At 35.0% G+C, this 45,114-nt stretch carries 39 protein-coding genes, 1 pseudogene and 1 riboswitch; of the genes and pseudogenes, 18 read left to right on the top strand and 22 right to left on the bottom strand.

The annotated features are described in order from the left end of the window. Positions 1 to 187 (top strand): annotated as a pseudogene (locus tag BOQ62_RS22345) (IS4/IS5 family transposase); the annotation flags it as partial. A gap of 56 nt (positions 188 to 243) precedes the next feature. Here the strand turns inward: BOQ62_RS22345 and BOQ62_RS03795 are convergent. Next, a complete protein-coding gene (locus tag BOQ62_RS03795; RefSeq protein WP_129037257.1) occupies positions 244 to 1,314 on the bottom strand; it encodes a T9SS type A sorting domain-containing protein in 1,071 nt (356 codons plus the stop codon). Between the two features lie 97 nt (positions 1,315 to 1,411). Continuing rightward, a riboswitch (cobalamin riboswitch) is annotated at positions 1,412 to 1,605 on the bottom strand. A 233-nt stretch (positions 1,606 to 1,838) separates the two neighbouring features. Between BOQ62_RS03795 and BOQ62_RS03790 the strand changes: the two genes are divergently transcribed. The 4 genes from BOQ62_RS03790 to BOQ62_RS03775 all read left to right on the top strand — a co-directional run bounded on the left by BOQ62_RS03790 (position 1,839) and on the right by BOQ62_RS03775 (position 7,143). Further along, entirely contained in the window at positions 1,839 to 3,107 is a 1,269-nt protein-coding gene (locus BOQ62_RS03790) for an esterase-like activity of phytase family protein (protein WP_129037255.1), read from the top strand. 353 nt (positions 3,108 to 3,460) lie between these two features. After that, on the top strand, positions 3,461 to 4,747 hold the full coding sequence (locus BOQ62_RS03785; protein ID WP_129037253.1) for a phage integrase SAM-like domain-containing protein: 1,287 nt from the start codon (positions 3,461 to 3,463) through the stop codon (positions 4,745 to 4,747). 26 nt (positions 4,748 to 4,773) lie between these two features. Beyond that, positions 4,774 to 5,556 carry a helix-turn-helix domain-containing protein gene (locus BOQ62_RS03780; protein ID WP_129037251.1) on the top strand — a complete coding sequence of 261 codons (783 nt, stop codon included), beginning with the start codon at positions 4,774 to 4,776 and terminating at the stop codon, positions 5,554 to 5,556. A 171-nt stretch (positions 5,557 to 5,727) separates the two neighbouring features. Then, entirely contained in the window at positions 5,728 to 7,143 is a 1,416-nt protein-coding gene (locus BOQ62_RS03775; protein ID WP_129037249.1) for a hypothetical protein, read from the top strand. A 38-nt stretch (positions 7,144 to 7,181) separates the two neighbouring features. Here the strand turns inward: BOQ62_RS03775 and BOQ62_RS03770 are convergent, their stop codons facing one another. The 11 genes from BOQ62_RS03770 to BOQ62_RS03730 form a co-directional block, all read right to left on the bottom strand. Further along, entirely contained in the window at positions 7,182 to 7,451 is a 270-nt protein-coding gene (locus tag BOQ62_RS03770) for a hypothetical protein (protein WP_129037247.1), read from the bottom strand. Positions 7,452 to 7,455: 4 nt separating this feature from the next. Next, positions 7,456 to 9,411, bottom strand: a complete 1,956-nt coding sequence (locus BOQ62_RS03765) for an ADP-ribosyltransferase (RefSeq protein WP_129037245.1) — start codon at positions 9,409 to 9,411, stop codon at positions 7,456 to 7,458. Between the two features lie 2 nt (positions 9,412 to 9,413). Further along, positions 9,414 to 9,695 carry a hypothetical protein gene (locus BOQ62_RS03760; RefSeq protein ID WP_129037243.1) on the bottom strand — a complete coding sequence of 94 codons (282 nt, stop codon included), beginning with the start codon at positions 9,693 to 9,695 and terminating at the stop codon, positions 9,414 to 9,416. Between the two features lie 279 nt (positions 9,696 to 9,974). Then, positions 9,975 to 10,271, bottom strand: coding sequence for a hypothetical protein (locus BOQ62_RS03755; RefSeq protein WP_129037241.1), 297 nt, complete (start codon positions 10,269 to 10,271; stop codon positions 9,975 to 9,977). A 27-nt stretch (positions 10,272 to 10,298) separates the two neighbouring features. Continuing rightward, positions 10,299 to 10,829: a hypothetical protein gene (locus BOQ62_RS03750; RefSeq protein WP_129037239.1), complete on the bottom strand. Its 531-nt coding sequence runs from the start codon at positions 10,827 to 10,829 to the stop codon at positions 10,299 to 10,301. 1 nt (position 10,830) lies between these two features. Then, on the bottom strand, positions 10,831 to 11,226 hold the full coding sequence (locus tag BOQ62_RS03745; RefSeq protein WP_129037237.1) for a hypothetical protein: 396 nt from the start codon (positions 11,224 to 11,226) through the stop codon (positions 10,831 to 10,833). Positions 11,227 to 11,468: 242 nt separating this feature from the next. After that, positions 11,469 to 12,602, bottom strand: coding sequence for an HNH endonuclease family protein (locus tag BOQ62_RS03740; RefSeq protein ID WP_228413647.1), 1,134 nt, complete (start codon positions 12,600 to 12,602; stop codon positions 11,469 to 11,471). A gap of 22 nt (positions 12,603 to 12,624) precedes the next feature. Beyond that, complete coding sequence (locus tag BOQ62_RS23815; RefSeq protein WP_262708298.1) at positions 12,625 to 12,924, bottom strand: hypothetical protein; 300 nt, start codon at positions 12,922 to 12,924, stop codon at positions 12,625 to 12,627. Positions 12,925 to 12,965: 41 nt separating this feature from the next. After that, positions 12,966 to 13,151, bottom strand: coding sequence for a DUF262 domain-containing protein (locus tag BOQ62_RS23810; RefSeq protein WP_262708296.1), 186 nt, complete (start codon positions 13,149 to 13,151; stop codon positions 12,966 to 12,968). A gap of 164 nt (positions 13,152 to 13,315) precedes the next feature. Continuing rightward, positions 13,316 to 14,674: a restriction endonuclease subunit S gene (locus BOQ62_RS03735; RefSeq protein WP_129037235.1), complete on the bottom strand. Its 1,359-nt coding sequence runs from the start codon at positions 14,672 to 14,674 to the stop codon at positions 13,316 to 13,318. A gap of 2 nt (positions 14,675 to 14,676) precedes the next feature. Then, positions 14,677 to 16,887 (bottom strand): class I SAM-dependent DNA methyltransferase, encoded by a 2,211-nt coding sequence (locus tag BOQ62_RS03730; RefSeq protein ID WP_129037233.1) that lies wholly within the window; start codon positions 16,885 to 16,887, stop codon positions 14,677 to 14,679. Positions 16,888 to 17,294: 407 nt separating this feature from the next. On the opposite strand from BOQ62_RS03730, the gene BOQ62_RS03725 reads away from it, so the two are divergent. Then, positions 17,295 to 17,837, top strand: coding sequence for an antirestriction protein ArdA (locus BOQ62_RS03725; RefSeq protein WP_129037231.1), 543 nt, complete (start codon positions 17,295 to 17,297; stop codon positions 17,835 to 17,837). A gap of 59 nt (positions 17,838 to 17,896) precedes the next feature. Then, positions 17,897 to 18,484: a recombinase family protein gene (locus tag BOQ62_RS03720; RefSeq protein WP_129037229.1), complete on the top strand. Its 588-nt coding sequence runs from the start codon at positions 17,897 to 17,899 to the stop codon at positions 18,482 to 18,484. Positions 18,485 to 18,928: 444 nt separating this feature from the next. On the opposite strand, the gene tpiA is transcribed toward BOQ62_RS03720, so the two are convergent. From tpiA to BOQ62_RS03700, 4 genes are all read right to left on the bottom strand, one after another. After that, positions 18,929 to 19,690: a triose-phosphate isomerase gene (gene tpiA / locus BOQ62_RS03715; protein ID WP_129037227.1), complete on the bottom strand. Its 762-nt coding sequence runs from the start codon at positions 19,688 to 19,690 to the stop codon at positions 18,929 to 18,931. 37 nt (positions 19,691 to 19,727) lie between these two features. Next, complete coding sequence (locus tag BOQ62_RS03710; RefSeq protein WP_034692300.1) at positions 19,728 to 20,075, bottom strand: TerB family tellurite resistance protein; 348 nt, start codon at positions 20,073 to 20,075, stop codon at positions 19,728 to 19,730. A 150-nt stretch (positions 20,076 to 20,225) separates the two neighbouring features. Further along, positions 20,226 to 21,335 carry a BT_3928 family protein gene (locus BOQ62_RS03705; RefSeq protein ID WP_129037225.1) on the bottom strand — a complete coding sequence of 370 codons (1,110 nt, stop codon included), beginning with the start codon at positions 21,333 to 21,335 and terminating at the stop codon, positions 20,226 to 20,228. Position 21,336: 1 nt separating this feature from the next. Further along, entirely contained in the window at positions 21,337 to 21,903 is a 567-nt protein-coding gene (locus BOQ62_RS03700; protein ID WP_129037223.1) for a DUF1599 domain-containing protein, read from the bottom strand. Between the two features lie 435 nt (positions 21,904 to 22,338). Here BOQ62_RS03700 and folP point away from each other — a divergent pair, with 435 nt between their 5' ends. The 7 genes from folP (at position 22,339) to ilvA (ending at position 30,613) form a co-directional block, all read left to right on the top strand. Beyond that, entirely contained in the window at positions 22,339 to 23,133 is a 795-nt protein-coding gene (gene folP / locus BOQ62_RS03695; protein WP_410494176.1) for a dihydropteroate synthase, read from the top strand. Between the two features lie 345 nt (positions 23,134 to 23,478). After that, positions 23,479 to 24,351, top strand: coding sequence for a branched-chain-amino-acid transaminase (ilvE, locus tag BOQ62_RS03690; RefSeq protein WP_129037219.1), 873 nt, complete (start codon positions 23,479 to 23,481; stop codon positions 24,349 to 24,351). A 180-nt stretch (positions 24,352 to 24,531) separates the two neighbouring features. Then, positions 24,532 to 26,214: a dihydroxy-acid dehydratase gene (ilvD, locus tag BOQ62_RS03685; protein WP_129037217.1), complete on the top strand. Its 1,683-nt coding sequence runs from the start codon at positions 24,532 to 24,534 to the stop codon at positions 26,212 to 26,214. A gap of 6 nt (positions 26,215 to 26,220) precedes the next feature. Next, entirely contained in the window at positions 26,221 to 27,945 is a 1,725-nt protein-coding gene (gene ilvB / locus BOQ62_RS03680; protein WP_129037214.1) for a biosynthetic-type acetolactate synthase large subunit, read from the top strand. Positions 27,946 to 27,956: 11 nt separating this feature from the next. Next, complete coding sequence (locus BOQ62_RS03675) at positions 27,957 to 28,238, top strand: hypothetical protein (RefSeq protein ID WP_129037212.1); 282 nt, start codon at positions 27,957 to 27,959, stop codon at positions 28,236 to 28,238. Positions 28,239 to 28,290: 52 nt separating this feature from the next. Next, positions 28,291 to 29,337 carry a ketol-acid reductoisomerase gene (ilvC, locus tag BOQ62_RS03670; RefSeq protein ID WP_129037210.1) on the top strand — a complete coding sequence of 349 codons (1,047 nt, stop codon included), beginning with the start codon at positions 28,291 to 28,293 and terminating at the stop codon, positions 29,335 to 29,337. A gap of 13 nt (positions 29,338 to 29,350) precedes the next feature. Beyond that, the gene (ilvA, locus tag BOQ62_RS03665) at positions 29,351 to 30,613 is read left to right on the top strand and encodes a threonine ammonia-lyase (protein WP_129037208.1); all 1,263 of its coding nucleotides are present in this window, start codon (positions 29,351 to 29,353) and stop codon (positions 30,611 to 30,613) included. Between the two features lie 528 nt (positions 30,614 to 31,141). Here the strand turns inward: ilvA and BOQ62_RS03660 are convergent. The 6 genes from BOQ62_RS03660 to alaS all read right to left on the bottom strand — a co-directional run bounded on the left by BOQ62_RS03660 (position 31,142) and on the right by alaS (position 42,137). Next, on the bottom strand, positions 31,142 to 32,611 hold the full coding sequence (locus BOQ62_RS03660) for a M20/M25/M40 family metallo-hydrolase (RefSeq protein WP_129037206.1): 1,470 nt from the start codon (positions 32,609 to 32,611) through the stop codon (positions 31,142 to 31,144). An 8-nt stretch (positions 32,612 to 32,619) separates the two neighbouring features. Next, positions 32,620 to 32,856, bottom strand: a complete 237-nt coding sequence (locus BOQ62_RS03655) for a hypothetical protein (RefSeq protein ID WP_034697514.1) — start codon at positions 32,854 to 32,856, stop codon at positions 32,620 to 32,622. A gap of 75 nt (positions 32,857 to 32,931) precedes the next feature. After that, the gene (locus BOQ62_RS03650) at positions 32,932 to 35,331 is read right to left on the bottom strand and encodes a hypothetical protein (protein ID WP_129037204.1); all 2,400 of its coding nucleotides are present in this window, start codon (positions 35,329 to 35,331) and stop codon (positions 32,932 to 32,934) included. Positions 35,332 to 35,561: 230 nt separating this feature from the next. Then, positions 35,562 to 36,371: a cytochrome-c peroxidase gene (locus tag BOQ62_RS22915; protein WP_262708297.1), complete on the bottom strand. Its 810-nt coding sequence runs from the start codon at positions 36,369 to 36,371 to the stop codon at positions 35,562 to 35,564. Positions 36,372 to 37,440: 1,069 nt separating this feature from the next. Further along, on the bottom strand, positions 37,441 to 38,919 hold the full coding sequence (locus BOQ62_RS03640; RefSeq protein WP_129037202.1) for an alkaline phosphatase PhoX: 1,479 nt from the start codon (positions 38,917 to 38,919) through the stop codon (positions 37,441 to 37,443). Between the two features lie 614 nt (positions 38,920 to 39,533). Further along, on the bottom strand, positions 39,534 to 42,137 hold the full coding sequence (gene alaS, locus BOQ62_RS03635) for an alanine--tRNA ligase (RefSeq protein WP_129037200.1): 2,604 nt from the start codon (positions 42,135 to 42,137) through the stop codon (positions 39,534 to 39,536). A gap of 269 nt (positions 42,138 to 42,406) precedes the next feature. Here alaS and BOQ62_RS03630 point away from each other — a divergent pair, with 269 nt between their 5' ends. From BOQ62_RS03630 to msrB, 4 genes are all read left to right on the top strand, one after another. Continuing rightward, a complete protein-coding gene (locus BOQ62_RS03630) occupies positions 42,407 to 42,961 on the top strand; it encodes a sigma-70 family RNA polymerase sigma factor (protein WP_129037198.1) in 555 nt (184 codons plus the stop codon). Positions 42,962 to 42,966: 5 nt separating this feature from the next. Continuing rightward, the gene (locus BOQ62_RS03625; protein ID WP_129037196.1) at positions 42,967 to 43,236 is read left to right on the top strand and encodes a hypothetical protein; all 270 of its coding nucleotides are present in this window, start codon (positions 42,967 to 42,969) and stop codon (positions 43,234 to 43,236) included. Between the two features lie 79 nt (positions 43,237 to 43,315). After that, positions 43,316 to 43,762, top strand: coding sequence for a DUF417 family protein (locus tag BOQ62_RS03620; RefSeq protein ID WP_129037194.1), 447 nt, complete (start codon positions 43,316 to 43,318; stop codon positions 43,760 to 43,762). A gap of 17 nt (positions 43,763 to 43,779) precedes the next feature. Further along, a complete protein-coding gene (gene msrB, locus BOQ62_RS03615) occupies positions 43,780 to 44,877 on the top strand; it encodes a peptide-methionine (R)-S-oxide reductase MsrB (RefSeq protein WP_129037192.1) in 1,098 nt (365 codons plus the stop codon). Positions 44,878 to 45,114: the final 237 nt, after the last annotated feature.

Genomic DNA, 45,114 nt, shown 5'->3' with positions numbered 1-45,114 from the left:
AAACGGAATTGAAGTAATGCTCTACATGACAATGATTGCTTCTATGCTGCTCTTGATTTACAAAAAAGTAAACAATTTAGGATATAAAACAGCTAAAAGGCGCATCGCTATGGAACTTCGGGATATGATTACCGCAATTTTAATAATATTTGCGGGGGGTGATCCTGCAAAAGTCTTCAAAACTTAAAACATAAAAAATGGTCGGAAATTTCTTCCGACCATGACTACCTTAAGGCGCTTTCTCTATTTTTTAACAATCTTATGTATCGTAGAACTTGCAGATGTTTTAATCTCAACAAAATAAGCTCCGGGATGTAATGTCTGAACATTAATCTTTAATTCCTCAGAGGTTATCACTTTCTGTCCTGTTACAGAATAGATGTTCACTTCTTTCAGTTTCTCAGCCGTTTCAATTTGAATAAAATCACTTGCCGGATTAGGATAAATACTGAATTTTTTCTTTGTCACAGAAGAAATTCCTAAAGTCAACTGTGCTTCTGTTGGAGTAAATGGCCTTCTTTGTCCGAAACTTAATCCAAACCAATCATTGTTATTGAGCTGTACTTGAGATAAGTTGGCTTTTGTTTGCCAGCTTGATAAATCTTTTCCTTTATATAACTTCCAGCTGTCTGATCCGGAAGTATTTCCAGCAAAGGAGTTCAATGATAGAGTAGTAATCTGGTTGTTTGCTGATGTAAAATTAAAATACGAAATCTGAGATTGAATCAGTTGTAAAGCCTGTTCAGCAGTTATACTTCCGTTATATTTAATTCCAAAAACAAAAGAATTGGCATTTCCATTAACGTTGTCTGTGCCGAAATCAACAACTAAAAGACTTTTATTAGTTCCTGTTCCCACCCAGTTCGTAACCTGAGACGGAGTAAACCATGCAGAACTGTAGGCTGGAACGGGAGGAGAGGGAGGAATATCGTAATGATCAAGGCCATATGTAACCCCATACCATTTTCCGTCCACTAAAGGAGTATAATCTACACCATTGTTCCATGTCATGTTTGATGAACTGGATCCAGACCATGTTATCCAGCTGTCATCAGTAGTGGATGTGTGATGATTATAATTCAGAATAGAAAGATATCCTGTAGGAATGTCAACCTGCATGTTGGATTCTGCTGCCACAATTGCATTGATAAGATCTTCCATCAACAGGCCATCGCCGTCAAAGCGGTATCCCCATGCATACGAATTGGGAGTACTGTTGTCATTAAAATCAGCAATGAAATATGCTTTTTTTGAGCCGGTTCCTACCCAAAATTTAATGTCGTTTTCTGTGAATTGGGCCGACAATACCTGCATGCAAAGCAGTAAGAAAAAAGATAGATTTTCCTCATGATATAATTAATTTAAAGTTTTATTCCCGAAACTTATTTTCAGAGTAGAAACATGTCTTTCTCTGAATCAGGTATTTTAAGGCAGGTCTCCTGGCTCACATCTTACAGTTTCCTTCCCGGATTTTAAGATCCAGTGGTAATTTTATACCGTAAGTTTAAACAGTTTACAGTTGCGGGTACAGCTCAAGATTTGATTATTATTCTCACTTGATTCCCTATTAATGAACATTGTTCAGCCTTAAAACGCTGCAAATATATCATATAAATTGTTGAATCCGTTTTGTGAATTATCTTTTTTCAGTTCTTCTTAAAAATTTGATTTTCATATTATTTAATGATTGGATTGGAATATTGAAAATTTGTTTTTAAAGATTGTTTTTTGCTGTGTATGCTTAAACTATTCGTGGATTATAATGTTAAAATACAATTATCATTATATTCAAGATCAGTTTACAATCAATTGATACTTTCGCAGCCATAAAATAGCATATGAAAAAATTACTATGGTCTGTTGGAGTACTGGCAGTATTAGCTTCATGTAAAAGTGATGATGATACAAAAGGAATAAATCAGGATATCAATTATTATAAACTCCCTCAGGAATTTCCGTTTACAAAATTAGCTACAATAAGCGGAGTGGATGTTATCAACGGAGGTTTTGGATCCGGAGCTGCTGCTCATCCTACAAGAAAAGGTGAATTCTATGTCATTACAGATAGAGGCCCTAATACCGACTTCCAGAATGGGAAAAAGTTTCTTGCTCCTAACTTTACTCCAACCATTATGCATTTTAAAATCAATGCTGACGGGAATGTAGAGGTAATTAAATATATCAAACTTAAAAATCCATCCGGACAGCCTATTACAGGACTGCCAAACCCTATCGGAATGGGAAGTACCGGAGAAGTTGCTTATGATGCTTCCGGAAATGTTTTGGGGACGGATAATTATGGTCTAGACAGCGAAAGTATTGTTGCTGCTACTGACGGTACATTCTGGGTTTCTGATGAGTATGGTCCGCACATCGTACATTACAGTGCAGATGGAGTAGAAATGGAGAGAATAAGCCCGATTGGTGTAAATACAGGACCAAGAAAACTGCCTGCTGTTTTGGCTAAAAGAAGAGCCAACAGAGGAATGGAAGGACTTTGCATTACTCCTGACGGAAGAACACTGGTAGGGACAATCCAGTCGATGATGCTTGTTCCCAGCAAAGCCTTGGCTACGAATACCACTTTAACGAGAATCGTGACATTTGATATTAGCACAGGGCAGACCAAACAGTTTTTGTACAAACAGGATGGGGGAGCCTCTGACTCAGTTTGTGATATTACGGCTATCAGCAACAATGAATTCCTTGTAATTGAAAGAGATGGAAATTTCGGATCTCAGGGAGGAATCAAAAAGGTATACAGAATCAATTTGAGCAATGCAACGGACGTAAATGGAACCGATATTAATGCGGTGGACGGAATGAAAATTAACGGAAAAGCTTTAGAACAATGCTCTTGGGATGAAATTACCAATGCAGGAATAAAATCTGTTACCAAAACATTAGCCGTAGACCTGGTTGCAAAAATAGGCTATGAGCATGATAAATTTGAGGGAATTGTGTATTTAGGAAATAATAAACTGGCTGTTTTCAATGATGATGACTTTGGAGTAGTGGATGATGGAAACGGAAATCCAAAAGCTAAAATTTTACCTAAAACGGGTAAAGTAGACAAAGGAACAATGTATATAGTCGATATTCAATAATTAGACTTTTTGAGCGAAAAAGCGGCGGAATCGAAGAGACTGATGCGCTTGAAATCAAATGAAAACCCTTGAAACGAGTTTCGTGTAATGACGGATCTTTTCAGGGGTTTTCTGTTTTGTTATATTTCGTATTTACGGCTCAAAATTTCAAATTTTCTCATTGAATTTCTTAAATGTTGGAAAAATGTTGGAACAAATCCAACGTTGAAATTTTGAATTTGCTCGTATATTATGAAAATAAATTTATTTAACCAAATTTTAACACGTGACAATTTGTCCGATTGTGAAAATTTTCGTATCTTTGCACTCCTTAAAAACAGAAGTTACAACAACTTTTTAAAATCAAACAATTTATGTTAAAAACAAAATTTTTTGTCAGACAAACGTCTGGCGAGGTAACGCCTATTTATGTGCGTGTAAGTAATGGTCGAGCGTTCGACTTAAAAGTAGCAACTAAAGAAACCTGTATTACTTCCCATTGGGACAGTGATAATGGAATGATGAAAGAGAGATTTTTCGTTGAGCAAAAAGGTAAATTAGTAGAGAAAAGAGATGGAGCTACAAGGACTTTATTTCTTGAAAGTAGAGAAGTCAATGCAAGGCTTCAAGATTTGAGTAAAAGGATTGAGAAAGCCTTTAAAGAAGCCGATAGAGTAAAATTTAATACAGAATGGTTAAAAAATGTAATCAATCCGCCTGTTGTAGAGGAAAATACAGTTCCAGATGATTTTGTGTCATTCTGTCCTGTATTTATTGAACAAAAGAAGCATGAAATCTCCAAAGGTTACATTATTAAAGTAAACTGTCTAAAAAGGATTATCGAGGAGTTTTTAAAACATAGTAAAAAGAAGACTTTGAAATTCGGTGAGATTAATTTGAAATTCAAGGTGGATTTTGAAAAGTATTGCTATGAAGTGATGGGGTATTCAGTAAATTATACTTCTACGAATCTTAGGTTACTACGAATTATTGCATATCAAGCGGAAAGAAGCGGAATTAAGCTACATTCTCAAATTAAATTAGTTAAGTCAAAAGAAGAGAAAACAGTCTTTCAAATTTTAACTCCAGCGGAGCTAACGAGTATTGAGAATCACAATTTTGAAGAAACGGAATTAGACAACATCCGTGATTGGTTACTAATTTCTGTTTACAGCGGTCAAAGAATTTCTGATTTTATGAGATTTAATGCCGAAATGTTAACTAAAGAGAAGTTAGAAAACGAGAAAGAAAGCTACTTTTTGAACTTTATTCAAGATAAAACAGGTCATGTACTACATTTGCCTGTTCATCCAAAGATTTTGGAAATACTTAATAAACGAGATTTTCAATTTCCTCCAAAATATGATGAAGATAAGTACAATCTATTAGTGAAAACAGTTTGTAAAGACGCGGGAATTACCGAAGTGTGTTACGGTGGGATTCAAAAAGAGAAAAGGAAGGTTTTTGGAAACTATCCGAAACACGAACTTGTTACCAGTCATATCGGAAGAAGAAGTTTTGCAAGTAATAACTACGGCAAGATTCCCACCCCTTTATTAATGGTAGCGACTGCACACAAATCGGAGGGAATGTTCTTGAGATATATTGGAAAAGTAGACCAACAACAATCTCACGCCCTTGCAAGTTATTTTAACAATTAATAATATGAAAAAATTAATAATACAGTATGAATAATTTATTAGAAAACACGCTTTTAAAGCACGATTTATTTTCAATTGATAAGTTTGTGTGTGGGTACGGAAATCTTGGATTTTTGCACGCTGAAATGAGCTTACAAATGACATTTTTTGACTGTAACGAAGAAACAGAAACTTCAGAGCAAGAGTATGACATGAACAACCACTTTCATGTGTATTTTATCAATTATGATAAGGTGCTTCCAATTTTTGACTTCGGAATGTTCTACAATGCAACAGTATCGATATTTTCGGAATTATCACACGGTTTCAGAAAAGAACTTAGAAATCACTTACTAACTATTAACGACTTAACAACAAAAAGACAAACTGCCTATGAAATAAAACTACATTTTATTAGTATTGGTGAAATTTTATCTTCACTTGAAAACCTTAACCCAATCCAACAAGAGGTGATTGATTACTTCCTAGCTCAATACAAACAAGAAATTGAGCATTTGGATAAATTATGCATACAGTATTCTGAGCCGTTTTCAGGCGATTCTACCGTGTCAAATGATGAAATACTACAATCTGTTATCGAAAGGATTGTAGACGAGAGAAGGGCTGATTTGACGGCTAAAATAGACTCTTTGGAAAAAAGATTGTTACCTAAACTTTTATCAATCAAAGAAGCTTCTGAATTCTTAGGGGTGGGTGAAACTACTTTTTGGAGAATGAGAAAAGCAGGGTTGATTCCAGAGTATATGCTTGGAGCGCAAGTATATTTTAAACCCAATGAGATTGTAGACCGTCTCGTACGAACGAATTAACCTATCTCTAAAGTAGGATTTTCTTTCCTACTGACCTACACACCTAAAAATTTTATTGAACGATTTCAAGCATTAGCAAGAGCTTATGTTAGCTACTGCTTTTGCTTGAAGTCTATTTATAACCTATCCTTATTTCTACTAAAGATTTGAGGGTTAACATTATATGATTAAATGAAACAAACAGTAAATAAAAATGAATTAATGGTTTTACTACCATTATCCCTTGATTATTCCCGAATTGAAAGAGAGGGAAACGAAAGAATTAAAGACTTCGATATGAACTGCATTAAGTTTATTGTCGGGCGTATGATTTATAGTTCGGTTGTGTTTGTAAAAACCACAGAAACAGAAAAATATAATCATCATAGCTTAATTAGCAGCAAAACTTGGGTTAAGCATATCGGGAAAAACTATTTAGATTACGTTCAACTTTTAATTGACTTGAAATACATTAATCGAAAATCTTATCTCGTTGGAGAAAACAGTTTTGGGTATGGTTTTTTAAAGCCTTACCGTTTTTCAAGAGTGTTTGCGGAAGTGATTCAAATTAAAGGTGCTGATGATTTGAAGTCTACCACCACAAAAACAAGCTACGTGAAAAAATATGAAAAGCCTTTAATTGATTATTTCGACTACACAAGGTTTTCAGTAGATACGAACTTAGCTGAAAATGATGTTTTTGAAGCCTATTTTATGGAAGGTAAATTTCCAATCAAGATTTCTCATGGTGAGCCAGAAAAAGAAGGGTTAGCAACCTATACCTATTATCTTATGGCAATGAAAAACATGGTGAAATTTATGAATGGGATTTACAGTTTTTCAAGAGGTAGCGGAAAAGTTGGAAAAGAATATAGAACAGTGGGGAGATTTTATAATCCGTTTGCAAGATTGAATAAAGAAATCAGGAAATTAATGTTTTATGACAATAAAAAAATTCACGAAATTGATTTGAAGAATAGTATTCCATATTTCTTATCTAACTATTTATCTAGTGTTAGATATAGAGTTAGTAAGAAGCGAATAGATAGAATAAAAGATAGTTTCCATATATATATGAATTCTAAATCTCTTAAAACCCTTATGGATACTGAGGTTACGGACTTCAAAAATTTATGTGTCTCTGGCGGAGTGTATGATGTTTTCATTGACAGGCTTATGGAAATCTACGGTGAAGAATGGGAGCGAACCTATAAAAGATTGTTTTTAGTGGATTATAACAACTGTTATGAGAAAAACAGAGAACTAACAAAGAAACTACTATTGGCTATGTTCTTTGCGAAAAACTCGCAATATGAGAAGGTTCAACAAGTTTTTGCCGAACGTTACCCTGTGATTTATGATTTTCTAAAAACTAAAAAGAAACAAGGCTATAAAAATATCAGCAAATTACTTTTTGAAATGGAGGGATTTATGATTATAGATGTGTTGGCAAAAGAGTTGACGAAAGATTACAGGCGTGAAATTCCCGTTTTTCCAATACATGACAGTATAGCGACTACAAGCGACCATGTAGAAGCTGTAAAGAACCGATTTAATGAGGTTTTTTATCAAAAGTATGGCAATGTGCCAACTTTGTCTATAACATAAAAAACAGGCTTAAAATTAGCCTGTTTTTTAACATGATACTATATTAAAGGCTTTCCTTCTGCCTTTAATTTTAATTTTTTCATATATTCATCATATTCTTTTTTCTCTTGTGGAGACATTAATTCATATTTTAATTTCTCTATTTCCTTCACTAAAAAATAATACCTGTCAAAATCGTTTTTATTTGCAGTTTCAAATTTTTTGATTTCATCTTCTGTTTGAAATCCTTTATCAAATAGTTTATTTTTTAAAACTTGAATTTCTTTCTTATAAGATTCAAAAATTTCTTTTCTGTTTGAATTTTCCATATACTTATTTTTCTATTAATTTAATTATTTTAATGTATTTTCCTTCAATAATTGGATGTTTATCCATATAAACACTTTCAACTTTAAATGTTGTTTCCGATTTAAACAACACTTCACATTCGGCAGGTAGAAATGAAGCGTCTTCTATCAATTTTCCATTTTTTCCAACAATTTTGAAAATTACATTATGGCTATTATTACTTGCTAACCAACCATGTAATACATCTTCAGAATACGTGGTGGATAAAAATCCTTTCTCTACAAAATCTTGTCCGACAACAAAAAGCTTTTGGATTTCTTCTTCAGTGAACTTTGCAGTTCTTTGTAACAATCCTTTATTATATATGGATGGAGGTAGTTTTTCTAATGCAGCATCCAAAAGCATTTTCATAGCTCCAATTTCTTCAGTAATATTTTCAGACCTTAAAGCCTTGTTTAGCATTGTATAGAGATTAGAAGTATAATATTTTATCATTGCTTCTAATTCTATTTCCATCCATTCTTCAAAGACTCTGTTCTTTTTTACTAATTCTAAACATTTTTGATAACTTATATGCTCTGAAATTATTCTTAGGTAATCCCGAAGCCCTTCAAAAATTTCGTCATAAGGCTTATTCCCTTCTCCAAATATAGCATCAATTTTCTTTTTAATCCATTCACCAATTTTTCCACTTTTTATGGCTTCCAACATTTCTAAAAATTCCTTTTCCAACCATTTGTAAAGGTCTTGTAATGAGTTGGCAATTTTTCTACCTAAATTTTGAGAAAATTGTATTCCTTTTGAGCCTAATTGTTCTGCTTTAGCAGTTATTCTTCCGATTTTTGCAGAAGCTTGTGCAACTAAAGAACTACCGCCTGTAAAATACGCAATTATTGCATCTAAAATTAATTCAAAAGCAACGGCTCCAATGAAATAAGCCCAAAAGTATTCATTAAGGTCTGAAAATTTCTTTTTTAAACCGTCTACGACTTTGGAAAGCTCCTTCCAGATTTTACCATCACTAAAGAGGTTTTTGACTCCTATTAAAAACTCTTTAGAATTTTGGGCAAATAAATCTACAAAATCTTCAATAAACTCCAGCTTTTCCTGATGTTTTGCCAACTCTAACGGACTCATTTTTTCCATCTCCAAAAATGGAATTTTATCCGTAACCATTGCTAACAGCATAATAACGGTTTGAGCCAAAGAAATTAAACCGTTGAGCAGACCACATAAAAAAGCGTTAATTTTTGCAACTTCTCGATCGACTTTCTCCACGATAATTGCACCAATACCTGAAAAAACCTCCAATATTTCATTAAAAAAAACTTTGAGCTTGTTATAGACGTTTTTTATACTTTCAGGGATATTATCTTCAATGAAATTTTTTAAATAGAAAACAACAGCTAAGAAAATATCATCCGTAATAGTAGGTGTTGCCTTTACTACGGTTGTGACTATTGCCAAAGAAACCTCTTCAAAATAGTTGGCAAACTCTTTAAATCTGCTAAATCCTGCTGCTGTAATTTCAGAAGCGTTTTGCATGGTTTTATATTCTTGGGCAGCAATGGGAACAGGAATAATCGGCTTATATTTCACTTCCTGTTTTAAGAAACCACTTGTTCCTATTTTGTTTTGATAGGTGCTGTACATCGGGTTTACATAATACTTGATGTAATCATAATTTTCCTCAGTAAATTTCCATTTCTCAATAGCCTCTATGCCTCCTCTAAGCCAATCAGCCAATTGATTATTTAAAGAAAATACCTTTTCAAAGGCTTCATTCAATTTGGTTTGTTCTGCAATTTCCAAATAGATTGCACCCTTTAAAAGAGTTTCGTTTATCTTTGTATCATCTGCAAGTTCTTTAACAAGATTGTCAAACCCACTTACTGTTATTGATTCTGTTGGTGTTACATACGTGGTGTTTTGATTACTACTATAAATTCTGTTAAAGAAGTCTTTGGCATCTTTTCCCATTTTCACCCGACAGGCAGTACCAAAAAAGTTACTTTTTTAGGGTCATCTTCTTCATGGAAAACTTTAAATTGTTTCTCTTCTACCTCCTCTTTTTCGTATCTATCAAACACTTCAACACCACTCTTACATAGTATGAAAGTATATTTTATGCGATCTGTTTCTTTAGTTTCGGGGATTTTATCGAAATCTTCGGGAGGAACAACAAATGTTTCAAAAAACACACTGTTTTTTCCATAAGGACTGTCAAGGTTTCTACTCAAGACATAATCTAATCTTTGCATCATAATAGTGAATTTTAATTATTATGAGCCAAATGTAAGTGCCTATAACGTCAAAACCTGTCGCATAACAAACAGGTTTGAACTATTAACATTTTTCTTTCTCAAAATGCTTTTTTAGCGCATTAATACCGAGTTTCAACCCTAGCATGAGGTAGTAAATGCTACCTACATACAAAATAAGGAACGCAAACAGTGTCATAATAAGCGATACATCATCCCAAATGCTGTATGGTCTAAATTTGATTGCTGGAAAACAACTTGTTTGCACTTGTAATTTTAGTATCATTTTGCATTGTTAAAAGGATTTTTCCCTTCGCGCATAAACACAGTTCCCATTTTTTGATATTGGATTGGTTGTCCTTTCACACAGGCTGTATAAATCCCACTACCGAATCCATTTTGCGCTCTGATTATAGTTACCTCTTTTTCATCAACACCGTTGTCAATGGCAACAAATTTCTTTAATCTGTTATTTTTGATTGGTTCTTTGAAATCTTTCGGCAAATCACATTCTTTAGCTGTTTGTGATTCTTTCGGTTTTTCTTCCTGTGCGAAATACAATGTTGGTAATGCGAACATTAAAGTAAAATTAATTTTTTCATGTATTTAAAATTTTAAGATTATTCCAATTCGATTTTCATCATATATTTTAAGAATGTTTGCTCGTTCGGATATGTGAACGAAACAAGGTTTTTGAGAATTATATTGAGAAAAATTCCCACCGTCAACTTTAACAACTGTATTTAGGATTCCGTCACCCTGCTTTTGAGATTTGACAATAACGTAAGTTCCCGAATATACGGAGTAGGGATAAATTGTAATTTCAAACCTGTCTTTATAAACCTCTGCTGTTGCAATCTGAATAGGTTTAAAAGTTATTTCATTGGTAAATTTGATTTTGCTGTAATTGAAAACGAGTTTTTGTGTCAATGGATTTCCCCTTTGATTCCTGACTTGCTCGTTAAGGTTTCTGGTTTCTTCTTCGGCTCTAATTTCCTTTTTGCTCATGAAGTAACCAATGGCTAAAAATGATATTATACCAACAATTCCCCAATTAATTTCGAGTTCGCCCCTTCCATTGCTTGAACAGGATATTGCTATGAACAGCAAAGAAGATAAAATTGATAAATTCTTCATATCAATAATTTTGTCCTCGTAATCGTTCGATTGTTCCTGAAAAAATGGAACTACTGATATTGCTGTACTTTTGGTAGGTTTCAAATAAAATATTGTAATCCTCCAATCTTCTGTCTTGGATCGCACCGAGTAATTCATGACCCATTACAATGAAGTAATCTCTTTGATTCGGGGTTAGGCTTCGTAAATCAATTCTTATAAAGTGTTGCTCATAATTTGACATAGCAACATCATTCAACTCAAATATTGAAAGATACTTGTTGAGGATTTTCTGTTGATTTAATTTTTTTGTGAAGTCTGTAGCATTGTCGGAAATTGCTTTTACGACTGTTAGCATTGCGAGTTTTTGCCTTTTGTTAAGGCTTCTTACTGTGTCTGTTGAAAATAAAATACCCATAAATTTTTATGCTGGTTTTAAGCAAAAAAATAAGCGTGAGCAAATTCACGCTTTGTTAAAAAGGTATTTGGCGTAACCTAACAAACCAAAGCAGAACAGCCCACGCCATAGCGTGAGTGTCCAACTTTATTTGCTCGGTTTGTTATTTTTAAAATCGCCAAATTTTATTTAACAAAGCAAATAAGTCTACACTTATTTATTTCCGTTGATGTCTTTGCGCAAACTACAAATTTTGTGCCTTATTAATTCAATTCAAGCTTGAAGAAATTTAATAAATCATTTTTGAATTGAATTTCTCTTAGGTCTATATCTTCTTTAATCCAATCGTTTTTATGATAGTTGCTTAAATCTTTTACAACAGCAATATTGGAAAGATCATATTTTTGCTTTTTAATTCCAAAATACCCGTTTCCTGCTTGGATATTTAATTTTTTCTCAAATACAATTTTGTTTCCAAACCTATCCAAATTTAGTACTGCGTCATCAATGTTCCAGCCATTATAATTGGTGTCTTGCCATTTCTTAGGAAAAATATGCTCAATATCAAAAGTGTCAGGAATAAGCTCTATTTGATCTGTATTTAAATATGCATGAAGTAATAGCAGTGCTCTTGAAAGTCTTGATGAGGACTGCCTATCAATTTTACTACTTAACTGCTCTTCATTAATTGTAAATCTGAAATTAAAATTATCTTCGTTTTGAATAGCGATACAGGTTCCATAAATATCATCTTTTATGGCATTTACAGATGGAGCATCAATAAACTTTGCAAATAAAAATGCTATGTGTTTTTTAAGAACTTTAATAAGATCAGTATCAAATTCTTTGCTATTTTGATGTTTTAAGAAAAAAACACTTATCGGATATTTCCAATATTCATTTGGATAACAATTTAGACACTGTAAATATTTTCTTGATGTTTTAGAGATTTCATAATTATTATTTTCAGGTTCGATTTCTGAATTAATATATCTCCAAAATTCTGCTAAAGCCATTATTTCAGCCATTAAACTTTCATCTTTCAATCTCTTATATTGTTCCTCGGCATAAAATTTTCTCAGACCAACTTCTTTGGATTTATCATTATTTCTAGCTCTTAAAACGTGGGTGTAATATCTGAAAATATCATCAATTGAAACCTTTGCTTCTTTACAAACTTGGGTAAGTGCTTTCCATTTATTTGTAAACCCTTTTCTCATTTCTATCGTTTGCAGATTTCTGTATATTTGAGCTTTGAAAATATCTGAATCTGAAAGAGGTAAACCTCGATCATTTAAAGTTGAAAAAATAGTTAATGCTACTTCTGAGGTATCACATTCTATTGGTAAAATAATACACTTTTGTAAAATAGTTATGCATAATTGTTTCCACTGCATTGGATGAATTTCAGCATAATCATCACATTGTTTTTAAAAATCTATAATTTATAGAGTAATTGTCAGTTGCATTCTCACTACTCAGGCCTGTTTCCAGTATCTTATGGAAAGTTTCATTATCCTCTTCTGTTGCAACTTCGGAAATAATATGAATTTTCGTCTTATCAGAAACTTTTGTTGATATAGGATTAATATCCCAGATACAAGGCTCAATTTGTGTTTTTAAGCCTCTTACATCGTCATCTTCAGTCATTACCTCTAGCTTCCTGTAAAATGCTCTTAAAAGCAAGAAAAAAGAAGTTATTCTTTGTTGTCCATCAATAATTTCTGAATTCTCCCCATTTTTGAATGATACAATTGTTCCTAAAAATAGTCGGCACCTCTTTTAGCATCAGTATTTGCAAAGTTTTCGATGTCGCTCCATAATGTTTCACATTTTTCTAATGTCCATTTATAAGGTCTTTGATAATCAGGTATAATGAACTTTTTATCCTGCATGTCACTAAAAAGTTTGCTTATACTTTTTTTGCTCACATGTAATTCTGCCATGGTTATTTTATTTATTTTTTATGAAAAATTTATAGTCACATCTTTGTCATTTACTATATTATCAATAGAATCATTCAAAAGTGCCTTTAATAGCTTTGCTGTTTTGTCTAACTCGTAGATACCAGCTTTTTGATTATACTCATTGTCTTTATCTAAAAAATTAGTCAATGTAAACGTTTCGGATTTGTACTCGATGTTAGCATTGTGGTAAAGTAAAGCAATTTCTTTTTGTTTTTTTCTTCAAAGTTTGGAAAATTAATATCATCACTTTGATATTGTGTTAAGCTATTTGCACCTGAACCAGTTATTGCTATTTTATAAATGTGCTTATTCCACCTCAAGTTATTAAGAAACATTGCAATAAAAATATTTTGCTCAATATTTGCAACATCATTTTTAATAACTAAACTATCAATATTTGTTATAGTGTTTTCGATGTTTTCTGGGAAGACAACAACTCTTCCAAATTGAGCGCCTCTTGCTGAAAAAATGATTTCTCCTTTTGCTATCTTTTTTAATGATCCTGGATTACCCAAATAATTAAATTTCTCCAATGTTGAATATTCAGAAAAATTAGAAGATACAGCTAATTTATAAAAGCCATTAATATTACTATTAGAATAAAAACTCTCTCCAATATTGGAAATTTGCAGGTTTTGACCTCTGTTTACAGTATATCCTAGTTGTGATAACTTGAAAAATCCATCTTTGTAATTTTGAATTAAATGTTCATATTTCTTATAGTCAGGAGAATATCTTGCAGTATCAATTCTTCCAACTTCTTCTAATTCATTAAACCTTGGTAATTCAAAACTAAATTGATTTGGTTTTTGGTTTTCTAACAATTCAGTTTCTATGGCTTTTAAAATGGCTTTGTGTCGTTCTTTGATTAATTTTTCTTTGTTTATTATGGCTTGTGTTAAAACTTCAACAAATTTGATTACATTTTCTTCATCTTTATTTGGCATTGGAATTTTACAATCCAAAAACATTGTTTTTGCGTGTCGAATAGTTGCACCTTTCGGAACCATAGAATCCAATTGTTCTCTAAAAATGTTATGCTTTATAAATGCTAATAAATAATATTTATTTTTAATTACAGGTAATTTATAGATTGCACCTGAAAGCATGTAATTTGGATAATCTTTATCTAAAATTATTACTTCTCCAATATTGCTGTCTTTTGAAATCAGCAAATCGCCTTGTTTTAAATTCATTTCTATAAATGAATTTGGCATAATTGGCAAAGTTGTTTCGTTTGTAATTTCTGGTAAAAATGAATGTGCTTGTAGTGCTTTTGTTCTAATAAAATAATGTGTTGATTGTCCAATATAATTCAATGAACCAACTTCAACACCTAAATCTTTTCTTTGTAAACCCCTTTTCAAAAAGTCTTTAACATACAGAAAATTTTTATTAGGCATTATTAAATCCATATATTGAGAAGAAGATAAAGTGAAGTCTTTTTCAATAATAGAGTTGAAAGAGATTGAATTTGGTATTTTTCTATATGTATTACTCATAGTTACTTAACTTTTATAAAAATATCTTGCAAGGATTTTTCTTGTTTCAAGCACCATTTCTTAAAGTCAGCGATAGTCTCAGTAAAATCTTCATCAAGCAAAGCTCTACCGTCTTTGTCAATTTCTATTTCAAAGTTTTCATAATTTATTTTATAGTTTGGAGAAAAGAATTTTACTCGTTTACTTGTCTTTACTTCATAGCCTACTTTTTCAATGCCTTTAAAGTAGACTTCGTAATTTTGCGCTTTTAGCTTTGCAAGCTCTTTTTCATTGGGTTTGTATGCTACAATTATTGAAGTATTTACACCTGTTTCGGCAAATACATTGGCTGGTAAATCAAAAATGGCAACAATGCGCATTTTATCCATTAGCCATTTTCTTGCTATTTTATGGCTGTCGATACTAGCAATAGAATTAGAAAGTACAATGCCCATTCTTCCATTTTCTTTCAAAATGCGGTAGGCATTTTCGAGGAAAACAACTCCCAAATCTATTTTGGATTTAGATTTTGCTCCTTTCTTATGATTAGTTTGGATTATGGAATTATTTACATCTGTTTTTAAATCATTGACCAATAAGTCGAAATCAGATACTTTATTTCCATATAAATGCCAAAGTTCATAGCATTGTATCATTTCAAGATCTTTGTCGTCTTTTGGTACAAAGGCTCTATCTTCTCCAAAGGGAGGATTGGTTAAAACCACATCAAATTTTTTCAGTTGCTTTTCATCTGGTCGGTTATCCCAATTTCCTTTTTGGTTCATGCTTGGTATTAACTCTAGTACTTCACCTTTATGGTCAAATTTCGAAAGTAAAGAACCATAGCCTGCTTGTGCTTTTATTTTTGCGTTTCCATCACCATTTAATAACATATTTAATGTAGCAAGCATTACCATTTGCTCATCTATATCCATTCCAAAAATATTGTTATCATCTAATTTACTGTTTGAGTTTACGTAGGAAACTGAAAGGAAATCAGCAATTCCAACAGTAGGGTCAATTACAGTTTCACCATTTCTTGGATTTACAATGCTTACCAAAAAGTCAATTAATGGTAGAGGAGTTACAAATTGTGCATTTGCATCTTTTGAAAATGGTGTTGCAAATTTGTAAAATACCAATTGATAAAGATCAGTTTTATGAGAACGAACAAAAGAATAATCTTGAAATTGATACACAACCTCAATCAGTACTTTTATATGATTTTCATTTTTTGTATTTAATGGATTATCTTTTAAAATACGATAATACTCTCCTGAGGCTTCGGTTCGTAAATTATCAATCCTTTTAATAAATCCTTGTAATGTCTTATCGGCAAGTGTTTTGTAGTTTTTTTCTTCTTCAGTTATATAGAAATCCAAAAAACGATTGTTTAGTTTTTCGTTTCTTTTCTCATCAAATATTTTTTGCGAAAGAATTTGTATAAGAATTTTAAAGCCTTCTTGATCAACTTTTCCTACTTTATCCATTGTTCGTAAAATGGCACTCATAGCATTATTAATTTGTGTAGAATGTACTCCTGAAATAATGTCTAATTCTTTTATGCCTCTCTTTGATCGATCAATTGTTTTAGATTCAGTCCATTCTAAAATATCTTCAAAACTTGGGATATTAATATATGGGTCTGGAAGGTGTAAAGCCAAATCTTTGCTTTTACTATCTTCACCTTTAGTATTAAATTCTTCGCTATACCTTAAAAATTTATTGTTGTGTTTACGAAATAAATAAAGTCTTTCTGTATCATAAAGAACTGCTAAACAAAAAGGTCTTCTACTTTCATTTAAATAAGCTTTTAATTGCTTATCCCAAACATCTCCTATATTCTTATTATCTTCTTTTTTAAATTCTAATGCAACAATTAAGTGCTCTCGTAACCATTCTAAACTTTCATTATTTCCATTTTCGTGATAATCTTTATACTTATCAAACCAAGTGGTATCATCGAAAATTGCTCCATCAAGCTTTAGTGGTGCCGAAGATTTATTTCCTTTTGGAAAATGAATTTCTGTACCAATATAATCTTTAATATAAAGTCCTGATTGTATTATAGAATATAAAAATTGCCATTTGTAATATTGTTCGTTTTTGGTTCCATTCTTCTTTTTTAAATTTATCTTTTTTCCAAAGGATAAATGTGCTTGAATAAAGCATTCAAACTCAGCTGTATTTTCGTATTTATTATCAAAATCCTGTTTCGCTTCTGTAAAAGTCATATTTGAAATTGTTTTGCAAAAATATCATTAAAAATCTTCAATTTGAAATATTAAAAGATCTTTTTTATATGTGACGGTATAGGAGGTATCTATACAAAAGTACCCCACCATAGGGCAAGTTTTTGACAGTACCCCCACCTTTGGAAAGTCGGGCAAAAGTTTTCAGGCGGTCTAAAAACCTCAGCACTTTTTTTGAACATTTTTAGACTACAATCCAAAGTTAGAACAGATTTGAAGAGATTTTCTACGGATTCAAAATATTTATGCTATTTCATTGAATATCACCCTATTTTTATAACATTTGGCATAGTTTTCGACTACTATAAACCAACAAAAAACCCCGTCAATACTGAGAATATTGAGCGGGGATGTGTAAAATTTTAACGTGTAATTAAAACTTATCTACAATGACAAAGTTAACAAATTGTCTTGATACTTTCAGTATCTATGTCGGAACGTACGCAAAGTACAATGAAGGTTCAATCTATGGTGAATGGTTAAACCTCTCGGATTATTCAGATTATGACGAGCTTTTACAGGCTATGCAGGAACTACACCAAGACGAGCAAGACCCCGAATTTATGATTCAGGACCATGAATGCAGTCAATTCTTTATCAAACAAAAGCTAATCAGCGAATGCCATCTTTCAGCAAACATTTATGAAATAGCCGAAGAGATCAATAACTCAGATTATGATTTTGAGGTTATAGAAGCCTATGCAGAGTGCATGAGTTATTATCATGAGGACGTAAGCGACCTATTAGACAGTCTTTCAGATTCTTATTATGGTGAGTACAGTTCGGATGAAGATTTTGCACAGTGTACTTTAGAGCAGGATGGTTCAATTCCTGAAAATCTACCTTCTTATATCTGCATTGATTGGGAAGCAACCGCCAGACATTTGATGTATGATTATATGAGTTCTAACGGGTATTATTTTCGAAACTAATTACAATAATAATCTTTGCACCTTGCTTAAATGCAGGGTGCTTTATAACTATTTTAGAGATGAAAGCACGATATATTAGAGTTTCAACAGGAGCTCAAAACATCGCAAGACAGGAAGAGAGACAGGCGCAGGGAGAAAGAGTATTTATTGATATTGTTAGTGGTTCTACACATTTCAAAGACAGGGAACAGGGAAAAGAACTAATAAAAGCAATTGAAGATAATGAGATTAATTACGTCTCGGTAAGTTCTATTGACAGGCTCGGAAGAAATCTGTATGACATTCTTACTACTTTGGAATTTTTCAAAGAAAAGGGCGTTATTCTCAAAGTAGATAATCTCGGAATAGAAAGTTTGATTAAAGGCAAAGAAAATCAAGCATTTAAACTGATTATTTCTGTTATGGCTAACATAGCCGAAATGGAACGAGAAACCATTTTAGAACGTCAACGAGAAGGTATAGCACTTGCCAAAGCTCGGGGAACTTATAAAGGGCGTGAAAAAGGTTCTACGGAAAGTATAGAAGATTTCCTTTTCAAGTATAAAGAAGTGATTAAGAACTTAAAGAAAGGAAATTCTATCAGAGATACGGCTAAAATCTGTTCGGTCAGCATCGGAACTGTTCAGAAAGTCAAAAATAATATGTGATATGACAAGGGTAGACCACCCAAAGAAAATATAATTCTCACTATCGACACATCTAAAAGTAGCTGAAAAGTTACCATTTAAGTAAGATTAAAAACACATTCCCTTTAAAATTCTATATGTTTAAAATGGTACTTTATAAATGAGAAAGAAGCAGAAAAAAGATGTTTTGAGTTGGGGTAAATTCTTTGCACTATAATTAATCTATATGAATGTTTTTGTAAGTTCGGGCATAGAATTTGTATCTTTGCGGTAGAGTTCTTTAGAAGGGTTTGAAATTAAAATGTCGGAAAAAAGTCGGAATATTTCTGATTGAAAAAATCGCAATACACTATGAATAGACGCATTGCGATTTTAAATGACGGCATCGAAGATTCCGCCGCTTTTATTATATCTTACTGAAAATTCAACAGGGTTGGGTTTAGCCTAACCTATTTTTATTTCATACTATGAATTAAAACCCTCAATAATCTTAGAGAAATCCTCCAATTTCAAAGCTGCTCCTCCGATAAGACCTCCGTCAATATCCGGCTGAGAGAAAATTTCCTTCGCATTATCCGGTTTTACAGAACCTCCGTAAAGGATAGAAATTTCGTCAGCAACTTCCTGTCCGTACTTCGCAGCAATGATGCTTCTGATGTGAGCGTGAATTTCCTGAGCTTGCTCAGGTGTTGCCGTTTCTCCTGTTCCGATAGCCCAAACCGGTTCGTAAGCAATCACTACTTTTTTGATCTCTTCAGCAGAAAGCGTGAAAAGAGCTACCTCAGTCTGATTTTTTACAACCTCAAAATGTTGTCCTGCTTTTCTCTGTTCAAGAGTTTCCCCATTACAGTAAACAGGAATAAGACCTTTGTCAAGAGCTAATTTGATTTTTCTGTTACAGTGAGAATCTGTTTCTCCGTGGTATTGTCTTCTTTCAGAGTGCCCGATTAAAGATCCTGTTGCATCGATAGATTCCAGCATATCTGCAGAAATTTCGCCGGTATAAGCACCACTTTCATGCTCGCTCATATCCTGAGAAAATACCCCGATTTCATCCTTTTCAAAGACGTCTTTTGCCATCATTAAATACAATGAAGGTGGTGCAATCCAAACCTCACAATTGGTAGCATTGTTGTTTTTATAGCTTAGTAACTGAATCATCAATTGTTGTGCATCAATTACATTTTTGTTCATTTTCCAGTTTCCTGCAACTATTTTTCTTCTCATAAGATTTATATAGATTTATTTTAAATTCGTTTAGTGTTTATAATCCCCAAAGATTTTTCAGCAGAACATAGAACGTATGCTCCTCTTCAGTTACTTTATTATCAGCCTTGATCAGTGATTTTGCAAACTGAACAAACTTTACACGCTCATCCTCCGTAGAATCTTCGTGGAAACATCTTGCATGGAATTCAAAATGATCTTTCCATTCCTCAGGCTGCAGAAGAGCCAGTGTTTCAAGCTCATTGTCAAGGTTCATTCTGAAAGGAAATTCATCCGCCATGTATTGCTGTACCAGCATTCCTTCCTCAGGAGCAAACTCTCCGTCTACAGAAGAAAGGATCATTAATAAGTGATAACCGGCGATTGATTTATTTGATTTTTGCATGAGTTGTTGTATGTTTAAGTTTAGTGTTTAAATTTGATAGTTGATAGTTGATAGTTGATAGTTGATAGTTGATAGTTGATAGTTGATAGTTGGGTACAAATATTTCTCTTAGCCACCAATCAATTATAATTTATCATTCATCATTTATAATTAATTAACGTAGTCTTTTGCAGGCTGTTTATCTATAATTTTTCCGTTTTCAAGAATCAGCACAAATGGATTGCTTCTAGCAATGGTTTTGATGGCAGTTGCATCCATCATTGCATTTTTAATGGTTTTAAAAGTATTTGGATACGTAGAAATTCCATAGATAAGGGCTCCTTTCTGGGTATTTACTTTAGCTTCTACTTTCTGAAGAAGATCAGCAGGAACATCTTTCGGATGGTAAGAAAACACCAAAACAGCTTTTGGAGCGTTGATAATCTCATTGGTAATTTCCATTCCGGTTGTATCTTCAATCTTAAATTTTACGATCTCAGATTTATAACCTTCTTTGGTTAGTACAGATTCATTTTTTCCCTCTTCAATTTTCCATGGAGAACCTTCTGCCCAGTATTCTGTTTTTTTGATATAATCATCCTGATTTACTTTTACAACAGCTCCTGTTTTCTGATTTTTAAGAGAATAGAAAGTCTTATATTCAGAAGGATTTTTTTCAATTTTTCCTTTTTCAGCTTTAATGTCTGTCCCTATTTTATAATCACGGAAATCAATGATCGGTTCATGCATGATTCCCTGTGCCATAACGTAGATCATTCCTAGAGAAAATACAGTTAAAATGATATATTTAAATGTACTGGAAGACTCTTTCTGAGTAACTCCGTACTGATCTTTTTTACGGAAATCTTTTCTGTATAAGACAAATAATATGATTAATCCTACCAGAAGTACAACATCTTTAAGGAAACTCTGCCAAGGGGTAAATTTGATAGCATCTCCAAAACATCCACAGTCTGTAACCACATTGAAATAGGCTGAGTAAAAGGTTAGGAATCCAAAGAAAATACAAAGTGCGATTAATATGGATAAGGTAAATTTAAGCTTTAATTTTAACAGGAGCATAAATCCTAAAAAAAGCTCCAGTACTACAACGATAATCGAAAACAGCAGGGCAAACTTTTCTAAAAATGGCATGTTGAAAACCGGAGGTGCAAAATATTCTTCCATTTTGAAAGAAAAACCTACCAGATCCACGGCTTTCACAAAGCCTGAAAGGATGAAAATAACAGCAATAATAAAGCGTAATAAACCTTTGAGCATATTAAATATTTTTGGGTTCGAATTGATTTTCTTTTTCTGAGAACTTGATCAGGCAGAAGACAGCATAATTCAGCATATCAAAATAGTTGGCATCAAGCCCCTCTGAAACAATGGTTTGTCCCTGATTATCCTCAATCTGCTTAGTTCTTAATACCTTTTGATAAATAAGATCCGTAATCGAAGAAATTCTCATATCTCTCCATGCCTCACCATAATCATGGTTTTTTCTTTCCATCAAAGCCTTTGCCTCATTGGCATACTTGTCATACAGACCTAAAATTTCTTCTTTATTTTCGTTGAAATCATTGGAAAGACCTTTCTCCAACTGAATAAGTCCAATGATCGAGTAGTTCACAATGGCGATAAATTCATCTTCTTCACTCTCATCCACCATCTTTTTATCAGTCATCTGCAGCGTACGGATTCTGTTCACCTTGATATAAATCTGATCCGTAATGGAGCTCGGTCTTAAAACCCTCCATGCTGCACCATAATCCTGTAATTTTTTACCGAAAAGATCACGGCATTCACTGATAACTTTCTCGAACTGTACTGATGTTTTTAGCATAAATTTTCTTAATCTTCCAAATATACGAATTCGGTTTTAGATTTTTGAATTTGAAGAGCTGAGTTTGTAAGTGAGAGAGTTTGAGAGTGGGAGAGTTTGAGAGTTTCGGGATTCGGGATTCGAGTTTTTGGGTTAGAGAGTATTTTGAGGAAAGAGTTTCAAGATTCGAATTTATCTAGTTTTGAGCTTTAAAAGGGCTCATTTAGCATCCAACTTTCAGCTTCTAACTTTCAAGCTAATTTCTAACTTCTAATTTCTCATTAAAAACTCATAAATTACTAATTTTGCACTACAAAAATCATTCATCAATTATCATTTATCCCCACCAATAATAATCTCATGCTCTCGAACCTTCCAACTCTCCAACTCTCCAACGCTCCAACCTACTCAATCAACTGCAACGGTCGTTTAGTACAACTGGACACTCCAAAGATCATGGGAATTCTCAATATGACACCAGATTCCTTCTCTGACGGCGGAAAGTTCAATAATGAAAAATCTGCATTTGAACACGCCGAAAAGCTGTTGAAAGACGGAGCTGAAATATTGGATATCGGTCCTCAGTCTACACGCCCCAATGCAGAATTTTTAAGCGCTGAAGAAGAAATAAAGAGAATTGGAAATCTTATTTTCCTGATTAAAAAAGAATTCCCGGAAGCATTGGTTTCTCTTGATACCTTTTATGCAGAAACCGTGAAATTCGGATTCAATGAAGGAATTGATCTGATCAATGATATCTCAGGCGGTCAGTATGATCCTGAAATGTTTGATACAGCTGCTGAAACGAAGCTTCCTTACATTCTCATGCATGTAAATCCTTCCTACGAAACCATGCATGATAAAATAGAATACGATGATATTACGCTGGAAGTAAATCAATATTTTGCTAAAAAAACAAAAGAACTTTTAGAAAAAGGAGTGAATGATATTATTCTTGATCCCGGTTTTGGTTTCGGAAAAACTGTAGAAGATCAGATGAAAATGATCCACGAAGTTGAATACCTCGGATTCGGAAAATTTCCTCTTTTGATAGGCATTTCCAGAAAGTCATTTATCTACAAACCTCTCGGAAAATCTCCTTTGGATATCAATGAAGAAACCCAAGAACTTCATAGGAAAGTTTTGGAGCAGGGAGCAAAAATTATAAGAGTTCATGATGTGGCTTCAGCAAAGGAAACGTTGACTCATTTTTTACGAAAAAATAAAAAGTGTGAAAAAACTTGTGAGTAATTAAAAAGTTTATACATTTGCAATATGAATTTTACGAATCAGAAAAATATTATTGTCATTTCTATTATCGCTGTTGTCATTAGCAACAGTAAGGAAACGGCATTTTAAATAGATTTTAATTTAAATTATATATAAAACCGTTTCAAATTATGAAACGGTTTTTTGTTTTTAATTTTTTATAGTATAAAGAATATGTATCAGTTAGTATCAGTAATTATTATCGTCATTATTATTCCCTTGCGTTTGTGAGACGGAAGATGTATGACTGTACATATATTGAGCCCTCTCACAACGTGAGAGGGCTTTTTTTATTCCCATTTGTTAATTTTTTTAAACCTCTATAACATGTATTACAACGACGACACGACCATCTATTTTGACGGAAAATTTATGAAAGCGAAAGATGCCGGAACCGATCTGTATGGACAATCTCTTCACTATGGTTACTCTGTTTTTGAAGGAATTAAATCCTACAGCACAGATCATGGAACTCAAATTTTCAAAGCAAAAGAACATTATGAAAGGCTGAAAAGATCAGCAGAACTGATGCATATTCCTTTCGATTATTCCGTAAATCAGCTTACAGAACTTACCTATGAACTTCTGGATCGTAATGGGTTTACAGATGCTTATATCCGTCCATTGGTCACGTGTTCACCCAATATGTCACTTTCAAAAGGACAAAAATCTTACCTGTCACTTCTTGCCTGGGAATGGAATAACGGCTATCTGGCAGACAAAATGAAAATCATGACTTCCCCTTTTCAACGTCCTAATCCTAAAGCATTCAAGGTGGAAGCTAAAGTAGGAGGGCATTATGTAAACTCAATACTTGCGTGTCAGGATGCTAAAGACAAAGGGTATGATGAAGCGCTGGTTCTGGATGAAAACGGAAACGTTGCCGAAAGCTCAGGAGCCAATGTTTTCTATGAAAAAGATGGGGTTTTATATACTCCAGGTAAAGGAAGCATCCTTCCGGGAATTACAAGACAAACCGTTATGGAGATCTGCGATGAGCTTGATATCCCTGTAAAAGAAACCTTTTTTAAACCTGAGGAAATGAGAGGGGCAGATGCAGGCTTTTTCTGTGGTACAGCAGCAGAGATTGTTGCTTTACATTCACTTGATGATGTTCCTTTTACCAAAGACTGGGAAAACACGGCAAGTGGGAGAGTACAACAGGCATATTTAAAATTAGTAAGAGTTCTGTCATTGTAAATATTATGAATTTAAATATTTGATTATCAATTGAGTAATTCTGTTTTCTTAATAATTGAATATTGTAGTTTTTAGAAAAAATGAAAATGAAAAGAATATTACAAAATGTAGTTTTGGATCAAAATTTAGTAAAGAACTCTATTTGAAGAAGAGAAAAAGAATAGAAAATGTAGAAAAAGTATGTTAAATAAATATTCAAAAACATTCACGCAGAACAGTGAGCAACCCGCAGCCAAGGCAATGTTGTACGGGATAGGATTTACAGAAGAAGATATGCACAAAGCTCAGGTCGGAATTGCCAGTATGGGATATGACGGGAACACCTGCAATATGCATTTGAATGATCTGGCTCAGGTAGTAAAAAAAGGAACATGGAATCATGGATTAGCCGGATTGATTTTTAACACCATTGGAGTAAGTGACGGAATGAGTAACGGAACAGATGGAATGCGCTATTCTCTGGTAAGCCGCGATGTAATTGCGGATAGTATCGAAGCCATATGTGGAGCTCAATACTACGACGGATTGATTGCATTGCCGGGATGTGATAAAAATATGCCGGGGACAATCATTGCGATGGGAAGACTGAACAGACCATCCATCATGGTGTACGGAGGAACGATTGCTCCAGGCTGCTACAAGGGAGAACAGCTCAATATTGTTTCTGCTTTTGAAGCACTGGGGAAAAAAATTGCAGGAGAAATCACAGAAGAAGATTTTGATGGAGTTGTGAAAAATTCCTGTCCCGGAGCAGGTGCATGTGGTGGAATGTATACCGCCAATACAATGGCTTCCGCTATCGAAGCATTAGGAATGAGTCTTCCATATTCTTCTTCCAATCCAGCTTTAAGCAAAGAAAAACAGGAAGAATGCCTTGAAGCAGGAAAGTATCTGAAAGTATTACTGGAAAAAGATATTAAACCTTCGGATATCATGACCCGTAAAGCTTTTGAAAATGCGCTTCGTATGATTGTTATTCTTGGAGGAAGTACCAATGCCGTTCTACATTTTATAGCCATGGCAAAAAGTGTGGGAGTACCACTTACTCAGGATGATTTCCAGAGGATGAGTGATAAAACTCCGGTGCTGGCAGACCTAAAGCCAAGCGGAAAATACCTGATGCAGGATCTGTATGAACACGGAGGAATACCATCCGTAATGAAATATCTTTTAAAACAAGGATTATTACACGGGGATTGTTTAACGGTGACCGGAAAAACATTAGCAGAGAATTTAGAAAATGTTCCGGATCTGGATTTTAATACACAAAAAATTATAAAACCTCTTTCAGAACCTGTAAAAGAGACTGGGCACCTGAGAATACTATACGGAAATCTTGCCGAAAAAGGAAGCGTAGCCAAGATCACAGGAAAAGAAGGCGAACGTTTCGTAGGAAAAGCCCGCGTATTTGATGGCGAAAAAAATCTGATCAGAGGAATTCAGGATGTCACAGTACAGCATGGCGATGTCATTGTTATCCGACATGAAGGCCCGAAAGGAGCTCCCGGAATGCCGGAAATGCTGAAACCCACCAGTGCATTGATTGGAGCAGGACTGGGAAGTAGTGTCGCTTTAATTACAGACGGGAGATTCAGTGGAGGCACCCATGGTTTTGTAGTAGGACACATTACTCCCGAAGCGCACGAAGGAGGTCTGATTGCTTTTGTAAATGATGATGATCTGATTGAGATTGACGCTGTCAACAACACCATACAGCTTAAAGTTTCAGAAGAAGAAATAGAAAGAAGAAAAAAAGGATGGCAAAAACCACCTCTTAAAGTACAGAAAGGATTGCTTTATAAATATGCATTAACAGTATCATCAGCAGCAGAAGGCTGTGTAACGGACGAAATCACTCAATAAGAAAATATGGAAAACCTGAATATATCAACAGAAATACAACTGAGCGGAAGCCGGATCATTCTTGAAGCCTTTCTTCAGGAAGGGGTGAAAACTGTTTTCGGATATCCGGGAGGTGCCATTATCCCTATTTATGATGCCCTTTACGACTATAAAGAGAATCTGAAACATATATTGGTACGTCATGAGCAGGCAGCAGTACATGCAGCTCAGGGGCTGGCTAGAGTCTCAGGAGAAGTCGGTGTCGTATTGGCTACCAGTGGTCCCGGAGCCACCAATCTTGTAACAGGTTTGGCAGATGCACTATTGGATAATACCCCTTTGGTTTGCATTACAGGACAGGTTTTTGAACATCTTCTGGGAACCGATGCTTTTCAGGAAATAGATGTAATGAATGTCACAAGTACTGTTACCAAATGGAATTATCAGGTGACCGATGCCAATGAGCTTCCCGAAGTATTGGCAAAAGCATTTTACATTGCAAAATCAGGCCGTCCGGGTCCTGTATTGGTTGATGTGACGAAAAATGCCCAATTGCAGTCTGTTGCTTATAAAGGATATTCAACATGTAATTCATTGAGAAGTTATAAACCTGATCCTGATCCATCTATCGAAAATATTGGAAAAGCTGCAGAGCTGATCAATAATGCAGAAAAGCCATTCATCATTGCAGGACAGGGGATTATGTTGGGGAAAGCTGAAAAAGAGTTTTTACAGTTTGCCGAAAAATCAGGAATTCCGGTAGCATGGACGGTTTTAGGAATGAGCGCTATTCCCACTACCCACCCACAAGCTGTAGGAATGGTAGGAATGCACGGAAATTATGGCCCGAATATATTAACTAATGAATGCGATGTTTTAATCGCTGTCGGGATGAGGTTCGATGACCGTGTGACCGGAAGACTGGATCAGTATGCAAAGCAGGCCAAAATTATTCATCTGGATATTGATAACGCAGAGATCAATAAAAATGTAAAAGTTGATGTTCCGGTTCTTGGGAACTGCAAACACACAATTCCACTTCTTACCGAAAGGATTATAAAAAGAGAACATCATGACTGGCATGAAAGATTTAAAAAATGTCATGAAATTGAAAGTATCAATCTGATCCATACAGAGCTTTACCCTGAAGAGGGTGAAATTACAATGGGAGAAGTTATCCGTTACCTGAATGAAATGACAAAAGGTGAAGCCGTTATTGTAACGGATGTTGGACAGCATCAGATGGCAACATGCCGCTATTCGCAATTCAAACATTCCCGAACCAATGTTACAAGTGGAGGGCTTGGAACAATGGGCTTCTGTCTTCCTGCTGCAATAGGAGCGTCTTATGCGGAAACCAATTATCCCGTTATTGCCGTAATGGGTGATGGCGGTGCCCAGATGAATATTCAGGAACTGGGAACCATTATGCAATATCATCCGGAAGTGAAGATTTTAATCCTGAATAATTGCTATCTGGGAATGGTAAGGCAATGGCAGGAGCTGTTTCACGAAGAAAGATATTCCTCGGTAGATATCCAAAGCCCCGATTTTGTTCAGGTAGCAAAGGGATACAGCATCTCAGGAAAGAAAGTATCCGATAGAGAAGACCTGAAATGGGCACTCCGTGAAATGCTTGATCATAAAGGTTCTTTCCTTCTTGAAGTAATGACAGGAAAAGAACACAATGTATTTCCGATGATCTCCCAGGGAAAAAGTGTTTCGGAGATTGTATTAAATAATAAAGCTTAAAAATAAAAAAGATGAAAACAGATCATAAAGAATACACCATAACGGCGTACACAGAAGATTATTTAGGATTGATCAGCCGCATCAATGCTATATTTTCAAGAAGAAGAATTTCTATGATAACCTTCAATGTAGGGCCTTCGGAAATAGAAAAAGTAAAAAAGTTTGTTATCGTAATCAGAGAAACAGAAGATTCTGTTCAGAAGATCAGCAGACAAATGGAAAAGCAGGTAGACGTTCTGGAAGTACATTATCACAGAACTCCATACCTGACGGCAGTAGAATATGCTAGTTAAGCATAAAAATTAAACATCATAATCAAGTCAATAATAAATAAAATCAAAAAAAATGGCAAAATTGAATTTTGGAGGAGTAGAGGAAAACGTAGTAACAAGAGAAGAATTTCCGTTGGATAAAGCTCAGGAAGTATTAAAAAATGAAGTAGTAGCAGTAATCGGGTATGGAGTACAGGGACCTGGGCAGGCTTTAAACCAAAAAGATAACGGGATTAATGTGATTGTAGGACAGAGAAAAAACTCCAAATCATGGGATAAAGCAGTAGCAGACGGATTTGTACCGGGAGAAACTTTATTCGAAATTGAAGAAGCTCTTGAAAAAGGAACCATTATCTGCTATCTTCTGAGTGATGCCGCACAGATTGAATACTGGCCGAAAGTAAAACAGCATCTTACCCCGGGAAAAGCATTATACTTCTCTCATGGTTTCGGAATTACATTCAGTGAACGTACAGGAATTGTTCCCCCAGCCGATGTAGACGTATTTTTGGTTGCACCAAAAGGTTCAGGAACATCATTGAGAAGAATGTTTTTACAGGACAGAGGTCTGAACAGCAGTTTTGCCGTATATCAGGATGCTACAGGAAAAGCCAGAGAAAGAGTAACTGCATTAGGGATCGCGATCGGAAGCGGATATCTTTTTGAAACCGACTTTAAAAAAGAAGTATACAGCGATCTTGCCGGAGAACGTGGAACATTGATGGGTGCTGTACAGGGAATATTTGCCGCTCAGTATGATGTATTGAGAAAAAATGGCCACAGTCCTTCTGAAGCTTTTAACGAAACCGTAGAAGAACTGACTCAGTCATTAATGCCTTTGGTAGCAGAAAACGGAATGGACTGGATGTATGCCAACTGCAGTACAACCGCTCAGAGAGGAGCTTTAGACTGGTGGAAACGTTTCAGAGACGCTACTTCGCCTTTGTTTGAAGAATTGTATGACAATGTAGCGAAAGGAAACGAAGCACAACGTTCTATCGACAGCAACAGCAAACCGGATTATCGTGAAAAATTGGAAGCTGAACTTACTGAGCTTAGAGAAAGCGAAATGTGGAAGGCTGGTAAGACGGTACGCAGCCTGAGACCCGAAAACAATTAAATTACTAAACAAGATGATGAAAGAGGAAATAAGTTCCTCCGTTTTAGAGAATGTCTATAAAGCGGAGGAACGATTAAAAGATGTAGTGGTAAAAACACCTTTGGCTGTCAATAATAATTTGTCAGCGATTTACGATGCAAATATTCTTTTTAAAAGAGAAGACCTCCAAAGGGTAAGATCTTATAAAATACGAGGAGCCTATAATAAGATGGCCACCATGTCTGGGGAAGAACTTTCAAAAGGAGTTGTTTGTGCCAGTGCCGGAAATCATGCGCAGGGCGTTGCATTTGCATGTCAGACGATGAAGGTCAAAGGAACGATTTTTATGCCTTTACCAACACCCGGACAAAAGCTTGAGCAGGTAAAAATGTTCGGCGGAGAATACATAGATGTTATCCTTTTCGGAGATACTTTTGATGCCGCAAAAGATGCCGCGATGAGGTTTTGCAAAGATCATAACAGTGTATTTATTCATCCATTTGATGATCCGGCAATTATCGAAGGACAGGCAACAACGGCATTGGAGATTCTGGAACAGTCAGAAGGTATGGTTGATTATCTTTTTGTTCCGATAGGCGGTGGCGGACTGGCAGCAGGAGTTTGTACGGTATTTCAACAATTATCCCCACAAACAAAGATTATTGGAGTAGAACCCTCCGCAGCCGCAAGCATGAAAAAAGCTCTGGAAAAGGGAAAACCTGTTCTTCTCGAAAAGATAAGCCGTTTTGTAGATGGGGCAGCGGTACAGCAAGTAGGAGACCTTACTTTCGAACGTTGTAAAAATATCTTACACGATATGGCTACGGTAGATGAAGGACTTGTCTGTGAAACCATATTATCACTGTATAATAAAGATGCTATCGTAGTAGAACCGGCGGGAGCACTTTCGGTAGCAATATTGGAAAAGTACAGAGAAGAGATAAAAGGTAAAAATGTAGTGTGTATTATCAGCGGAAGCAATAATGACATTACCCGTATGGAAGAAATCAAGGAAAAAGCTTTGCTTCATGCAGGATTAAAGCATTATTTCCTGGTCAGATTTCCCCAGCGTCCGGGAGCATTGAAAACTTTTGTAATGGATGTTTTAGGTCCTGATGATGATATTACCTATTTTGAATACACTCAGAAAAACTCAAAAGAAAAAGGAATTGCAGTAGTTGGAATTGCTCTGAAGCAAAACAAAGACTTCACCCCATTGATTGATAAGATGAAACAATATGATTTCTTTGTCAACTACCTGAACAATGATCCCTCTCTGATGAATTTGCTTATTTAAAAGAATTTAGATATAAAAAGAGACCTTTTTTGATGACATTAAAAAACGACATAAGAAACTGAAGCGTTAAGAAAATGAATGCTGTGAACGTTAAAAAAACTCTATTGTTTGAGTGCGGACAACATATAATTCTCAACATAGAGTGTTTCCGCACGAGTTTAGAGTTTTTAGAGAACAGATTTCATTTTTAGCTGAAGTTTCTAAGTCTTGAATTTTTGTTTCTTTTGTTTCAAGACAAAAGAAGTATAATGAATTTTAAAAAAATCTTAACAGTTCCAAATCATATTCAATATTAAATTATTTCGTATTTCAGATTCTAAAAACACAATGACGAAAAAAGCTTCACAATCTGTGAAGCTTTTTTTTGATAACATTATTTTTTAAAACCATTAAAAATGATTAAGTCATTAAGAATAGTTAAGGAGAATATCTTCTGATATTGATTAAGCGAAATACTTCATTCAACTGAGTTGAATCTTAACTTTCCTTAAACTCTAAACTCTATTTAATGATTAAATTTTTTATAGACTATCTTTCAAGCGAAAAATTAGAAATTACTTTTGGACGTTCCGTTTCATTAGCCACTTTCCAGGATGTTCTGTACATCCATTCCGTCATTTTATAAAGCTTTTTATAATTGATATTCTCAGATTCATCCTGCGGTGTATGATATTGGTCATGCAGCACGCTGGTGAAGAATATCGCAGGAATCCCAATTTTAGCATACGGAAGATGGTCACTTCTGAAGTAGAAATACTCAGCATGGCTTGGAGAATCCCAATCTTTAAGGTATTTGAATTTTGTACTTTCATTATTGGCATCTTCGGCCATTTTTACAAGCTCTTCAGAGTTTTTGTGAGGAGCGTTTCCTCCTAATAAAGCAGCTTCATTATTATCATTTCTTCCGATCATATCACCATTTAGAACGGCTACAATTTTCTCTTTCGGAATTACGGGGTGGGCTGCATGCCATCTTGAACCCAATAATCCTCTTTCTTCAGCACCATGGAAAACAAAGAGAATACTTCTTTTTCCCGGTTGTTTTTTATAGGCTCTTGCCATTGCCAGCATCGCAACACAGGTACTTGCATTATCATCAGCACCGTTGTAGATGGTGTCGTTCTTTACAGGATGTCTGATTCCGTCATGATCCTGATGTCCGCTTAGCAAAACATATTCATTTTTAAGAACAGGATCTGTACCTTCTATTTTCCCGATAATATTTACTGATGGATATTTGTAGGTTTCAGTAATCAGGTTCAGAGACGCTTTAGGATTGTTTTTTATCCAGCCTTCATTCTCTCTTTTGATCCATAAAACCGGAATATTATTCGTGATTTTTTCTCTTAATCCTTCTACGCCGTAGCTTCCTCTTGTCATTTGAGGCAGAACTTCTACCCAGCTTTGTTCGGAAGTATCATCGGTGATGAAAATAATGGCTTTTGCTCCCAGCTGAAAAGCTTTATCATAATATTTATTTCTTACAAATCCGGGATATCTTCTTACAAAAAGGGTCATATCTTTCGATATATTTTTGTCAGAAGCATTTACAGCAAGAACTTTTCCTTTGATATTCAGCTTGGCAAGATCTTCAGGCTCTGCGTTTCCGGCATACACTATTTCAGCATCTAAAGAAGCATTTACAGGTTCAGCAACCAAAAAATCTTTCCATAATTTCAGACTGGTATCTCCAATTTTCAGGCTGCTTTGTGGAATTACCTGATGTCTGTACATATCGAAGAACTGGAAAAAAGTTCCGTTATCTCCGGCTGGTTTCATTCCGGCTTCTTTGGCTTTGTCGGCCAGCCACATAGAGACTTTCAATTCATCCAGAGTTCCGGCTTCACGTCCCCAGAACTGGTCTGCAGCAAGCTGATACATATCGGTACGAAGATCAGATTCTTTGATGGCAGAAATTAAGGGCTTTTTATAATTCTGAGCATTTCCAAAGGCAAATAAAAAGAGCCCAAGGAGAGAGAAAATATAATTTTTATTCATAAGAACGCTTAATTGAAGTTAGCTAATTTCTCTGAAAACTGTTTTGAAAATTCCTTTCTGTCTTCTTCCAGTTTTTCCTGTGTAGAAGGTAAAATATAATTAAAAAGGATCTTGTCTTCATTGTCTAAAAAGATAATTTCCTTTTCATTTCCATCAATCATCTGTGAGAAAATCTCCCACATCGGAGTGTCTTTTAGTTTTAATAATTCAAAAAACTGTTCTGCTTTGATTTCGATTTTCTGCATGTTCTTTTTATATATTTATCGGTGAATATTTCTGAATTTTCATTCAAAAATAAAGATTTTGTATGGTAAAGAGTATTAAAACTCGAGAAACTTCAGCTTAAACTGGATGGCAAAGTTTTCTTTGAAATGCGGTGTCGCATAATAACCCACTCTGTAGAATAAACCCAGGTTAAAATAGCTGGAAAGGAAATTGTTCCATTCCAAACCTACTTCCTGATACAGATGATCCAGTTTTCTGAATTTAAACTGATGGTATTCCGGATGTTTCATATCTCCGATTGTTCCTCTTAAAACAAAATCAAAACTGGAAACATTGTGGCCGAAACTTTTGAAATACCAGGGAAGTTTATGGGTAAAATAGTACGCTATGAATCTGTCGTTATAATATTTTCCTCCTTCAAGTGTTGCAAAACCAAGATAAGAAGTAAGGTTAAAATTGAAATCTTTACCTGGAGAAGCCAGTCCGTTCATCGTAAAGTTTTTCCAGATAGGTGCTCCACCCAGAACAAGACCTCCGTACAGACGGAAACCTGTAGTCCCGATCGGTGTTTTGAAATTATGAACAAACAGGGCATCAAAACGGGAATAACTAAAGTCTCCCTGCAGTATTTTGTAACTCTGCTCATAATTAAAATAGAGCTCAGGGTATTTCTGGTCAATCAGAGATTTTCCCTGCGGAGTCATGATATTGGTAGAATTTGGAGAATATTTTAAAGTGAAAAGTGTATTGAAATTTCGGTAAGAAGTTCCTCTGTCTCTGAACTGATAATCGAATTCAGCCTCTTCTGTATTTCTTCTTACAGCAAGGGCAACGGTAAGCCCGTTGGTAACATCATTCAGATAAGATAATGACATTCCTTTAAAGTGAAAATACCGGTCGTTGTTTAGATTATTCCCGAAGTTCATCATTCTCATCTTAAAATTCCAAAGCTTTCGGTTGAATTCTCCTGATGCTGTTACATCATCATACACCTCAAATCTGAAAAATGAGTTTTTCTCCAGGGTGGTTTTCATGTCAAGCCCCATTCCGTACTTCCATTTTCTGTCTTTCACACCGTATGCAAAATAGTAATCCGGTGAGAAATAAGGGTTGAAGTTTTCATTCAGCTTAGCTTTTAAACCTAATCTGAAACCTTCATAGGAGTTATAATTCACAATTTCATCTACTGCAAAATCTACAGAACCTACTCTGATCTGCCCATTCAGTAATCCTGATAAAATCTGTGCTTTGGTATCAATTTTATATTTTTTACCTAAACTGTCGATTGTTTTATAGGTATTTTGTTCTCTGTCGGTAAGAGGCTCTGTTCTGTATTGGTCCAGAGAATGCCCGTCAATATTTTTTACAGAAAAAGTGTAGCCTTTGAAGTCTTTTGGATTCTCTTCAATAGGGGTTTCGAAATCAAAATATTTAGAGGTAAGGAAAGCATAAGTGCCAAAGCTTTTTTTGTCTTTCTTATCATCCGGATGTACTTTGTCATCCATAGCCATTTTGCCCATTTTAAGCTTGGTTTTTTCGTGGGCTAGGAACCATTTGTTATTGTAAAATACCCAGGTACTGGTGATAATTCCGTCGTTTTTATTTTTACTGAAATTTTCAATTTTTTTAAGTCCGTAAGTCTCGGTATCTACATAAATAGAACCGTTGTACTTTCGTTTTCTGTCCGGTTTTTTGTAATTCACCTCACGAAAACGGATCACAAAGTTTTTTCTTCCATCCAGAGTTACAGTGTCTGAAAGGAAAAATCTGTACAGTCCTCTGTTTTCCGGTTTTATCTGTTCAGGAACAACATCCCTGTTACTCTGCTGAAGAGCGATCATTTCATAGATAGGTTGCTTCAGTCCGGAAATTCTGTTATCCAGAATATTGATCTTTTCCCCATACTTTTTGGAGTATAAAAACTCCTGAGCTCTTTCCCAAAGGAAAAGCTTGCTTTTTGAAAATATTTTTCTTGCAGTAATGTTGTTCAGAGAGTCTTTTTCTCTTTTTTTCTTGAAAATATTTAAATCATTGAAGTATTGATTAAACTGAGAAAGACTGTCTTCATCTATATCCAGAGATATTTTTTCGTAGGATTTGTAGGAATAGGATCCTAAACTTTTTGGTGAGTTTTCTTTAAAAAGTTTATTGACTTTTCTCAGAATTTCCAGTGCTCGCGGATCACTTTTGTCTTCAATAACTACGGTTTCAATATTAGTAGTTTTTGATGTTTTTTTAAGCAGGGAAACTTCCATACTGCTTTCTACGGTAATGTTTTCTTTTTGGTAAGAATCAGCATCAATATCAATATTTTTACATCCTGTTTTGAATTCAAGAAGCCCCTGTTCATTGGTATATCCAATGATGGCATTGTCACACGACACTTTTGCATTAAAAACAGGCTTTTGAGTGGCATCATCCACAACCTTAATTTTCGATTGCGAATATCCCAAAAAGCTTAACAGAAAAAATAAAAACAGTAATTCCCTTTTCATGTAAAAAAACTAGGTCAAAATTAATAATATTTATTCTTGTAAAAAAGTTTTTAACAGAGTATAACATTGATTTAATCTAATGTTTTCATGGATTTTGTGCTGAGAAAATTGAAGAACAAAGTTACTCTGATTGACTTTCGGCCTTTTCTTTACATTTCCAATAAAAAACTCCCGAACAGATTATCTTCAGGAGTTTTAATTGTTTTTCTGTGTTGTGTTTTAGAATCGTTTTACTGATCATTGAGTGCTTTCATAAACTCAATAATATTTTCTATTTCTTTGTTGGTAAGCTGCAACGGTGCATCAGAGAGGGTCTGATTTTCTACTTTAAACCCAAAAGCTTTTCCACCACCTTTGTTATAGAAATTCATCACTTCTTTTAACGTTTTGTAGCCTCCGTTATGCATATAAGGAGCTGTTTTATGAATATTTCTAAGGGTTGGCGTTTTGAAGGAATGCTGTAATGAAGGAACTGTTTCATGGAACTTTCCTCTTCCTAAATCATTGTCAAATGTTCTGTTTTCTGCATTCACAGCCACACCCAATATTTCCTGCTCGGTTTTCTTGAAATTCGGGGGAACGGTACCGTTGAATAAAGGAACGAAATGACATATTGCACACTGAGCTTTTCCAACGAAAAGATTAAAACCAAGCTTTTGATTTTCCGTCATTGCCGATTTATTCCCTCTCATATATTCATCGAAACCTGAATTGAATTTCGCCAGAGAACGGATATAACTCGCCAGTACATTCTGCAGTTGCCATACCTCTGTTTTTTGGGAATGATAAATCTTTTTGAAAGCGGCCTGATAGTTTTTATCCTGATTGATTTTGGCAAGAATGATATTCAGGTCACCGTGCATTTCTTCTTTATTGGAGATTACATCTGAGCTTTGTCCTTCCAGATCGTCCTTTCTCATATCCCAAAACTGACCATGCTGATACCCTGAATAGTTAAGAGAAGGTGTATTTCTCGCCAGTTCAGAATTTTCAAGGGACATGGCTCTGGCAAGGCCATCTGTAAAGGCTTTCTCAGGAATATGACATGTTGCGCAGCTTCGGTTGTTGCTGTTGGATAAAATTTTATCATTAAAAGCTGATGTCCAAGAGCAGCCTTTTCTTCTGTAAATGCATATTCTTTTCCTGGAGTAAAGGCGTTTGGATTAAATGCATTTTTACTAAAAAAAGTAGCAGCGTTTTTGTTTAAAGCAGTGGTGACTTCAACATCCGGAATGTTCTCCTGATTTTTGAAATCCAGCATCAAGGCTGTGATCTTATTCAGATGATCCGGAATAAAATTGGCGTAATCAAATGTATTTTTGTCAGTGTTTCTTTTCAGAACTTCAATGGTTGAATTGATTTCTGTTACAATACTTTTTAAGGCTTTATCTTTAGAACGTCTGGTGGAGATCTGCCTCAGTGTTTCTTTAATTCCTTCCAGTGAAGAAGGCATTTCCCGTAAAAATGTTCCCGAAATAGGGGTGTCAAAACCTGAAATTCCTAAGCTGGAAATTCTGAATGCTTCCTGTCTCAACGCATCAAAAACCTGATCTTTACTGATGGTGATAACCTGAAAGTTGGTTGCTATAGTGTTGCTTTTATTGATAAGTTTATTAAGCATTCTGATGACTTCTTGTTTATTTCCTTTATCGTAAGGGTAGAGCATTTCTTCCAAAACCTGAAGTCCTTCGGGTTCTATTTCAGTATGTTCATCCATTTCAATTTCAGGGAGAGCAGGCCCATTGATAAACCTTGCGGAGTGGGGAAGGAAGTATTCTACAGCCCATTCCATTGTTTTGTAAGTTTTCCTGAGATCCTGAAATTTTTCCTGTAGGAGTTTTTCATCAGAATCTGTAGAAACCAGGGTTTTCAGTTCGTTGATTTGCTTTTCAAAATCAGCATTGGTTTTGAGAATTCTGTTTTTTACAGAACCAAGATCTTCGTATACAGGTTGCTGCTTGTCATTTTTACAGTAATAAAGCGTAAAAAGCGCTGCTGCACAGTACAGAAAAAGAAGTATCGGGTATTTTGAAAGTTTATGCATAAGTATGAAAAAGTATCAACAGAAATTTTCTATTGATACTTTAATTTGATATGAAGGAATTAAAACTATTTTTCTACGTTTCTGATGATTACAATCTGTCCACCTTCTTTGTTGGTGTTGATTCCGGAACCGTCAGGATTTTTGAATTTATCCAGCTGCCACGTGTGAGAATGGATATTCACGGAGAATGTATTCGGAATTCCGATGATGTCAGAAATATCAACCATTGCTCCGAATTCCCAAGAACCGAATTTCTGAAGATCTCCGGATTGGTTGTAAGCCGTTTGCCATGCAGAATCATTTCTGTTGTGCTTCATGTTCAGCCATGGCTTATATTGTTTTGTAGCGATATTCAGCTGCCAGATATAAGAATCGTGGTTGGCATTTTTGTAATAAGAATCTCCGTCTTCCTGGATGTATACAAAGTTTTCAGTCACACATAAGTTATCCGGATTGATAAGATTATTTCCTGGATTAGAATCTCCTTCAGCTACAACTTCTAATTTTCCTGTCATCATATTGTTAGCATTAAGGACAAGCTTGTAGACTCTTCCCCACATCGTTAATCCTGCTTTTGGATTTACACCGTCAGAAGATTCTCCCGTAGCGGTAAAGTAGATTTCTCTTCCTTTTCCTGCTCCTTTTCTGTAATCTACATCTTCCACTCTTGAAAAACGAATGGCGTTATTGTCAATATTTTTCTGATTGATCTGAGCTCCTGTAAGGTTTTTGGCGTTCGGAATTTCCACGAATTCTACATCGTAGCTGCTTCCTTTCGTCATATCTGTTTCTGTATAGTTGTTGTTTGTTCTTTTTAAAGAATACAATTTACCGTTGTCAAGATCTCCCTGTGTATCGGCTACATACATGATCAACTGTCCCGCAGACTGATGAGAAGAAGAATAAGACTGATCTTCACCAATGATGATGTAAGATTTTCCGTTAGAAACATCTTTAGGAAGTGGAACTGCATTTTCCATTGAAGCTTTTCCTAAAGCTGGTTTTACTCTTGTTTTATCCGATGCCTGAGAGGCCGGTGCTAATGGATTTAAAGCATGAACCATACTTTCTTCACCAGATTCCCCAGCAGTAAGGAATGCGCTGAAACCATGTGTTTCAGGAGTTGCTAACGTAGCAGAGCATAATCTTGTCATTCCTCCCGTTCCGTTTAAGATATATTCTCCTTTTACAGGCTTAAATGTCTTATCTAAATATACTCTTGATACAGATTGTTTGATCTCATGGTTGGTGATCATCAGATAGCCATCCGAGTTAGGGTCTTTCATAATTCCCATTCCGTCCGGCTGGCCTCCGAAAACGAAATCGGGAGAACCAGGAAGAACGTCAGAACTTGAGATAAGAGTGGTAATATTTAAATTTTCAAAACCTTGCATTCCATAAACGAAAGCGGGTTCTTTAGAAAAATTTTCAATCTTTATTTTGTCATTGACAGGGGTATTGGAATCCCCGTTATTGTCATCGTTACAGCCTTGAAAAACAATGGCTGCAAGGAATAGAGCTCCAATAGTTTGATTAATTTTCATAATTACTTTTTTTGAATTTCGATTAAGGCAAAACTAAAGGTATAGTATTAACTAAGTTTTAAGAAGACAAAACAAATAGTTTAAGATTAGGTAATGGTTTGTTAAGATAAGATCAATAATTAGAACGGATATAAATAGAGAGACTTTGATAAAAATTTTAGTAATAAAGAATGGTATATTTTAACGCAGAGATGCTAAAGCTTTTATACATTTACTTTTTTCGTTCGCAAAGGCATTCCATTTAGCAAAAAACGCAATCATTTCATAGCTGAGTCTAACGCCTTTGAGAACGAAAATATTGATGATAGCACGAGAGCTTCTTGCGATCCTTAGCGTTAAATAAAACGTATCCGGTTTGTATAAGCTTTTTCCTGAATCATTTTAATTTCCCACAGATTTCACGGATGACACAGATGTTTATGGGAAAGTAGATGGGAGTATAATTATTACACACGCTTGGTCAGAATCAATGAAGTTGATTCCATTCTTTGCTTCCTGAAATTATAAGGTATTGTAGAAAATACTTTGCGTTAAAATAATATATAGTAAAAACAGCTCCGGCTGTCTCAATTCTGAGACAGCCGGAGCTAAAATTTATAATAGATGTTTCTATTTTAGATGCTCAAAGCTTTTTGGTAAGCGTTTTCTATACCTTCAAGGTTTTTACCACCAGCCGTTGCAAAGCCAGGGTTTCCACCGCCGCCGCCTTGGATTTCTTTGGCAAGATCCTTTACAATAGCTCCAGCCTGATAATCTGCTGCAAGATCATCAGAAACTCCAACGGTAATCATTGGTTTTCCGTCTGCATCAGAAAGAATAATCGTTACTGAAGAAGGAATTTCTCTCTTCAATTGGAATACAATGTCTTTTACAGAACCTGCATCCAGAGACGTTTTCTTTACAAGAAGCTGCTTGTTGCCTTTCTGCTCATAAGCATTCTTCCATTCTCCGATTTCTCCTTTTGCTTTTTCTTTTTTAAGAGCATCTACCTCTGCCTTTAATGAAGTATTTTCTTCGATCAGTTTTTCGATAGATCTTACAACATCTTTAGACTTTAATAATTGAGAAAGCTCAATAATCTGTTTTTCAAGATTGTTGAAGTATTCTTCAGACTTGTCTCCTGAAATAGCCTCAATTCTTCTGATTCCTGCAGCAGCAGAACCTTCAGAAGTGATTTTGAAATGACCAATTTCGCTGGTATTTTTTACGTGAGTTCCTCCGCAAAGTTCTTTTGAACTTCCGAACTGGATCATTCTCACGCTGTCACCATATTTTTCACCAAACAAAGCCATCGCTCCTTTTTCCAGAGCTTCCTGAATCGGAATATTTCTGAACTCCTGTAAAGCAATACTTTCTTTGATCTTTTTGTTTACTTTTTCTTCAATAAGTGCTAATTCTTCCTCTGTCATTTTGTTGAAATGAGAGAAGTCGAAACGAAGATAATCAGGACCTACATAAGAACCTTTCTGTTCTACGTGAGTTCCTAGAACATCTCTTAAAGCTTCATGCAGAAGGTGAGTCACAGAGTGGTTAGCCTGTGAGTTTTTTCTTTCAGAAGCATTTACTTTAGCATAGAAAACAGCACCAGCATCTTTTGGAAGACCATTAATCAACGAAATAATCAATCCATTTTCTTTTTTAGTTTCCAGTACTTCAAAGCTCTCAACTGCATTTTCAAGTATCCCTTTGTCGCCAACCTGTCCACCTCCTTCAGGGTAGAAAGGAGAACTGCTTAGTACCACCTGGTAAAATTCTCCGTCTTTGTTTTCTACCTTTCTGTATCTTGTAATATACGTTTCAGATTCAATTTGATCGTATCCTACAAAGTTTTCATCTCTTTCTTCTAGGGTAACCCAATCATAAACTTTCTGAGCAGAATCAGCCTTTGAACGAAGCTTTTGTTTCTCCATCTCAGCTTTGAAACCAGCTTCATCAATTGTTAAACCTTTTTCCTCAGCAATGATTCTTGTTAAATCATCAGGGAAACCATATGTGTCATACAGTTCAAAAACTTCTTCGCTAGGTAATACTTTCTGATTATTTGCAATGGTCTGCTGGATCAGCTTTTCTACTCTGATCAGACCATTTTCAATTGTTTTTAAGAATGAATCTTCTTCACTTTTGATCACTTCAGAAACCAGTTTTCCTTGTTTTTCAAGCTCTGGGAAGAAAGCTCCCATTTGTTCCTGCAGCACAGCAACCAATTTGTAAAGGAAAGGTTCTTTCATATCCAGGAATCGGTAAGAATAAGAAATTCCTCTTCTTAAAATTCTTCTGATAACATAGCCTGCTCCTCCGTTGGATGGCAATTGTCCATCTGCAATAGCAAAGGAAACCGCTCTGATGTGGTCTACCACAACACGGATTGCAATATCTTTTTCGTCTTCTAAAATTCCGGTATATTTTTTACCTGAAAGTTCTTCAACTTTAGCAATAAGCGGAGTGAAAACATCGGTGTCATAGTTGGAAGACTTCCCTTGAAGCGCCATACAAAGACGTTCAAAGCCCATTCCCGTATCTACGTGCTGAGCAGGAAGCTTCTCTAAAGATTTATCTGCCTTTCTGTTGAATTCCATGAAAACCAGGTTCCATACTTCCACAACCTGAGGATGGTCATTATTCACCAATTCAAGTCCTGAAACTTTAGCTTTTTCTTCTGGTGTTCTCAAGTCAACATGGATTTCTGAACACGGTCCGCATGGTCCGCTTTCACCCATTTCCCAGAAGTTATCTTTTTTATTTCCGTTGATGATTCTATCCTCTGAAATGTGAGATTTCCAGAAGTCATAAGCATCCTGGTCTCTGTCCAGATTTTCTGAAGCATCCCCTTCAAAAATCGTTACGTATAAATTTTCTTTTGGAATTCCGTATACTTCAGTCAGTAATTCCCAGGCAAAAGCAATAGCCTCTTTTTTGAAGTAATCCCCGAAAGACCAGTTTCCTAACATTTCAAACATGGTGTGGTGGTAAGTATCTCTACCTACATCATCCAAATCATTGTGCTTCCCTGAAACTCTCAGACACTTTTGGGTATCGGCAATTCTAGGGGCGGTAGGGGTTTTGTAGCCAAGGAAGAAATCCTTGAACTGCGTCATTCCGGAGTTGGAAAACATAAGGGTAGGGTCGTCTTTCAGCACAATAGGAGCTGAAGGAACGATTAAGTGCTCCTTACTTTTAAAATAATCTAAAAATTTTTGACGTATCTCTTGTGATGTCATAGTATTGCTTTTGCTTTTTTTAATATCAAATTTTTGATAAGATGCAAATTTAAGATTTTTAAGCGATTTGTAATAATTTTATGCTATGTTTTGAATGGAGATAGGTTTTGATAACGGGTGGGTAGTAAACCTTATAGGTTTTCAAAACCTATAAGGTTTGAGATGGCAGGATTGTAATGGATATAATCAATAATAATCTTCCTAATTTTGCAAATTCCGTTTAACTTACTACCTTCGCTGTGATCTGAAATAAGACAAAAACACTTCCAATGACAAAAGATGAAGAGCTGAAAAGCTGGATAGAACAATATTCAGGACCACTTTTGAAGAGAGCACTGTATGTGCTTTCGAATAAAGAAGATGCACAGGATGTAGTTCAGGAAGTTTTTCTTGCAGCCTATTCTGCTTATGATTCTTTTGAAGGAAAAAGTCATGCATTGACCTGGCTGATGGCTATTCTGAATAGAAAAGTTGCGGATTTTTACCGTAAAAAATATAAATCAGAACCGAATATCAGACTTGATCATTTTTTTGATGAAACCGGATCATGGAAAAATAATGATGTTTTGAATGACTGGAATGTTTCTGGCGATGATGATGAGCTTTTAGACAGTACAGAATTTAATAAAACATTGGAAGAATGTATTGAAGAATTGCCCTCCAGATGGAAGATTCTGCTTAAAATGTATTATATCGAAGAAAAAAAAGCACCGGAAGTAAGTCAGGAATTAGACGTTTCTACGACTAATCTTTGGAAGATTTTGCAAAGAAGCCGAATGCAGTTGAGAGAATGTCTGGAGTTTAACTGGTTTTCAAAATCATAAGAGAAATGATAAGAAGAATACTACATATATTATTTTTACCATGCAGTGAAGCTACTTTACTGATGGAAAAGAGGAATGCCCAATCTATTTCTTCCAAAGAAAACAGGATGCTCAGTATGCATTTGATGATCTGCAAATGGTGCAGAATGTACAATGAAAAGCTGGCGCTTCTGGATAAAGTTTTTAAAAAGAAGTTTTCTGAACAAAAGACTGAAATAAATGAATCTGAAATTCAGGATTTTAAAAATAAAATAATCGATAAATTAAATTTCTGAGAAAATTTCTGTCAGGATTTTAATATGTCTCCGACTATACTTTCGAAAGCAATAAAGTATTAATTAAAATCTTAAAAACATGGTCGGAACAGAACACACATCTCATCAGATTCAACTATCCAAAATCGGATATTATATCTCCCTTTTCGGAGCAGCGCTTATTTTACTGTGGATTGGTATCTTCAAATTTACCCCTACAGAAGCTGCAGCTATAAAACCTTTGGTGGAAAACCATTTCTTAACTTTTTTCGTATATAAAATCATAAGCGTCCAGGCAGTGTCAAATCTTATCGGAACGATAGAAATTATCATTGCATTACTCCTGATATTTAGTGCGAAATTTGCTGTATTGAAAAAGTATGCAGGTATTGGAATGATCGTAACTTTTCTGGTGACATTAAGCTATTTATTTACAACACCGGGAGTATGGAAAGTAGTGGATGGAGTGCCTGTGACGGATTTCTTTATTTTAAAAGACCTTATGCTTTTAGGATTTGGATTCATGATCGTTCAAAATAATAAGTAATGAATAAAAAGGTAAAAATGAAAAATATATTAATTGTACTCGGAATCATTCTGGGTATAGCAGTATTTGCTGCGGGATCCGGGCTTTTCAAAAAAAACAAGCCTAATGTAGTGGAAATAAAAAAAGAAAATGAGAAAATTATGGATAACAAAAACGTTAGAGAGATTTATTTTGCAGGTGGATGTTTCTGGGGAACAGAACATTTTTTTCAACAAATTCGTGGAGTGGTAGGAACAGAAGTGGGTTATGCCAATGGGAATACCCAAAACCCTACTTATGAAGAAGTAGTAAGTCATACAACAGGTTTTGCAGAAACCGTAAAAGTAAAATATGATCCTGAGCAGGTAGATTTGAAGCTGTTAATTGATCTATATTTTAAAACCATTGATCCTACAAGCAAAGATCAGCAGGGAAATGACAGAGGAAACCAGTACAGAACAGGAATCTATTTCAGCAATAAAACTGATGAAGCTTTGGTAAAAGATGAAGTTCAGAAACTGGCAAAAAATTATAGTAAGCCCTTATTAGTAGAAACCATTCCATTGAAAAATTTCTACAAGGCAGAGGATTATCATCAGGATTATCTGGATAAAAACCCAGGTGGATACTGCCATATTGAACCGGGACTTTTTGAAATGGCTAAAAAAGCCAATCCGCTTCCAAAACCAACCTATCAAAAACAGGATAAAAAGGTTTTAAAAGAAAAACTGTCTGCCGAGCAATATAATGTTACTCAGGAAAACGGCACAGAAAGACCTTTCCAGAATGAATACTGGAACGAAACCCGTGAAGGAATCTATGTAGATATTACAACTGGGGAGCCTTTGTTTATCTCAACAGATAAATTTGAATCCGGGTGTGGATGGCCAAGTTTCTCAAAACCGATTACAAAAGGGTTAATTGATGAAAAAATGGACCGTACCCACGGGATGACCAGAGTAGAAGTAAGAAGTAAAACCGGTGATGCCCATTTAGGGCATGTCTTCACAGACGGACCTGAGGATAAAGGAGGACTTCGTTACTGTATCAACAGTGCTTCTCTGAAATTTATTCCAAAAGCAGAAATGGAAAGTAAAGGATACGGAAAATATCTTCCGTTGTTAGATAAAAAGTAATGTGAAAGGAAGGCTGCCATTTGGCTAGTCATGGTCGGAAGATTTTTTCTTCCGACTTTTTGTTTTTAGATATTCAATATTATTATTTTAATTAATTGATTATCAGCCATTTAATTTGTTTTATTATTTCATTTTTTGTATCTTTATTGCTGATAATCAATTGTTTATGTCAGTTTTTAAAGATCACAAAATATCACTTAAAGATGTTTTAGAATTTATTCCCGAAGCACTTTTAAG

Source organism: Chryseobacterium sp. CH21, from assembly GCF_004119445.1.
Classification (GTDB): Bacteria; Bacteroidota; Bacteroidia; order Flavobacteriales; family Weeksellaceae; genus Chryseobacterium.
The sequence above is the reverse complement of the archived record's forward strand: the minus strand, read 5'-3'. Positions and strand labels throughout refer to the sequence as shown.

Coding starts and splice junctions, on each gene's coding strand:
- BOQ62_RS03795 (WP_129037257.1), bottom strand. CDS start 1,314: ATGCAGGTATTGTCGGCCCAATTCACAGAAAACGACATTAAATTTTGG.
- BOQ62_RS03790 (WP_129037255.1), top strand. CDS start 1,839: ATGAAAAAATTACTATGGTCTGTTGGAGTACTGGCAGTATTAGCTTCA.
- BOQ62_RS03785 (WP_129037253.1), top strand. CDS start 3,461: ATGTTAAAAACAAAATTTTTTGTCAGACAAACGTCTGGCGAGGTAACG.
- BOQ62_RS03780 (WP_129037251.1), top strand. CDS start 4,774: ATGAATAATTTATTAGAAAACACGCTTTTAAAGCACGATTTATTTTCA.
- BOQ62_RS03775 (WP_129037249.1), top strand. CDS start 5,728: ATGAAACAAACAGTAAATAAAAATGAATTAATGGTTTTACTACCATTA.
- BOQ62_RS03770 (WP_129037247.1), bottom strand. CDS start 7,451: ATGGAAAATTCAAACAGAAAAGAAATTTTTGAATCTTATAAGAAAGAA.
- BOQ62_RS03765 (WP_129037245.1), bottom strand. CDS start 9,411: ATGGGAAAAGATGCCAAAGACTTCTTTAACAGAATTTATAGTAGTAAT.
- BOQ62_RS03760 (WP_129037243.1), bottom strand. CDS start 9,695: ATGATGCAAAGATTAGATTATGTCTTGAGTAGAAACCTTGACAGTCCT.
- BOQ62_RS03755 (WP_129037241.1), bottom strand. CDS start 10,271: ATGTTCGCATTACCAACATTGTATTTCGCACAGGAAGAAAAACCGAAA.
- BOQ62_RS03750 (WP_129037239.1), bottom strand. CDS start 10,829: ATGAAGAATTTATCAATTTTATCTTCTTTGCTGTTCATAGCAATATCC.
- BOQ62_RS03745 (WP_129037237.1), bottom strand. CDS start 11,226: ATGGGTATTTTATTTTCAACAGACACAGTAAGAAGCCTTAACAAAAGG.
- BOQ62_RS03740 (WP_228413647.1), bottom strand. CDS start 12,602: ATGCAGTGGAAACAATTATGCATAACTATTTTACAAAAGTGTATTATT.
- BOQ62_RS23810 (WP_262708296.1), bottom strand. CDS start 13,151: ATGGCAGAATTACATGTGAGCAAAAAAAGTATAAGCAAACTTTTTAGT.
- BOQ62_RS03735 (WP_129037235.1), bottom strand. CDS start 14,674: ATGAGTAATACATATAGAAAAATACCAAATTCAATCTCTTTCAACTCT.
- BOQ62_RS03730 (WP_129037233.1), bottom strand. CDS start 16,887: ATGACTTTTACAGAAGCGAAACAGGATTTTGATAATAAATACGAAAAT.
- BOQ62_RS03725 (WP_129037231.1), top strand. CDS start 17,295: ATGACAAAGTTAACAAATTGTCTTGATACTTTCAGTATCTATGTCGGA.
- BOQ62_RS03720 (WP_129037229.1), top strand. CDS start 17,897: ATGAAAGCACGATATATTAGAGTTTCAACAGGAGCTCAAAACATCGCA.
- tpiA (WP_129037227.1), bottom strand. CDS start 19,690: ATGAGAAGAAAAATAGTTGCAGGAAACTGGAAAATGAACAAAAATGTA.
- BOQ62_RS03710 (WP_034692300.1), bottom strand. CDS start 20,075: ATGCAAAAATCAAATAAATCAATCGCCGGTTATCACTTATTAATGATC.
- BOQ62_RS03705 (WP_129037225.1), bottom strand. CDS start 21,335: ATGCTCAAAGGTTTATTACGCTTTATTATTGCTGTTATTTTCATCCTT.
- BOQ62_RS03700 (WP_129037223.1), bottom strand. CDS start 21,903: ATGCTAAAAACATCAGTACAGTTCGAGAAAGTTATCAGTGAATGCCGT.
- folP (WP_410494176.1), top strand. CDS start 22,339: ATGGGAATTCTCAATATGACACCAGATTCCTTCTCTGACGGCGGAAAG.
- ilvE (WP_129037219.1), top strand. CDS start 23,479: ATGTATTACAACGACGACACGACCATCTATTTTGACGGAAAATTTATG.
- ilvD (WP_129037217.1), top strand. CDS start 24,532: ATGTTAAATAAATATTCAAAAACATTCACGCAGAACAGTGAGCAACCC.
- ilvB (WP_129037214.1), top strand. CDS start 26,221: ATGGAAAACCTGAATATATCAACAGAAATACAACTGAGCGGAAGCCGG.
- BOQ62_RS03675 (WP_129037212.1), top strand. CDS start 27,957: ATGAAAACAGATCATAAAGAATACACCATAACGGCGTACACAGAAGAT.
- ilvC (WP_129037210.1), top strand. CDS start 28,291: ATGGCAAAATTGAATTTTGGAGGAGTAGAGGAAAACGTAGTAACAAGA.
- ilvA (WP_129037208.1), top strand. CDS start 29,351: ATGATGAAAGAGGAAATAAGTTCCTCCGTTTTAGAGAATGTCTATAAA.
- BOQ62_RS03660 (WP_129037206.1), bottom strand. CDS start 32,611: ATGAATAAAAATTATATTTTCTCTCTCCTTGGGCTCTTTTTATTTGCC.
- BOQ62_RS03655 (WP_034697514.1), bottom strand. CDS start 32,856: ATGCAGAAAATCGAAATCAAAGCAGAACAGTTTTTTGAATTATTAAAA.
- BOQ62_RS03650 (WP_129037204.1), bottom strand. CDS start 35,331: ATGAAAAGGGAATTACTGTTTTTATTTTTTCTGTTAAGCTTTTTGGGA.
- BOQ62_RS03640 (WP_129037202.1), bottom strand. CDS start 38,919: ATGAAAATTAATCAAACTATTGGAGCTCTATTCCTTGCAGCCATTGTT.
- alaS (WP_129037200.1), bottom strand. CDS start 42,137: ATGACATCACAAGAGATACGTCAAAAATTTTTAGATTATTTTAAAAGT.
- BOQ62_RS03630 (WP_129037198.1), top strand. CDS start 42,407: ATGACAAAAGATGAAGAGCTGAAAAGCTGGATAGAACAATATTCAGGA.
- BOQ62_RS03625 (WP_129037196.1), top strand. CDS start 42,967: ATGATAAGAAGAATACTACATATATTATTTTTACCATGCAGTGAAGCT.
- BOQ62_RS03620 (WP_129037194.1), top strand. CDS start 43,316: ATGGTCGGAACAGAACACACATCTCATCAGATTCAACTATCCAAAATC.
- msrB (WP_129037192.1), top strand. CDS start 43,780: ATGAAAAATATATTAATTGTACTCGGAATCATTCTGGGTATAGCAGTA.